The 50,417-nt window shown below is 56.0% G+C and carries 42 protein-coding genes, 3 tRNA genes, 1 other RNA gene and 2 pseudogenes; 25 read left to right on the top strand and 23 right to left on the bottom strand.

The window, feature by feature from the left end; translation table 11 throughout:
* From QP990_RS10715 to QP990_RS10725, 3 genes and pseudogenes are all read right to left on the bottom strand, one after another.
* Positions 1 to 428 (bottom strand): annotated as a pseudogene (locus QP990_RS10715) (hypothetical protein); the annotation flags it as partial.
* 4 nt (positions 429 to 432) lie between these two features.
* Complete coding sequence (locus QP990_RS10720; protein WP_023021091.1) at positions 433 to 897, bottom strand: hypothetical protein; 465 nt, start codon at positions 895 to 897, stop codon at positions 433 to 435.
* 311 nt (positions 898 to 1,208) lie between these two features.
* A tRNA-Asn gene (locus QP990_RS10725) sits at positions 1,209 to 1,281 on the bottom strand.
* A gap of 251 nt (positions 1,282 to 1,532) precedes the next feature.
* On the opposite strand from QP990_RS10725, the gene QP990_RS10730 reads away from it, so the two are divergent.
* Positions 1,533 to 2,870 (top strand): glycosyltransferase family 4 protein, encoded by a 1,338-nt coding sequence (locus QP990_RS10730; protein WP_200288807.1) that lies wholly within the window; start codon positions 1,533 to 1,535, stop codon positions 2,868 to 2,870.
* Positions 2,871 to 3,043: 173 nt separating this feature from the next.
* Positions 3,044 to 4,420 carry a glycosyltransferase family 4 protein gene (locus QP990_RS10735; RefSeq protein WP_284799180.1) on the top strand — a complete coding sequence of 459 codons (1,377 nt, stop codon included), beginning with the start codon at positions 3,044 to 3,046 and terminating at the stop codon, positions 4,418 to 4,420.
* Here the strand turns inward: QP990_RS10735 and QP990_RS10740 are convergent.
* Positions 4,403 to 5,248: an ABC transporter ATP-binding protein gene (locus tag QP990_RS10740; RefSeq protein WP_234288171.1), complete on the bottom strand. Its 846-nt coding sequence runs from the start codon at positions 5,246 to 5,248 to the stop codon at positions 4,403 to 4,405. The genes QP990_RS10735 and QP990_RS10740 overlap by 18 nt on opposite strands.
* The gene (locus QP990_RS10745) at positions 5,238 to 6,182 is read right to left on the bottom strand and encodes an ABC transporter permease (RefSeq protein WP_259825054.1); all 945 of its coding nucleotides are present in this window, start codon (positions 6,180 to 6,182) and stop codon (positions 5,238 to 5,240) included. Before QP990_RS10745 ends, QP990_RS10740 begins: the two co-directional genes overlap by 11 nt.
* 72 nt (positions 6,183 to 6,254) lie before the next feature.
* Here QP990_RS10745 and QP990_RS10750 point away from each other — a divergent pair, with 72 nt between their 5' ends.
* The 7 genes from QP990_RS10750 to QP990_RS10780 all read left to right on the top strand — a co-directional run bounded on the left by QP990_RS10750 (position 6,255) and on the right by QP990_RS10780 (position 16,986).
* Positions 6,255 to 7,031 (top strand): DUF6270 domain-containing protein, encoded by a 777-nt coding sequence (locus QP990_RS10750; protein ID WP_200288809.1) that lies wholly within the window; start codon positions 6,255 to 6,257, stop codon positions 7,029 to 7,031.
* 115 nt (positions 7,032 to 7,146) lie between these two features.
* Positions 7,147 to 8,688, top strand: coding sequence for a hypothetical protein (locus QP990_RS10755; protein WP_284799183.1), 1,542 nt, complete (start codon positions 7,147 to 7,149; stop codon positions 8,686 to 8,688).
* Positions 8,685 to 10,592 carry a glycosyltransferase gene (locus QP990_RS10760; protein WP_234288172.1) on the top strand — a complete coding sequence of 636 codons (1,908 nt, stop codon included), beginning with the start codon at positions 8,685 to 8,687 and terminating at the stop codon, positions 10,590 to 10,592. The genes QP990_RS10755 and QP990_RS10760 overlap by 4 nt, the downstream gene beginning before the upstream one ends.
* Before the next feature lie 123 nt (positions 10,593 to 10,715).
* Positions 10,716 to 11,981: a UDP-N-acetyl-D-mannosamine dehydrogenase gene (gene wecC, locus QP990_RS10765; RefSeq protein WP_284698439.1), complete on the top strand. Its 1,266-nt coding sequence runs from the start codon at positions 10,716 to 10,718 to the stop codon at positions 11,979 to 11,981.
* 8 nt (positions 11,982 to 11,989) lie between these two features.
* Positions 11,990 to 12,910 carry a hypothetical protein gene (locus QP990_RS10770; RefSeq protein ID WP_259825056.1) on the top strand — a complete coding sequence of 307 codons (921 nt, stop codon included), beginning with the start codon at positions 11,990 to 11,992 and terminating at the stop codon, positions 12,908 to 12,910.
* Between the two features lie 9 nt (positions 12,911 to 12,919).
* A complete protein-coding gene (locus QP990_RS10775) occupies positions 12,920 to 15,130 on the top strand; it encodes a glycosyltransferase (protein WP_284799186.1) in 2,211 nt (736 codons plus the stop codon).
* Positions 15,131 to 15,138: 8 nt separating this feature from the next.
* Complete coding sequence (locus QP990_RS10780; protein ID WP_200288813.1) at positions 15,139 to 16,986, top strand: hypothetical protein; 1,848 nt, start codon at positions 15,139 to 15,141, stop codon at positions 16,984 to 16,986.
* A 53-nt stretch (positions 16,987 to 17,039) separates the two neighbouring features.
* Here the strand turns inward: QP990_RS10780 and QP990_RS10785 are convergent, their stop codons facing one another.
* The 5 genes from QP990_RS10785 to QP990_RS10805 form a co-directional block, all read right to left on the bottom strand.
* The gene (locus QP990_RS10785) at positions 17,040 to 18,203 is read right to left on the bottom strand and encodes a hypothetical protein (protein WP_200288814.1); all 1,164 of its coding nucleotides are present in this window, start codon (positions 18,201 to 18,203) and stop codon (positions 17,040 to 17,042) included.
* A 168-nt stretch (positions 18,204 to 18,371) separates the two neighbouring features.
* Entirely contained in the window at positions 18,372 to 19,415 is a 1,044-nt protein-coding gene (locus tag QP990_RS10790) for an ATP-grasp domain-containing protein (RefSeq protein ID WP_200288815.1), read from the bottom strand.
* A 213-nt stretch (positions 19,416 to 19,628) separates the two neighbouring features.
* A protein-coding gene (locus tag QP990_RS10795) for an IS3 family transposase (RefSeq protein ID WP_396127285.1) occupies positions 19,629 to 20,821 on the bottom strand; the annotation gives its coding sequence in 2 pieces (ribosomal slippage) (positions 19,629 to 20,539 and positions 20,539 to 20,821; 1,194 coding nt in all).
* A gap of 145 nt (positions 20,822 to 20,966) precedes the next feature.
* Positions 20,967 to 21,386: an organic hydroperoxide resistance protein gene (locus tag QP990_RS10800; protein WP_049358550.1), complete on the bottom strand. Its 420-nt coding sequence runs from the start codon at positions 21,384 to 21,386 to the stop codon at positions 20,967 to 20,969.
* Between the two features lie 54 nt (positions 21,387 to 21,440).
* Entirely contained in the window at positions 21,441 to 21,860 is a 420-nt protein-coding gene (locus QP990_RS10805) for an organic hydroperoxide resistance protein (RefSeq protein ID WP_284799193.1), read from the bottom strand.
* Between the two features lie 100 nt (positions 21,861 to 21,960).
* Here QP990_RS10805 and QP990_RS10810 point away from each other — a divergent pair, with 100 nt between their 5' ends.
* A complete protein-coding gene (locus tag QP990_RS10810; protein WP_284799196.1) occupies positions 21,961 to 22,443 on the top strand; it encodes a MarR family winged helix-turn-helix transcriptional regulator in 483 nt (160 codons plus the stop codon).
* 7 nt (positions 22,444 to 22,450) lie between these two features.
* On the opposite strand, the gene QP990_RS10815 is transcribed toward QP990_RS10810, so the two are convergent.
* The 3 genes and pseudogenes from QP990_RS10815 to QP990_RS10825 all read right to left on the bottom strand — a co-directional run bounded on the left by QP990_RS10815 (position 22,451) and on the right by QP990_RS10825 (position 24,667).
* A complete protein-coding gene (locus tag QP990_RS10815; protein WP_284799198.1) occupies positions 22,451 to 23,062 on the bottom strand; it encodes a hypothetical protein in 612 nt (203 codons plus the stop codon).
* Positions 23,063 to 23,099: 37 nt separating this feature from the next.
* Positions 23,100 to 23,645 (bottom strand): annotated as a pseudogene (locus QP990_RS10820) (PTS transporter subunit IIC); the annotation flags it as partial.
* Positions 23,646 to 23,761: 116 nt separating this feature from the next.
* A complete protein-coding gene (locus tag QP990_RS10825; RefSeq protein WP_284799201.1) occupies positions 23,762 to 24,667 on the bottom strand; it encodes a DUF5067 domain-containing protein in 906 nt (301 codons plus the stop codon).
* A 132-nt stretch (positions 24,668 to 24,799) separates the two neighbouring features.
* On the opposite strand from QP990_RS10825, the gene QP990_RS10830 reads away from it, so the two are divergent.
* Together QP990_RS10830 and QP990_RS10835 are read left to right on the top strand one after the other, a co-directional pair.
* Positions 24,800 to 24,873: transfer RNA gene (locus tag QP990_RS10830), tRNA-Ile, on the top strand.
* A 106-nt stretch (positions 24,874 to 24,979) separates the two neighbouring features.
* Positions 24,980 to 26,035 (top strand): trimeric intracellular cation channel family protein, encoded by a 1,056-nt coding sequence (locus QP990_RS10835; protein WP_284799204.1) that lies wholly within the window; start codon positions 24,980 to 24,982, stop codon positions 26,033 to 26,035.
* A gap of 24 nt (positions 26,036 to 26,059) precedes the next feature.
* Here QP990_RS10835 and QP990_RS10840 read toward each other — a convergent pair whose 3' ends face one another.
* Entirely contained in the window at positions 26,060 to 26,581 is a 522-nt protein-coding gene (locus QP990_RS10840; protein WP_284799207.1) for a hypothetical protein, read from the bottom strand.
* A 147-nt stretch (positions 26,582 to 26,728) separates the two neighbouring features.
* Here QP990_RS10840 and QP990_RS10845 point away from each other — a divergent pair, with 147 nt between their 5' ends.
* The gene (locus QP990_RS10845; RefSeq protein WP_284799210.1) at positions 26,729 to 28,336 is read left to right on the top strand and encodes a mechanosensitive ion channel domain-containing protein; all 1,608 of its coding nucleotides are present in this window, start codon (positions 26,729 to 26,731) and stop codon (positions 28,334 to 28,336) included.
* Positions 28,337 to 28,479: 143 nt separating this feature from the next.
* Positions 28,480 to 29,568 (top strand): alkene reductase, encoded by a 1,089-nt coding sequence (locus QP990_RS10850; RefSeq protein WP_248099845.1) that lies wholly within the window; start codon positions 28,480 to 28,482, stop codon positions 29,566 to 29,568.
* A gap of 146 nt (positions 29,569 to 29,714) precedes the next feature.
* Here the strand turns inward: QP990_RS10850 and QP990_RS10855 are convergent, their stop codons facing one another.
* A complete protein-coding gene (locus QP990_RS10855) occupies positions 29,715 to 31,406 on the bottom strand; it encodes an alkaline phosphatase (RefSeq protein ID WP_284799215.1) in 1,692 nt (563 codons plus the stop codon).
* 156 nt (positions 31,407 to 31,562) lie between these two features.
* Between QP990_RS10855 and QP990_RS10860 the strand changes: the two genes are divergently transcribed.
* Positions 31,563 to 32,357, top strand: a complete 795-nt coding sequence (locus tag QP990_RS10860; RefSeq protein ID WP_200288828.1) for a serine hydrolase — start codon at positions 31,563 to 31,565, stop codon at positions 32,355 to 32,357.
* A 500-nt stretch (positions 32,358 to 32,857) separates the two neighbouring features.
* Positions 32,858 to 33,268, top strand: coding sequence for a hypothetical protein (locus tag QP990_RS10865; RefSeq protein WP_051138330.1), 411 nt, complete (start codon positions 32,858 to 32,860; stop codon positions 33,266 to 33,268).
* Positions 33,269 to 33,350: 82 nt separating this feature from the next.
* Here QP990_RS10865 and QP990_RS10870 read toward each other — a convergent pair whose 3' ends face one another.
* Together QP990_RS10870 and QP990_RS10875 are read right to left on the bottom strand one after the other, a co-directional pair.
* Positions 33,351 to 34,136 (bottom strand): HAD-IIA family hydrolase, encoded by a 786-nt coding sequence (locus QP990_RS10870; RefSeq protein ID WP_023021126.1) that lies wholly within the window; start codon positions 34,134 to 34,136, stop codon positions 33,351 to 33,353.
* Positions 34,133 to 34,426, bottom strand: a complete 294-nt coding sequence (locus QP990_RS10875) for an acyl carrier protein (protein WP_239204490.1) — start codon at positions 34,424 to 34,426, stop codon at positions 34,133 to 34,135. The genes QP990_RS10870 and QP990_RS10875 overlap by 4 nt, the downstream gene beginning before the upstream one ends.
* Positions 34,427 to 34,453: 27 nt before the next feature.
* On the opposite strand from QP990_RS10875, the gene QP990_RS10880 reads away from it, so the two are divergent.
* Entirely contained in the window at positions 34,454 to 35,452 is a 999-nt protein-coding gene (locus QP990_RS10880) for an alpha/beta fold hydrolase (RefSeq protein ID WP_023021128.1), read from the top strand.
* Positions 35,453 to 35,567: 115 nt separating this feature from the next.
* Here QP990_RS10880 and aceE read toward each other — a convergent pair whose 3' ends face one another.
* Positions 35,568 to 38,315, bottom strand: coding sequence for a pyruvate dehydrogenase (acetyl-transferring), homodimeric type (gene aceE / locus QP990_RS10885; protein WP_023021129.1), 2,748 nt, complete (start codon positions 38,313 to 38,315; stop codon positions 35,568 to 35,570).
* Positions 38,316 to 38,652: 337 nt separating this feature from the next.
* Here aceE and QP990_RS10890 point away from each other — a divergent pair, with 337 nt between their 5' ends.
* Together QP990_RS10890 and QP990_RS10895 are read left to right on the top strand one after the other, a co-directional pair.
* Complete coding sequence (locus QP990_RS10890; protein ID WP_023021130.1) at positions 38,653 to 39,051, top strand: DUF3052 domain-containing protein; 399 nt, start codon at positions 38,653 to 38,655, stop codon at positions 39,049 to 39,051.
* 68 nt (positions 39,052 to 39,119) lie between these two features.
* A tRNA-Val gene (locus tag QP990_RS10895) sits at positions 39,120 to 39,192 on the top strand.
* 218 nt (positions 39,193 to 39,410) lie between these two features.
* Here the strand turns inward: QP990_RS10895 and QP990_RS10900 are convergent.
* On the bottom strand, positions 39,411 to 40,415 hold the full coding sequence (locus QP990_RS10900; protein ID WP_284799222.1) for an SURF1 family protein: 1,005 nt from the start codon (positions 40,413 to 40,415) through the stop codon (positions 39,411 to 39,413).
* 10 nt (positions 40,416 to 40,425) lie between these two features.
* Positions 40,426 to 40,917: a low molecular weight protein-tyrosine-phosphatase gene (locus QP990_RS10905; protein WP_259825084.1), complete on the bottom strand. Its 492-nt coding sequence runs from the start codon at positions 40,915 to 40,917 to the stop codon at positions 40,426 to 40,428.
* Between the two features lie 95 nt (positions 40,918 to 41,012).
* Here QP990_RS10905 and QP990_RS10910 point away from each other — a divergent pair, with 95 nt between their 5' ends.
* The 5 genes from QP990_RS10910 to QP990_RS10930 all read left to right on the top strand — a co-directional run bounded on the left by QP990_RS10910 (position 41,013) and on the right by QP990_RS10930 (position 45,887).
* The gene (locus QP990_RS10910) at positions 41,013 to 42,152 is read left to right on the top strand and encodes a Nif3-like dinuclear metal center hexameric protein (RefSeq protein WP_284799223.1); all 1,140 of its coding nucleotides are present in this window, start codon (positions 41,013 to 41,015) and stop codon (positions 42,150 to 42,152) included.
* On the top strand, positions 42,153 to 42,869 hold the full coding sequence (locus tag QP990_RS10915; RefSeq protein ID WP_284799225.1) for a zinc ribbon domain-containing protein: 717 nt from the start codon (positions 42,153 to 42,155) through the stop codon (positions 42,867 to 42,869). It abuts the gene before it with no gap.
* On the top strand, positions 42,869 to 44,002 hold the full coding sequence (locus QP990_RS10920) for a bifunctional RNase H/acid phosphatase (protein ID WP_284799226.1): 1,134 nt from the start codon (positions 42,869 to 42,871) through the stop codon (positions 44,000 to 44,002). The genes QP990_RS10915 and QP990_RS10920 overlap by 1 nt, the downstream gene beginning before the upstream one ends.
* Positions 44,003 to 44,017: 15 nt before the next feature.
* An RNA gene (rnpB, locus tag QP990_RS10925) (RNase P RNA component class A) lies at positions 44,018 to 44,467 on the top strand.
* A 25-nt stretch (positions 44,468 to 44,492) separates the two neighbouring features.
* Positions 44,493 to 45,887, top strand: coding sequence for a ribonuclease catalytic domain-containing protein (locus tag QP990_RS10930; RefSeq protein ID WP_284799227.1), 1,395 nt, complete (start codon positions 44,493 to 44,495; stop codon positions 45,885 to 45,887).
* 12 nt (positions 45,888 to 45,899) lie between these two features.
* Here QP990_RS10930 and QP990_RS10935 read toward each other — a convergent pair whose 3' ends face one another.
* On the bottom strand, positions 45,900 to 47,174 hold the full coding sequence (locus tag QP990_RS10935; protein WP_259825093.1) for a galactokinase family protein: 1,275 nt from the start codon (positions 47,172 to 47,174) through the stop codon (positions 45,900 to 45,902).
* A gap of 263 nt (positions 47,175 to 47,437) precedes the next feature.
* Between QP990_RS10935 and QP990_RS10940 the strand changes: the two genes are divergently transcribed.
* Positions 47,438 to 47,626 carry a hypothetical protein gene (locus QP990_RS10940; protein ID WP_049361312.1) on the top strand — a complete coding sequence of 63 codons (189 nt, stop codon included), beginning with the start codon at positions 47,438 to 47,440 and terminating at the stop codon, positions 47,624 to 47,626.
* Between the two features lie 59 nt (positions 47,627 to 47,685).
* On the opposite strand, the gene QP990_RS10945 is transcribed toward QP990_RS10940, so the two are convergent.
* Together QP990_RS10945 and QP990_RS10950 are read right to left on the bottom strand one after the other, a co-directional pair.
* Complete coding sequence (locus QP990_RS10945) at positions 47,686 to 49,404, bottom strand: CYTH and CHAD domain-containing protein (protein ID WP_259825096.1); 1,719 nt, start codon at positions 49,402 to 49,404, stop codon at positions 47,686 to 47,688.
* A gap of 135 nt (positions 49,405 to 49,539) precedes the next feature.
* Positions 49,540 to 50,417, bottom strand: an 878-nt coding sequence (locus QP990_RS10950; protein ID WP_284799229.1) for a DUF2786 domain-containing protein, incomplete at its 5' end; no start/stop codon positions are given.

The following is a 50,417-nucleotide window of genomic DNA, read 5'->3' on the forward strand; positions in this document are numbered from 1 at the left end:
TCTATGACCGGCCCATCGCGCAGCATCTCCAACAGCGGCCCATACGCGTTCTTTGACTGGTCCTCATTCACGGCGGCGAACTGCACGCGAGGAGTAACAAACTCCGACCACGGCACACCGACCGGCTGGCCGGCGGCATCCCACCCGCCGAAGCACACCGGCCCTAGCGCTTCGAGAGCACCAATAGCGCCCATCAGGGGTGACTTACCGGAGCCTTTAGGGCGGGAGAAAATGCCACGCGTGTACAGACGCTGACCGGTCTCTGGGTCGAGTCGGTAATAGTGGATGAGGAAGTTTGCTTGGTCAGGGGTGAGGATAAGCGGCTGGTATTCGGCCGTGTCTGGTTGGGCGAGGTTTTCTTCAATCCAGGCGAGGCATTCCCAGCCGAGTGAGGGGAATTCTCCGGGTTCTCGGGGTTTAAAAGGCATGGGTTTAGTCCACCGCCTTCAGGCTACGGTAGCGGCCGCGGACGTCCGCTGCAGCGCGGGAAGCGCGGCGCTTGTCTTCAGCTTCGTCTGCGGTTGCCATGGTGATGCGGTGGCGGGCAAGACTGTCAGGCGTAATGCCATATTGGGCGAGCTGCAGGCGGCGTTCAGGGCCAAGTTTGGTGTCGCCGCGGTTGTAGGCATCGTCGAGAATCATGGTGCGCGCTAAATCAAGCCACTGAGTTTCTTGGAGGCCTTGAGTCTTCAATGGTGGAAATTCGGACAAGGTGTCCCAGAAGCGGAGTGTTTGGTTTGTCCAGGGCTCGTCTGTGGCGGGGTTGGTAGGGCCGTAGATGTCGGTGAGCTTGGGCTGCGGTACGAAAGTAACAACGATTTCTCGTTGTTCGATGTTTTGTTGGTTTCTTCTCGCACGTGATTTTGGATTCTTCGGTGCGGGACCGCGTCCTGCCATTACTATCCCCCAAATCTTTCGGCTATTGTTAGCTATCTAGTTCTATTATAGTGTGCTATACTTCTTGGTGGCAGCTGCCGTTCGGGGGAGATGGCTCCGGGTCGATTTTCGGCTCGGAGTCATTTTTATGTGTAGGGGAAGTTGCTGGTGTAAGTGGTTTTGACGGCGTATTTTGGGGCGAAAACGTGACGACATTTTGACGACATAAGCCACTGGAAACGGCTGGAAACGGCTGGAAACGACTGGAAGCCAAAAAATAAGATACCCCCTCTCACCAGCATTTATGCCGGTAAGAGGGGGTGGATACACCGCTCCTCCAACTGGGCTCGAACCAGTGACCCTTCGATTAACAGTCGAATGCTCTGCCAACTGAGCTATGGAGGAATAAATGATGTACTTCGAACTTGCTGTTCTCTGTGCAACGAGGAATAACTATATAGGGTTCATGCGATTTCAACAAATTGCCAGCACACGGCGGTAAAATGACTGAATTCGTTGTCCTTATGTAGCGGGAACGCGTCAGGAATGGGTCAGGACTCCACTCACGGGGGTTCCTGTGCAAAAATGGTGGGTAAGAAGGCTAGTTCTATGGGAACCAGTAAGCTGGAAATAGTGGATCAGTACGCTATTGAGGCTTGAGAGCGACGGATTTAGTACTAACGAAAGAGAGAAAATTGCGGATCCTCATCATTTCGCAGTATTGGTCGCCAGAAAGTAACGTGCCGCAGCGTCGCTGGGAATGGATCGCTAGCATTCTAAAGTCTCAAGGCCACGAGATTAGAGTCATTGCTCCTCCGCCGGCTTCTGTTCGACGGGCCTCTATTAAGCACTGGTGGAGCGCATCTCTTTTCCGTCCTCGAACAGAAGAAGAAAAGAATGACGCCGTAGATTTAGTCATCCGGAGTGGGTTTATCCCGTGCGGTGGCTCATTAATACAGCGTGCAATCGGTCAAGCAGGCATCGCTCTGGGGTCTCTCTATGCAGTACTAGTAGAGTTTGGCTTTTGGAAATCTTGGAAGCCTGAATTGGTTATAGGTACAGTGCCGGCTTTGCCAACCGCCGTGGTCGCCTTTGTAGCAGCGAAAATCTCAAGGGCGAAATTTGCTATCGACTTAAGAGACGCCTGGCCCGACCTCTTAGCCTATTCGAGTGAGTGGAATAAGGGGATCAAGAGTGCTTCGCTAAAGCATAAAATCTTGAGCAGAGGGCCGATTCAGTTCGTTAGTCTTGTGGTTGCCAGGACTCTCTACTACGTCTTGGGGAAAGCCCAAGGTGTCATTTTTACGGCAGAAGATTTGAAATTAGATTTTCAGAATCGACCTCAGCTGCGGAAGAACTCAAAGCTTCTGAACAATATGGTTACTATCCGGAATGTTTTTCCCCGAGAGGGATTGGGGCAGAAGAAGGCTCCAGGCTCAGGGGAAGGACCTCTAAAGGTGCTGTATGCCGGCACTATAGGTCGCGCCCAACGACTTCAAAACGTGATTGATGCAGCGGTGATCGCGGCGGAGCGTGGAGTGCCGATTGAGCTAAAGTTCGTGGGCGCAGGAGATGCTCGCTTGTCAGTAAAAGATTATGCAAAGCAAAGAAAAGTTCCCGCAACTTTCATTAAGCGGAAGTCAGCTGACTCCATCTCAGACTATTACGACTGGGCAAATACCGCGCTTGTCCATTTAACTGATTGGAAGCCATTAGAAAGAACTGTTCCCTCTAAACTGTTCGAGCTTATGGAGTACGGGGTGCCAATAACAGGTGTTGTAGCCGGGGAATCGGTCAGGTTGATCGAGTCCTTGGAAGCCGGTTATGCGGTTCCTCCCGAGTCGCCGGAAGCTCTAGCGAACCTATGGTGTGCCTTAGCTCAGGGCGAATTGTCTCTCAAGGCTAGCGAAAGAGCTAAACATTGGGTTGAGAACGAACGGAACAACGTTGTGCCCAGCTTGATTGCTAAGTTCTTGAAGCAGATGGAGTCATAAGCATGCCTGCTGGAATTGGTCGCTCGGTCATCAAATTTTGGTCCATCAATGTTGTGGGACTTGTACAGGATCCTGTGCGATTTTCGAATCAAATGGTTGAATTCGTGCGCTTAAACTCAGAGTCCAAGGTAGCCCGAGCATGTGTGAAGGGGGCGCACTTTGTACTTTCGGCAATGAGGATCCCCGGGTACGAGACCGCCGAGGCCGGGGAATTGAGTAGGGCGATAAAACAGCTGGAAAAGGCGCGATTCCTTAGGCCATTGACGTTTTCGTTTGAGAGATATCTCCGCGGGAAACTTCTGCAACTCCAGTCAGTTGAATGCTTTGAGGGAGCAGTTGAACGCAGCGGTAGCGCAGCCGCCCCGCGGGTACTGTTTCATTTCACGAATGCATTTCCCTATACCCAATCTGGATACACGCTTCGGTCTAAAGCACTATTCAAGAGTTTAAGGGCAAGGGGAGTAGAAGCGTTTGCTTGTACGCGCTACGGATATCCGGAGAATATCGGTAGATTCCATCATGGTCCATATTTTGTCAACGATGGTCTCGAATATTTCGTGTTGGGCTCCTTATTTGCTCCGTTTTCAATTACTCGCCAGGAGGATCTGGCCGTCCGCCAACTAGTAAGACTCGCGAGGGAAAAGCAAGTAAACATACTTCACACCACCACCCCGTACACAAACGCGCGCGTGGTGGCTCGCGCAGCCGCTCTACTTGACGTCCCATGGATCTATGAGGTCCGAGGCGAGCCCGAGAGCACGTGGGCTTCGCAGTCTCCAGACCCAGAAAAACGCCGCAGCTCGGAGTTTTTTGAATTAGCGCGTCAGGCCGAAACAGCGGCGATGATGGCTGCAAATCAAGTAATAGCGTTAAGTGAGGTGTCGAAAGAGGACCTAACGCGTCGAGGCGTTCCAGAATCGAAAATCAAGGTCGTTCCGAACGCTCTGGAAGCTGATCAGCTTGAAACTCATACTGACAAAGCGCACGCCCGAAAACGATTGGGCCTAGGCGACGAGTTCTTAATCGGTGCAATTACCTCAGTCGTGGATTACGAAGGGCTAGACATTGCTATAGCTGCGATGAAGGAGATTCCAGACGCAACTCTCATTATCGTAGGAGATGGAGTGGCTCGACCAGGTCTTGAAGACCTAGCCGATGAGCTTGATTTGAATGATCGGGTTGTCTTTACTGGTAAGCAGCCGGCTACTGATATTCATCTTTGGTACGCTGCCTTGGATGTGTTCGTGGTACCGCGGCGAGACGTTGAAGTTTGTAGGAAAGTCACTCCGCTTAAGCCGCTACAGGCGATGGCCTGCGGAGTACCGGTAATCGGAACTGACCTACCAGCGTTAAAGGAAATCACCGGTGGATTAATGGTTGAAGTTGAACCGGATAACCCCTCCGCGCTGGCCAAATCAGTTGATTTAGTCCGGCAGGGGGAACTCATCGTGAATCCTCGGGAGCTTGAAGAATGGGCCAAGAAGCGATCATGGGAGCGGAATGCGCACAGCTTGGAGGGTCTGTACTTAGAGCTACTGAGGGGAAGATGAATGGGTCAAGAACTTTGCGGCCTCAGAATCCAGTAGGATTTTGTGCGGTTTAAACGCCTTCCGTTGCCGCTTGATGATGCGGTCAGCTTCTTCAAGTTTTCCCGTACTAACTCTGTTTCCCCAGACACGGTAAGTTGTAGTTACGGTTTCCGCATCTCCGTCAGCAATCATGTCGCCTTCGTGCAGCCATATGGCACGAGTGCAGTGCGTTTGAATCGTCGCGGCACCATGAGACACGAGAAAGACTGTTCCGGATCCAGCGAGAAACTCGTCCATACGATCCTTAGCCTTAGCTTTGAACGTGGAATCTCCGGTGGAAAGGGCTTCGTCAATTAGTAGTAGCTCGCGTCGAACTGCTGTAGAGATCGCAAAAGTCAGGCGAGATTTCATGCCCGACGAATAAGTCTTTAAGGGACGATCGATTGCAGACCGGAGATCCGCCCAATCGATAATCGGATCCACTAGCTTCGAAGATTCCGCTGGGGTTAGCCCCATTGCCAAGAGGCCTAAATTAATATTTTGGCGACCGCTTAAATTTGATTGGAGAGCCGCCCCGACGCCGAGCAAGGTGGGCTGGGAGGAAACAAACACGTCACCGGAATCGGGCTTTGATGACCCAGCAATCATTCGTAGAAGGGTTGACTTTCCTGAGCCGTTTTTACCCAGGATGCCGATCGATTCTCCAGAATAAGCTACAAAGCTAACACCTTTTACTGCTTCCACAGTATGCTTCGAAAGTTTTTTGGATAAAACATGCTCAGAACCGGAGCGACTAAGGTAGTAGGACTTCTTGAGATTACGAGCGACAACCGTTGGGTTATTTGACAACTGCGTACCTTTCCTCGGCTTGCCAAAAGTAGAAGTATCCAATAATCAATAGCCCGAATGACCAAGCTGCAATATACAGCCAAGTGCCTAAGGGCGGTACCTCACCGTCCAAAACCAGCTGTCGCACCGCGGTAAGAAACTGGTAAATGGGATTAGCTTGCATGATCGCTTGAATATGAGGATTTTTATCAAATTTACTCAGATCGAAGAATACACCCGAGATGAAAAAGAGACCTCGATTGATGATTCCCACCACTGACTTTAGATCGGGAATAAATGCTGTAGCTCGTCCCACAATGAACATGCAACCGAGCGAGAAGCAGTGGATTAAGAAATACAAGGGAACCACTAGAATGATGGTCCAAGAAATTCCTTTATCGAGCTGAAAAAGAAGTGCGCCTACTATCGCAACCATGGCGGGGATTGCATGGTCGATCATTTGCTTAATAGTCGTTGAAATAGGGACGGCTGCTGTGGGGAAGTTAAAACTGCTAATCAACCCTTTAGATCCACGGATGATGGAAGTGCCAGCTGACAAACCGCCGGTTGCGAATTTGAGGTAAATTACACCGATTGTTAGGAAGCCAATGAAATTGTCCATTCCCCTAGATACGTGAAGAACGTAGCCGAAAATGAAAGCGTAGACTGCCACGTCTAGGATCGGTTGAAGGATAAGCCAAGCGCGTCCGAGGAACATATTTCTACCTCGGCTAAGCGATTTACTGCGTGCATAAGCCGAGATGAAATGTCGGCGGTCAAAAAGACAACGAGTATAAGACGCTAGGTTATCTCGGCTCCGTAGGTTATATAACTGGGAATCGTCGACGAGCTCCAAGTTGCGGAAACTAGCGTTTTTAACGCGCTTGGGCTTTTCTTGTTTTGCGTTGGTTCCCTTGGGAGCACTGTCGCTGTCGTTGTTCAATTGTGATTCCACAATTTCTCCACTGTGATGATTGCTCTGTAGTTACGGTCTAAGCTGTCACTGAGGATAGTCTAGAATCATCGTATGCAGTTAGGAAACTTTGAGCCGGCATCTTCCAAAGAAGAAGCCACGCCTGTCCATACCTTTATTTTTGGTGGGTGTGTGAGTCGGGACACTGTTGAGTTTGCGAAGCACACCGACTTCAAGGTGCTCCGCTATGTGGCGCGTCAGTCTCTACTTTCCGTGGGCTCAGACGCGAAATCCAACATTCCTGATTTCAAACTGAAAAGCTCTTTCCAGCAGCGCATGTTAGAGAGTGATTTGTCGGGAAACCTCATGCGCGAGATATCGAAGAAAAACGGTATTGATGTTTTTGTCTGGGACTTGGTCGTTGAGCGGACCGGGGTTTGGGAGTTTCCAGATGGGAGCATTGCTACCAATAGCGCGGAAATCAGGCGGCTGGAGGGCATGCCCCAAATTCTGAAAAAGGCCAGAAAGATTCCTTTCGGGTCCGCCGAGCACTTCCAGCGTTGGCAGGGGGCTGCAGCTTTATTTACTGAGTTTTTGGATTTTCTTGGGTTGAAGCAAAAATGCCTAGTCTTGGCACCGGAATGGGCCGAGTATCGCTCAGACAATAAGAAGACTGGCCGGATACGTGGCTTATCTGCCTCGCAGTATAATGAGATGTTCCGTAGATATTACGTGGTTCTAGAAAGGCTGGGGATTACTGTGTCAAGGATCGACGGCACAGTAGCTGACGAGAACCATAAGTGGGGAAATGCACCATTCCACTTCACTCGTTCGGCGTATGCTTCGATGGAGTACGAGATTAAGAAATCAGTGCACCAGACCAGGAATTAGCGGCATAGATATGAAACTAGAAGGTTTGCCGGCTTCCTTGCTGAAGAGAGCTCGTCAAATCCCGCACGGTATTAGAGCGCGAGTATACCGGGGGCGTTCCAGAGTCGAGGCGACTGTGGGTACTCGCTTTCTCGGACCGGAATTGGACGAAAACGCGAAATCCACCCTGCAAGGAGCTTGGCGCGGGTTGTCAGACGCTGCGGTGGGAGAGAAACGGCGAACGTCTAGCAGTAGCGGGGAAGTGCGGGCTTTTTCGCGTGGATATGAGTTCAGCAACCAAGGGTTCCTTCAACCACCGCCTTCACCGCGTTGGAAGGAGCTGGCTCTAGGTGAGGGGCGCCTTCGGGTTGAAGAAAACCTTCCTGTTGCATTGGCCCAGAAACGTGGAGTCTCAGTTGCCGTGCTGGGGCTTGCTATCGACTCGGAGGAAGGAATATCTGATAGCGACCTCATCGCTGACCGTATTGCTGATTTAATATTGTCTGGAAATAGCCTCGAGGCGATTGATGAGTACGTCCTGTGGCTAGGGGGCCGGTTCGTCCTTATCGCCGGGTGTGAAGACCGGTGGCGTATTCACGTAGATGCAATGGCAAGCAGAAGTTGCTACTGGACCGTCAGAAATAAACAACTTTTCGCTGCATCGCATTCTGCGTTGGTCGCTAGAGAGATAGAAGAATTCTCGAGGAAGCGGGCATATTGGGTTCTTTCAAATCCTGACTATGTGAGTGCTGCGGGAAAATGGTTGCCAGGCCGCATTACGCCGCATGATTGCACCGAGCTAGTAAGTGCTAATTGCGTGCTGTCTTTTGACGGGGAAAGGGCCCTGCACTCCCGCATTTTCCCATTGGAAAAGCACCGAATATCCGCGGAATATTCGCCAAAAGAGGTCGCTCGCATTCTGATTGGTGAGCTTAGGGTGCAGACTTCGGCGTGGCTCAATACCTCTGATAAAACCTATCTCGCTTTGACCTCAGGCCAAGATTCTTTGGTAGTGCTGTTGTCGTGTATTGATCTTTTCCAAAAGCACTTCACCAAAGCTATGACCTACATTTTCGCGGAGAGAAAGGATCCTTTAGGGATCAATGACCTCCAAGGAGCCAATTTCCTAGCTATGCTGTCTGGTCTGCAACACAAGGTAGTGAAAGTGGAACCGTTCATTTTTGAAGGAAAGTTTGCTTCCGCGTACAAACGATCGTTTCCTACTTGGGCTCGTTTTCCGGCTTTAGCCAAATCTTTGTGGCAGAACTTCCCCAAAGAATCCGTAGTCCTTTTTGGGATCGGTGGTGAAATCGGCACAGTCTTTTATAAAGATAGGACCGAGAGTCCGGTTAACGGCGAAATCCTAGCCGGAAAGTTTACGACGAGTAAATTCTCCTCCAATTCTCGCCTTGTCGCAGAGATGGAGGAGTACATAGCTTATACCCAGCTAGATTCAGTCTCCTCGTCGCTTGCAAGCTTCTATGACCTCTATTATTGGGAAAATCGAATGACCAGTTGGGCGGCTGCGGGATACTCCGAATATGAGTTAGGGCCCTCAATAGGTCTTCCGTTCAATACTAGGAGAATAATCTGGCCAATGCTCAACTTGTCGTACGAGAATCGGTTAAACAAAGCAGTGTACAAAACAATAATTCGTTGGAGTGGGTGGCCTCTGTGACTCAAAATGGAAAATTAAACAAGATGGTGAATAAAACTGAATATTATTTTAAACGGGCGCGTCAGGTGGCCCGAGATGAAGGCCCTTCTGAATTAATACGCCAGACTAAAAGGCGATTTAACGTAGGAACGGTAAGCAAAAGGACCGCTACGTTTGACCCACTGGCAGTAACCGCCCAAGGGAAAACTAACAGGACAAGCCCATTCAAGGACCTATGCGTTGGCGTAATCATGGATGAATTTTCTCTCCTGGCATGGGGAGAGGAATTTTCAATCGTGCCAATCTTGCCCGGGGAAGAATCGAAACTTAAATCCTATGAGCTTGATTTATTCTTGGTCGAGAGTGCTTGGGACGGAAATGGAGGAGCCTGGAAGTACCAATTGACTGGCGGTTCCGCTCCCAGCACCGCGCTTTCCGTGATCGTCGAGCAATGCAAACAACTTGGGATTCCTACGGCCTTCTGGAATAAAGAGGACCCTCCCCATTTTGAGGAATTCTTAGATACTGCGCGGTTGTTTGATTTCGTGTTTACGAGCGATGTCAATTTGGTAGATGCCTATAAGCACGCGTTGGGGCATGATCGAGTGTGGCCTTTGAGCTTTGCTGCTCAGCCTGCGATTCATAACCCTATCCGGACTGATATGCCTAACTATCAGAAAGGAGACGTGGCTTTTGCGGGCATGTATTTTGCTCACAAATATCCAGAACGCCGTGAGCAAATGGAGATGCTGCTGGGCGGAGCTATGGATGCATCAGGGCATCTTGAAGACGGTCTCCGTATCTTCTCTAGATTCGAGGGAAAAGACGAGCGCTATCTCTTCCCGCAGCCGTTTTCCCAAAGAGTCGTGGGGTCTCTGCCGTACGAAAAAATGATTGCGGCTTACAAGAATTTCAAAGTCTTCCTAAATGTGAACTCTGTAGTTGACAGTCCCAGTATGTGCTCCCGTAGAGTGTTTGAACTTCTTGCTTCTGGCACGCCTGTAGTCTCTACATGGAGCAAGGCACTTGAGGAGACTTTTCCTTCTACTGAATTAGTGCTTGTAGATAGTAGGGAAGAAGCCACGTTGTCTATTCGTGCCTTGGTTAATTCTCCTGAGTTGAGAGACAGGCTGGTACATCGGGCGCAAAGAAGGATCTGGGAGAGCCATACCTATACAACTCGGGCAATGGAGATTTTGGAACGAGTTAGTCCCTCTGAATCTGAAGGTCTGAAGACTAAACCAAAAGTTAGTGTTATTTGCTCTACGGTGCGGGAAGGGCAATTGAAGCATGTATTTGAGCAGGTAGGTCGGCAATCCGGAGTGGATGTCGAGCTGATTTTGGTTCTGCACGGGATTCAAGTTGGTGACAAGGAGATTGCAAACTTCGCTGAGGAGGCGAAAGTTCATCAATACCGTGTACTTAGGGAGGAGCGAAGTTCCTCGCTAGGAGAGTGCTTAAATGCAGGTATCGCTGCTTCGTCAGGCGATTTCATCGCCAAGTTTGATGATGATGATTTTTACTTTGCTTCATATCTTTTGGATATGTATAACTCGTGGTCCTTTTCTGGTGCTGACCTGGTAGGCAAACAGGCAAACTATGCGTTTTTGGGCAATGAAGAATTGCTGATAGTTAGGCGGCCGGAGAGGGAACATCGCTGGACGAACTTCGTAGCTGGCCCTACTTTCTTCGGTCCCCGCAATACGTTTGCGGAAAATAAATTTGAGGCGCGTTCCCGAGGGGAAGACACTGCGTTTATTCGTTCTCTTTTGAGGAAAGGGGGGAAAATATATTCCACAGACCGCTTCAACTTTGTTCAGATGAGAAATGCTGGACAACATACTTGGGAAGTCTCAAATGCATCGTTTTTGGCTAATGGGCAGGTCGTGGGGATTGGTCGAAATTTCGAGGCTGTTGAATGCTAGATGGACCGCGTGCTCCCCAAGGGTTTTCGATGTAGGAGCGTCCCCTTTGTGGAATAATGCACTGCGGTTCTAAAACGTCGAATTAAAATTTGAAAATACTTTTTCTCCCGAGGAGGGGTTTTAGTGAGCATTGAAGAGAAACAATTGGGACCCATAAACAAGGTTTGTGTTGTTGGGCTGGGATACATTGGTCTCCCGACTGCAGCTTTTATCGCTGATTCTGGTATCTCCGTAGTGGGGGTGGACATCAATGAGCGCCATGTGGAGAAGATCAACAATGGTGAAATGCCCTTTTTTGAACCTGGCTTCGAAGCTTTATTAAAAAGCGTAGTCGCCGATGGACATCTCAAGGCTGATACAGAAGTAGCGGAAGCAGACGCGTTCATTGTGGCTGTCCCGACGCCGTTCAATGATGACTATTCAGTCAATATGTCCTACATCGAAGCGGCAGCGAAGAATATTGCTCCTGTGCTTCGACCGGGGGCGCTCGTGGTCCTAGAATCAACCTCCCCTCCAGGGACCACTGAAAAGATGGCTGAGATTCTTTTAGCCGAAAGGCCGGACCTATCGACGGATCCTGAAAGTGCTAACCGTCTCTTAGTCGCACACTGCCCTGAGCGGGTATTACCGGGCAAGATTATGGAGGAGATGGCCGCTAATGACCGAGTTATCGGAGGCCTAAATCCCCTGTCGACGGATAGGGCGAAACAGCTATACTCCTTTTTCTGCAATGGCGAGATGCTATTGACGAATGCAACAACCGCTGAGATGGCAAAGCTGACCGAGAACTCGTTCAGGGACGTGAATATTGCCTTTGCAAACGAGCTGTCAATCATCTCAGACAAGCTTGGAATTGATGTTTGGGAATTGATTGAACTCGCTAACCATCACCCACGAGTCAATATTCTGAATCCGGGCCCTGGTGTGGGTGGCCACTGCATTGCAGTTGATCCTTGGTTCATTGTTTCTTCGGCTCAGGAGGAAGCCAAGCTGATCCGTACGGCGAGGGAGGTTAATGACGGCAAGCCTGCCTACGTTATTGCCAAAATTACTGAAGCAGTCGAGGCCGAAGGCGCAGATTCAATCGCCGCACTGGGAATAGCATTTAAGCCGGATATCGATGATTTGAGAGAATCCCCTGCTCTGTCTATCGTGCAACAAATGGCCGAGAAGTGGCCGGAGAAAAACATCCTAGTAGCTGAGCCTAATGTGAATGAGCTGCCCGAGAGTCTAACCGCATATCAAAACGTGCAGCTAGTTGACGCTTCTCACGCGATATCTTCAAGCCCCGTGGTTGCTGTCTTAGTGGACCATACACCTTTCAAGAGCCTCGAAAAGAGCGTCTTGGAAGGAAAGAATGTCGTTGACACACGTGGCATGTGGAGCTGATCCTAGGGATGAAGAGGTTGGAATCCGGCAAGTCGCTTGCAAGTCTTGCCGTGTTAGCCGCTGTGTTGTTAATTGCCGCGGTGCTGTCAAGCAACTTAGTTCGCGCTGGGCTGTTGATTTTGGCGGTGGTAGTAGCGGCTTTGATCTTGATTTTAAGCGTTTCTTGGACACGACGAGTAGAGGCACAACGCCGACAGGATTACCGCAATGTAATGTCCGTTGCTAAAGAGTTGTCGCTGCTCCGAAACATGTCGGGAAGTATAGCCAAATCGCGAGAGAGTCAACGCTTTCAAGAAGAACAACTAACCCAAATCAATTCCGCGGTCGAGGAATGGCGACATGGTGAGACGGGTTCAGGGGGCGCAATCTCAGAACCTTTATCCTATTTTTCCCCTAGGCGTATCTCTGCATCGAAGCCTGTGGAGAAACCCAACTCTCATGTGGCCGGGCGACAGGCGGCGCTGCAAGACACTGGTGAGGGGTCCAAGGAAAAGCTACGGGATCTCCTTTATCCTTCCAACGAAATGACTCGAGTAGTGGCCGTTTTGGGCTCTTCCGACCTCCGTGAAAGTCTCTCGGGCTTCTGCTCCGTCCGGAAAATAGATTCTGCCGTTGACCTAGCGAAGTTTGGGAACGACATTTCCTGGCTTGTTATCGAAGAGGCGTCTTTAACCTGTGGTCGCTGGTTTGGGAGTCTGTCAGCTCAAGGGACGCATCTTTTTCAGGAGCTCCATAGCCAGATTGTGAAAGCGCAACGAAAGAATAATGTCCTTACGGCGGTCGTGGCTAATGCACCGGCCTCACATATGACGAGCGTTTTGCGTGACACCGCTGATGTTGTGCTTCCTAAGAAGCCAGGACAAGATTCTCGGGGCGCCGAAATGGCGAACCCAGTGATAAAGGCTATCGACGCATACGCGTGTAAGTGAGGTTAAGAAGTGAGCACCGCTGTAGTTTATGGGGACATCAGTCCGAATGTTGTAGATGGCTCGTCGATCTGGCTCATGTCAATAACCGAAACGCTTTCAAAGACATGCGATGAGGTCCATCTCCAGCTCAAAATGAAGCCGGATAACTATCGTCTCTTACAGTCCGTAGACAAGATTGAAAACGTCGTCCTACATCTTCCTCCGGACACCAGTTCTCCACTCAACGAGGAAGCCGCGGTTCCTGTCCTTGAATCGTTGGTCAACAGGGTCGGTGCTGACATCCTCGTTTCTCGAGGACTGAATTTGGCACACACATTAAGTCGCTCTTCGACCTTGGCGCCGATACTTTGGGCTTATATAACGGATCTTCCTTTCCCAATCACCAAGCTTTCTAAGACCAATGTGGGCCGTTTGCAAAGAATCTCGGCGAACTCTCGGAGAGTATTCGTACAAACTGAAGCGGCCCGAAGCTATCTAGAATCGATCGCTCCATTCGCGGCAGGGAAGACCTGCTTGATGCTCCCAATCGTACCGAGTGAGGCGTTTTCCAAGGAAAAGCGCGGGGAGAACTACGAACAGTCGGACAAGCTCCGCATTGTCTATGCGGGAAAGATGGCTAAGGACTGGAAGACACTCGAAATGCTGGAAATCCCCAAGCATCTCAGAAAGTTGGGAATCGAGTCAGAGCTATTAGTTGTCGGCGACAAGATAAATAGGGATAAGAGCGATCCTTCTTGGCACATCCAGATGAAAGAGGCGCTAGAGAAGGCAGCGGCAGATGCTGATAGCGGAGTTGAATGGTTAGGTGGTGTATCTCGGGATGAATCCATGGCAGCCATTTCGTCCGCCCATATTGGATTAGGTTGGCGGACAGCGGTACTAGATTCAAGCCTAGAGGTTTCCACAAAGGCGTTAGAATATTCTGCTCTTGGAACTCCTGCCTTAGTTAATTTTAACGATGACACCCGTGCTCTCTTCGGTAGCGATTATCCATTCTTTATTGATGCGCAAGCTACCGCAGTGGATGCTGCAAAGGTCATTGCTAAAACTGCAAACTCTATTGACCTAATGAGCCCAAAGGTTCGGGGCAAGGTAGCAAACTTTTCAATGGATTCAGCGGTAGAGCGTCTAACTGGCTACTTCGAAGCGGCCGGCATAGTCCGTTCTAGTAACCGTTCGGTGCCTATGGATGCGATTAAGGTCGTAATCGCTTCCCACGATTTCAAGTTCATGGGCGAATTAGTGGATGCGCTTGAGAAGGATCCTCGGTTCATACTCGAGAAGGACGTTTGGTCGTCTCTGCATCAGCATGACGAAGAACGCAGCCGAAACCTGGTCAATTGGGCGGACATTGTATTTTGCGAATGGTGTGGTCCGTCAGTCCGGTGGTATGCAGAGCATAAGCGACCAGGGCAGAGGCTAATTAGTCGTCTACATGGATTCGAACTTCGTGGCCCCGGCCCATGGATGAAGGAAATCGACTGGCAAGGCGTGGACGAATTGATTTTCGTTTCGCAGCATTACGAGGAAATGGCGCTGGAACGACTTCCACTGCAATCCACGGCTACTCGGGTAATTCCAAATGCAATTGATTTAGTGGACTTTGACCGGGAAAAGCTTTTTGGTGCTCAGTTCCATATTGGTCTGGTCGGCTACGTTCCCTTCTTAAAGCGACCAGATAGAGCTGTTTCATTCTTTGAAGAGCTATTGGAACACGACGACCGGTACGTCCTTCACATAAGAGGCAGGGCCCCTTGGGAATACCCTCACGAATGGAGTAAGCCGCTGCAGAAGCAGTTGTATCTAGATTTTTTCTCTTCTATTGCCTCGAACGAGCGACTACGGGATCACGTAGTGTTTGAAGATTTTGGGCCAGATATGGCGTCTTGGTTTAGGAAGATCGGCATTGTGTTGTCGCCAAGTGATGTGGAAAGTTTCCATCTTGCGCCTGCAGAAGGAATGGCCTCGCGTGCAGTCCCCATCGTGTGGGAGAGAGATGGGGCGAAGAACATTTTTGGTCCGTATGTAGATGAGGGTAGTGACCTCGCAATCGATCGCGTACTCGCCCTACGTGAACCGGAGACATTTGCAGAAGAGGGCCAAAAGGCACGTGAATACGCCTCCCGTTGGGGAGTTAAGAAAATTATTTCCGAATGGATCGATGCCTTGACTGGGCAAAATGTTGCTGTCAAGGAGTCTGAGCGTACGGAAACTATCTAGGAGCTAGGATGTCCATTTACCTTTTGGCGGTGCCTAAGAAGAAGCTTCGCTCTACCGTTTCTGACGACCTTGCAGAGCATAATTCCGAACTGCTACGTCGGTGCTTCCAGAAATACCGCAGTTTGGTCAGTGATCACTATCGGAGTGAAATAAAAGTTTCCACACCGGGACAGCATGGGACTGCATCTATAGGTGTGTGGAAAAGGACGAACGAGTCGAACCGCGTCGTCGCAAAGAAAGACTGGTGGGCGCATTCGAGCGGCCAGGATGTTTCCGAGCTCCTGTTCGAGAAGGTGTCCAGGCGTGGCGGCGAGGTTGTTTACACCGATCCTGTTTGGGGCAGCTATACGGCGATCTGGGGTGAGCGCTATCGCGATCGCGTCATACTATGGAACACAATTCCGGCTCTAGAAGCGGTACATTATGCGGAGACGGAAGATTATGTTTTCGCTAGCAACAGACCACTTCTTGCTGCAGTAGCAAGAGCAGAGGGAGAAGCTTCTCCAGTGGCATTGGAAACTGACTTTTTAGATCAGTATTTGATGTTTGGGTTTAACCTCGATGCCGTATCTCCGTTTGAAGGCGTATCTACGATTGCAGTGGACGAGGCACTCGAGGTTAATAGCGGAGAAGTAAAGATTATTCCTCGTCCCGCAGGTCTAATCGCTAATCTCCCTAACCTTCACTCTGAAGAGGAAGCAGCTGAAGCTCTCGCCGACGCGCTAAAGGCCTCTACGCAGAGAGCATTAGCGAACTTTTCGGGCAAGAACGTTCAAGTACGAATGAGTGGCGGTAAAGACAGCCGGCTATTGCTCGGACTAGTTAAGGACTCGGAGCAACCTGTCTATGGGGTAACCTTTGGCAAGCCGAATGATGAAGAGGTCCGAGTGGCACATAATTTGTGCCGAGCGGCTAAAAAGAACTTGGAAGTAACTGCACCATCCCCAGTTGATCGGTCAAGCTTGGCGGAAAAGGTTGATCGAACAATTCTCATGTCTGATGGCATCCCGGCATCTGAACCGCATACTTCTATTTATTATGGCTCCTCGCCGCGTGTTGCTGGTGACGCAATCATGCTGGGGCAGTGGCCACTAATGAAGGGCGGTCAGGCAAAGAAGCTGCACTATTCTGAGTCGGGCTTGCAAAACGCTTTGCGACGACAAGCCGGGTGGTTCGTAAACGAGGGGATCCGAGCGCAGTACGCTTACTTCCTTGAACAATGGCAGCGTGAAGTAGAGACATCTATCGATCTCGAGTACTTGTATCTCTTTGCCCGAAACTTTAGGTCGGGACGCTGGCTGCATGCACACATAAACCTTTACGAGCGTGATGCAGTCATTGCTTATCCAATCGCTGATGAAGAGGTAGCTGCGATTTCTGACGCTATGACGATGTCAGAGAAGGTTTCACAGCGTGTTCTCTTTAGGGCCTTAGAAATGATTTGGCCCGAAGCGAACCGCATTCCTTTGTCCAACGGCAATAAATGGCGGTTTGAGAGTGCTGGTCCGGCGGAGAATCTTGGAGAAGATTCCTTTGCCGAGCGATATGCCGAAGTTCCTGCTCACGAAAGCGATGAATTCTTACAGGTGGATCCTCGGCTTAAAGATTCAAAAGCGATAGAGTACACCAAGGTTGTGGCCGTTCAGATGGCCAGAGAATTGGTGGAATCTGCTAACTGGGATCTGCTCATTTCAAAGGTCACTCCCGAATTTGGGAAAATCTTGGAAGCGGCCGCGAACGGAGAACTTATCGTTCCCGAAAAGTCGTCTCAAAGAGAGATCGTGAAATTCATTTGGCGTTTGTACGTGGCTGATCGTTGGCTGCGGAAGGAATGGCTAGCGGCGAAAGATAGTTAGCCCAAGGCTGTAGGTCGGTGAACATGATGTGCTCATGCTCACCGACCTCACTTTTAGTCTTCGGTGGGAAATAGCTGCAGCTTTAGTTTGCAGAAGTCATGGCGAGAGGAAAGCATTTGCTTTTCTTTCAATGAGAAGGTCTCTTCTGTGCCTTTTGCAAACTTGTGCTGGGCGTAGTACGAGTCCAGATAGCGCGCGATGGGGTTTATAGATTCCCCGTAAGTGGGGTAGATAAAGGAGGTCGCGTGAGGGAAAGAGTTGACTTCCAAAACTCGTGGCATGTCGTCTTTCAAACTACGCACCATGATATCGACGCCGCCAGTGTATAGACCCGGAATCGCGGCAACTGCTCGAACAGCGGTGTCCCTAATTTCCTCTGAAATGATATCGGTGATATTTGCAGTTTCAGCACCGAAAGAAATATTAGAGATTGCGCTGAGGAGAACGCGTTCTCCTGCTTCGGGAATATCTGAGAAAGACAATGAATTGGAGCGCATGAACGCTTCCATGTTCGCGTTTCGGCGAAGAAGTCGCTTGCTTCGTGCGCGGTCCTTCTGACGCTCGTCATTTTTAAGCGCCATCAGTTCTTCGATGTTGTGGGTTCCGTCGCCGGTAACGTAGGCAGGGATTCGGATGATTGAACCGAAAAACTCTCCCTCCACAACGGTGACGCGCAATTCAAAGCCGTCAACCATTTCTTGGACAATTACCGAGGGCTCTCGCTTTCGTTCCTTTTGCATCTCCACGCATTCGTGGAAGCGCTCTTTGAAGTCCTGTTCAGTAACGTTAAGAAAAACTCCGAGACCTTGGGAGAAGCTTGGTGCTTTGACCACGACTTCTCTCCGGCCTTGAGCAAAAGCGGTGTCGAAGGCGTCGTCAGCCTCGTCCGGTCCAAAAACCTGGTACCAAGGAACATTAATGCCAGCGGTGTGCAGGATTTTTTGTGTTTTTACTTTGTTCTGGCAGATTCGTCCAGCTGTCTTAGTGCAGGTAGGTACGTTCCAAGGAGTAACTACTCCGATGGGATCATCTGCAGAATCCTTTAGAGTGATATACGGACGGTTCTTTTTCGAGCGGTCAATATGGAAGTTGCGCCCCGAGCGGCGGACAGTCCGAATCCACGCGTTGTGTATGCCCGTGGTGTAACCATCTTGCCAATAATTTTGTTCAAGGCTGGGCAGAGAATCCAGAATATGGTTTAGGTGCTCGGTACGCATGTAGTTCCAATCATCTGAGCTAGGAGTGGGTTGCTTATCGCACAGATTTTAGCAACGAGGTCAGGCTGACAAGTTAGTTCGCCTTGGTTCTCACTATTAAGCCCGAGGCGGTGCAGAGATTTAGCGGAGTTACGCCGACCCAGCAACGCCTAGAGCCTTAACTAGTGCCTAAGAGTAGAGCAGCTGTGTTCGCTCGATCTGGTCGACAATATAACTAGCCGCATTAACAGGCTCGCCGTAGCTTACATAGTGGTGGATGTCGAAGAAAGGCTGCGTATTGATCTCTAGAACTGTGATGTCGGCGTCAGGCTGCAAGGAAGAGGTGAAAATGTCTACTCCCACTGTTCCCGTCCCTGGGAAGGCCCGAGCAGCGCGCTCTGCAACCGCGATGTGTTGACGAGAAATTTTATCGATGACATTAAGCGTGAAGCCGCCGCCACCTACGGAGGATATTGGATTTAGAACGACTACTTCGCCGTGCTCGGGCACTTGCTCGAGTGTCCAAGGGCTTTCGGCTAGCCAATCTTCATCTATGTTTATCTCCGTAGATTTTAGGTAAGCATCGGCAAGTCGGCGTTGGAGCTCGAGATCCACCAGTTCTTGAACCGTATGCTTCCCGTCACCTACTACAAATGCGTTTAGCCTAGAGCAAGCAACGCGTACACGGCCACCGATGACTAAGACGCGTATATCGAAACCAGCGAAGTATTCTTCGATTACAATTTCATCGCCGTAGCCGCTGTCAGCTGCTTTAGACCAAGCCTTTTCAAAGGTCTCGGTATCTTTGATATTGAGAGACACGCCGCGCCCTCGGGTGCCGCCATTCGGCTTAACTACGACAGGGCGATCTTGCGCCTTAAAATATTCGAGGGCCTCAGCTTTAGTGGCTGAATTGAACTTCTGGCCGTTAGGCGTCGGCACGTTATTGGCTTGAAGAGTCAATTTTGTGGCCTGTTTGTCGTTGGAAACCCTTCTAGCGAACATGCTCTGGGTAGATGGGCCGTGATAAACGGTTCCTCCCACCGTTTTACCGTTATTCAAAAATATCCATGTGCCGTCTTTGACTTTTTGGGTCTCCCAGCCGCGGGACCTCGCTTCGCCCAGCATAAGTTTTGTGCGGGACTTAATCCGGTCATAAGTATTGATTGGCAGCTTTGGTTTCAAAATTTCGTCATTTACCAAAGCAATTAGGTTTCTAGGATCGTAGCTCACGTAGGCATAGTACATTTAAGATTCTCGCTTTTGTACCGACTAACTCACTAAAACTTATTCACTAGTTCGCCCCATCGATGACCCCTTCAAAATCTCCGCAACACGTCCGACGTAAATAGTGGCAGTTCCTTGAACTTTCATAAGATGCTGTCTCTAATGTGGTGGGGTTTCTATGGGGCCTGACCCCCGGAAAGTAGACACGTCGGGGGTTAGCTATGCTGCTTGGGTCAGTGTAGCTGATGTGAGCGCTTCGAAGTCATCGGGAGCTAGAAGGTTGCACCAGTAGTGCCGTCTGCGGGTGTTGTAGCGCATGCACCATCGGAAGACTTCTTGGCGGCAGACGATGGGATTGTCAAAGACTTTCCGATCACGCAGGACTTCACGCTTTAAGGTGGTGTTAAATGATTCTGCCAGGGCATTATCGGCACTCGTTCCCACTGCTCCCATGGATTCGCGCACGCCAAGCTGGGCGCAGTGGTCCCTAACAGCCTGTGAGGTGTACACACTGCCATGATCAGAATGGAAAATTGCCCCTTTAAGGCTTCCGCGGACTTTCCTGGCATGAGATAAAGCTTCGATAACCAGCGATACCCGCATGTGATCTGCGAGCGCATAACCTGCAAGTTTCCGCGAGTAAGTGTCAATAACTGTGGCCAAATACATGTTCTTGCCGCCCTTACACGGCAGGTAGGTGATATCGCCTACGTAAACGTGATTCGGCCTGTCAGCTGTGAATCTGCGGCCTACTAGATCTTGCATGACTCGACGTCCAGGCTTGCGCCTGATGGTGATACACCGACGCCGCTTAGTAAAGCCTTTCAGCCTCATGGATTTCATGATGCGTGCGACCTTCTTGTGATTGATCGGAGGAAAGTCCGTATCGTCGTTGAGGTTTGCAGCAATGCGTTTTGCACCATAAAGCCCGAGCTCATCATCGAAGATGGTCTTGATTCGTGCACCAATAAGAGCATCAGAACACATCTTTAACCTGCGTTCTTCGTGAGTGTTGGCCCATTTGTAGAACGAGGAGCGATTGAGCTTTAACACCTGGCACATCCGCTTAACCGAGTATTCGGTTCGGTGGTCATAGACAAACTGGAAGCGGATTACCAGCGTGTCTCTTCGGCAAAATATTTCGCGGCCTTGCGTAGGACGTCGCGTTCTTCGCGCAGCTTCGAGACTTCTTTTTCTAGCTGGCGGATCCGTTCAGAAGCAGTCGTCTCCTGGGCCTTGTCGCGCATGGTCTTCGTGCGGGCACGTTTGCCAGTGCCGTACTGCTTAAGCCAGGAATAAAGTGAGGAGCGATTGATTCCTAGCTCTGCTGCAGCCGTGTGAAGTGAGAGGTCCTCATTGTTTTCGTAGAGGGCCACAGCATCACGTTTGAACTGTTCGGAATACCTAGGCATGGTGGTAGATTACCTTTCTTCCCAACCCAACCGGGCTGGATATCAGGTGTCTACCAAACAGGGGTCAGGTTCGGAGCACAACGTATAAAAATACCCACGCGGCGCGCATGATGGCGCCGTGTGGGTTGGGGAAGAGGACTAGAAATTAGTCCTGTGCAACACCGACGTTGACTTCGATGTTGCCGCGGGTGGCCTTGGAATAAGGGCACATCTGGTGGGCGGCGTCGGCAAGCTCCTGTGCCTTGGCGTCCTCAACGCCTGGGATGGTGACCTCGAGGTCAACGCCGAGGAAGAAGCCCTCGTCGTTCTTGCCCAGCTTAACGCGGGCGCCGACGGAGGAATTCTCCACGTCAACACCCTTGTCCTTGGCCACTGCCTTGAGTGCGGAGTGGTAGCAGGCGGCGTAACCGGCAGCGAAAAGCTGCTCCGGGTTAGCGCCCTCACCGCTGCCGCCCATTTCCTTTGGGGCGGTCATGGTGAAGTCCAGATCGGAATCCTTGACTACGGCGCGGCCGTCGCGGCCTGCTCCGGTGGACAGTGCTTCGGTGGTGTATACGGCGTCCATAATGACTCCTTTTCTATCGGGTCTTTGTACGTCCGCCGATTGTACGCAAGAATTCTAGTCCTCGACGACGTTGACGGTGACCTCAATATTGCCCCGGGTGGCATTGGAGTAGGGGCAGACCTGGTGGGCGGCGTCGGCAAGCTGCTGGGCTGTGGCCTTGTCTTGAGCTGGGATGGAAACCTCCAGGTCCACTGCGAGCTGGAAGCCTTCGCCCTGCTTTCCGATGCCCACTCGTGCACCCACCGCAGAGTCACCCAACTCGACCTTCTGGTTGCGGGCCACGGCCTGCAGGGCGGAGTGGAAGCAAGCGGCGTAGCCGGCGGCAAAAAGCTGCTCTGGGTTGGCACCTTCGCCGCTGCCGCCCATCTCCTTAGGGATAGCAAGGTGAAAGTCCAGGTCGGAGCCCGTGACGGCGGCGTGGCCGTTGCGGCCTGCTCCGGTGGCTAGCGCCTCGGTGGTGTACATGGCGTCCATGATTGCTCCTTTGGATTTTACAATCCGGTTTTAATATTCACTTTTGATTGTACACAATTAAATTGCGGACAATATTTTCTTGGCGTCTATACTTTTGGCTATGAATGACGCGCCCACTGATTACCTTTCTCTCGATAGTCAGCTGTGCTTCTCGATTTACCGTGCGAGTAGGGCGGTAGTGCGTTCCTATCGGCCATTCCTCGATGAGCTGGGGCTGACCTACCCCCAATACCTGGTCATGTTGGTGCTGTGGGAGGCCGACGAACCGGTGCCACTTAAATTCATTGATTCTCGCCTCGGTTTGGATAGCGGCACGCTTACCCCGCTGCTTAAGCGCCTAGAAAAGCAGGGGTACGTGGAGCGACGCCGTGATCCCGCCGACGAGCGCCGCACCCTCGCTAGCCTCACCGCCGACGGCGACGCCCTGCGCTCCCGCGCCGAGTGCATCCCCGAAGCAATGGCCGAGGCTTATGAGAAGTTGGGCCTCAACCTAGTGGAATTTAAAGAGTCTCTCGATATCCTCGCCGCTACTCCCGTCGACGTGGAGCTACCGTGGCCGTCCGAAGAAGACTTTGTGAGGTAGGGGGGGCTTAGTTCGTCGTGGCCACGCGCTTGGACCATATGCTTTTGTCGGCGGTTTCGAATGAGGCGCGAACTGTTTTGTCTCCGGGCTTTTCGCACGTGAGAACTCGCTGGTCGCTGCCCATGCGGCAGTCAAGGTCATAGGATTGCTTGGTCGCCGGGCTGCTGGCGGAGACATCCGCGTGGTATACCGATGTCACCGTGGGATCTGGGGAGCGCAGAGTGTAGCTGGCCTGCATCGCGGCATCAAAGACCGCGGCGGCGAATTCGCAGGAGGTCGCATCGCCGGCGTCGATGGAGTCGCCCGACGATGATGTGCCACAGTAGCCGCCAATCTGGCCTACATGGATGTTGTGTTTGCCGTCGGCCGGTGGTGTGGGCTGCTCTGGGGCTGCCTCTTTGGTGACCGTTTCGGTGCGACGTTGCTTCGTTTCCTTCTCCGGGCTGGTTTCTTCTGCATTTTCACCAGCCGGGGAGTTGCTATCTTGCGCAGTGGAGAAGGCTGGCTCTTCTGCTGGGGTGGAATCAGAGTTGGAGTCTGAACCGGAGCCGCAGGCGCTTAGCACAAGACCGGTAGCGAGGAGCACGGACGCGAGAGGGAGAATGGAAGGGCGTTGCATAGGGATACTGTAGCGCCCTTCGGGGTGTGGCGCGCGGCTAATGGTCTATACGAGCGGGTGGAACTGGCGCACCTTCGGGTGGCAGAACCTTCGGGTACTTTGTGGCTGTGCCGGCGGAAGTGGGTGCTCCGGCTGCACCGCTGGTTGCGGCGGCATCGGCGTTGCTGGTGAGGGAAGGGCGGTGGGGAGTGGGGTCCCAGTGGGCGTCGACAAGCGTGCGCTGGCATACCCAGCCCAAAGCCAAAATAGCCAGTGCGATAAGGGCGATGAAGACGAGCCCCAGTGCACCGTCGGCGTGAATGGACCAGCCCAGCAGCAGGCCGAGCCAGCCAAAGTCAGCGTCGCCGAAAGTGGTATTCGCGGAGCCGAAGGAACCAAGGACACCGAGGAGGAACGCCGGCAGGAAAGTAATGATGAGGCCGTTGACAAAAGCACCGAGCGCGGCACCACGGCGGCCGCCGGTGGCATTGCCATAAACGCCTGCTGCACCGCCGGTGAAGAAGTGCGGCACCAAACCAGGCAGAATCAAAGCCACGCCAAAGGCTGGGTTAAGCCAAGCGGAAAGGACGGCAAGGTCCGTCAAGTACAGCCTGTGGTAGGGAGAAATAGGCTCGATTTCACTTTAGGCTTTGTATCTCGGCGGGCTTCGCTTTTTCCATTAGCTAGAGCGCGAGATATACGCCCGTTGTGCGTGGACAGTTAATCAAGCTCGAAAGTTTGGCGTCCGATTTCATCTTGGCTGAAGGACTTAGTTGCAACAAGGTCCACAGGGGTAGTTAGATCATCGAGCTCGTAGGTTATGGTTCCAGCGACAGTGCCTCCCTTTTTAATCTGCTCAAGCTGAGTATCGTCAGTTTCAGGATCAATATAGGAACCGAGGTCGAGCTCGTTTACTTTATTCGGATCATTGTCTTGGATGGCGGTGAAGTACACGACAAAGTCGGTGGTGGTTAGAGTTTCATCCGTTTTATTGGTTACGTCATAGTTAAAGACGAGAAGTGGCTTTTCACCTATTTCATTACCAGGCTCACCGGACTTGATAACACGGTGATCGGTTATTTCGAACTTGGCGGCTGGAACATCCAGGACTCCATTTTTAAAGGTTTGGCCAAAATCCGTGCTCTTTAGCTCTCTAATGGTTGTCGGATCATCCTTCACTTTCTTCATGTGTGTGGTGAATTCCTTATCTTCAATCGCGACCTTGAAAGTTAAGGCGTCGTCATCGATAGAGAAATCTTTCTTGTCGGACGAAGCAGCCATCCACTCAGAGGCGGTGGCAACGGTATCGCGGTTTGAAGTAACGGTCTCGCCGGATGCGGCGGCTTGAGCGTCAAAAGTGCCAATCCAGTAGATCATGCGATTTTCGCCGTTGTCCATGACCCATTCGATGGTGATGACGTCATCGGTGATGCTGGCCTCCATCCAGCCATCTTCAGAAGCGCTGTCCTCTTGCTTCCACGTTCCAATTACGGACTTCGCATCGGCCTGTGCATCGGACGCGGAATTACTGGAGTCGCTCGTCTTTGAGCTGTCACTACCGCTATCCGAGCAGGAGGTAAGCGTGAGAGCAGAGACGAGAATGAGAGAAGAGAGTAGTTTGCGCATAATTAACTTCTACCCGCAGGGGGTAGGAAGCGTACAAATACTCAATAGCGAAGGGGGCAAATTGGTCTTTGGCCGCTCTTTGACTAATCTTTTCAGGGCAGAGAGTCGCCCAAGTGGGCGTGCAATCTGCGTGGGGCTATAGCTCAGTCGGTTAGAGCTACGGACTCATAATCCGTTGGTCGCGGGTTCGAGCCCCGCTGGCCCCACGGTGATAGGGAGGCGTCGGCAAGCAGTGCTGGCGCCTTCTTGCGCTTATCTGCGCATATGGGTGTGCTGATTGCGCAAGGGCGGGCGGTGAAGTCTAATAACTATATGGTTGAAGTAGATCCGCTCATTGAATCTCTCTACCGCTGGTCCGATATCAGTGGTGTGCTGCTGATGGGAATCATCGGTGGCACTATGGCGCGCAAGCGTGGCTACGATATCATCGGCTTTTTCTTCATTGCGATGTTCTCGTCGCTAGGCGGCGGCATGGTGCGCGACGTGCTCATTAACCGCGGCACCGTCGCGGCAATGAGCCAGCCGGAATACCTCTACTTGGCTTTTACCGGCGCGCTGATTGCTCGCTTTGTGTACTTCAAAGGCAAGACCTGGGATTATCTGCAAGCGCATGGCGACGCCGTCGTTTCCGGCCTGTGGGCCGCCACCGGCGCGGTGAAGGCTATTACCTACGGCCTGCCGCTTATTCCCTGCATCATGATGGGCGTGTTTACCGCCACGGGTGGTTCGATGATTCGTGACATCGTGATGGGGCGCGAGCCGAGCGTATTTGGTGATAACCAGCCAACAGTTATTCCGGCCGTGGCTTGTGCGATTATTGTGCTGGTTGGCCACCATTTCGACATGATGGCCGTGGGCATGATCATTGGACCTTTGGTCTCCATCTTCTTGGCGCTGCTGGGCATTTGGGCGGGGTGGCGCGTGCCGGCCTACCAAGACTGGGCACCTATTAATGACACCGCCGCACAGGTGAAGGTCCTTGCGAAAAAGGCCGAGAATAAAAGCCGTGCCGTCGGCCGCCGCCTCGAGCCGCACCGCCTACGTTCTTGGCGCCACCGCCAGATGGAGGCAGCGCTGCAGCGCCGCATTGAAAAGGAAGTGCGCTCTGGTAAGCGGCGCGTAGAAGCCGCCGCAGAGGCCAGCGAATTTCTGGAGTCCTTCGAATCCGATGTGGATCAGCTCAGCGCAGTGGTAGCAGAAGGCGATGATACGGACTTCGGCGTGGACCTCACCGGTGATTCCTACACCGAGGAGGAACAGGCCTCCCACGAGGAATCCCAACGCCTCCTTGATGCCATTCTGGAAGATGACAAGCTTACGGATGAACTCATTGATCGCCTCATGAAGCGCTATGACTCCCGCGACTAGCCCGCGGTTCTTTAGCGCGGCGGCTTAGCGCCCAACCGCGCCGCAAACCTGCGGGTCCGTGATATAGCCTTGCTCGCAGCCATATTGGGTCTGGATTTCTCCGGAGCTCTTATTCCGGTTGCCGTTGGCATCGTTGCCATAGCCGCACAGGTAGGCCGGACACTCCGCACTCGGCCCATTGGGCGCTTGTACTGGCGGTTGAGCGTTTGATTCCTTGCACAACGCGGCAAACTCCACCCAGGTGCCGTCCGCGCATTGGTACTGCGCGGTGTTTTCCTGCTGCCGGTTTTCGGTAGGCGGTTGCACGGCTTCCTGATTTTCTGTTTGTGGTTCGGCGTGCTGCACGGCCTCTGTAGTTGCTACTTCCGTGGTCGTTTTTTCTGTGGACGTTTCCTCGGTGCTGGATTCTGTAGAGCTCGTTTCAGAGGCCGTTTCCGTAACGGTTTCTTTCACCGTGGAAATGGTGGTGGCGGTTTCGTCGCTGCCGCCGCAACCGGTGACAAAAAGGGCTAGGGAAAAGAAGGGAATAAGGAATGATTTCTTCATGCCCCACACAGTAGCCAAACAAGGCGGCGGGTGCCGGAGTCTGTGCAGGGCATACGGGGGATAGAGGCTGTGCGAGGGGGAGTGTTTGCATGGTGGCTGGCAGTGAACTGGCATCCAGTTTTCAGCTCCGCGGCCTACGGTAGAGGCATGAACCTGAAGTATTACTTCTACGAGCTGTGGAGCATCTTCGTGGACCACGGCTTACCGCTTATCGCGCTGCTGCTGATCGGTATTTTGATACCGCGCGTTGGTAGGCTGGCGATCCGCATCATAGAGCGCCGCCTCGATGAAGATGAAGAATCCACCAAGGCGCGTCTAGCGCTGACCGGTGCGCTGGTATACATCGTGCAGGCCATCGCGTACTTCCTGATCATTTGGGCCGCGCTGACCAATATTGGCGTGCCTGCGGTAGGCGCGGCGGTGCCGGCGACGATAGTTTCGGCCGCCGTGGGTTTTGGCGCCCAGTCCATCATTGCGGATTTCCTCTCCGGCTTTTTCATCCTTTCGGAAAAGCAATTCGGTGTAGGCGATTACGTCAGCTTCGATGGCGTGACCGATGTGGAAGGCACCGTGGTGATGCTGACTTTGCGCACCACCAAGGTGCGCACCCCCACAGGCGAGCTGGTCACCGTGCCCAATAGTTCTGCCGGCGCGGTAACGAACTATTCCCAGGAATGGTCGCGTGCCGTGGTCAACTTCGACGTGCCCGTGCAAGAAGGCGAGACCTTGCCAGAGATTACCCGCCGGGTGCGCACCATTTCTGAGCAGGCTATCCAAGAGCCATCCATCGCCGTGGATGTCAACGGTGAGCTGGAGGTGCTGCCGGCCACGCAGCTGGTTGCCCCGCAGGCCGCCGGCCAATCGTGGCACGTGACCTACCGCGTACTGGTCACCGTTAACCCGGCCCGCCAATGGGCGGTGGAACGCGCCATTCGCTCGGCGCTGCTCTCGGAATTCTGGGATCACTACAATGTGGCCGATCTCGATGAACTGCAGCGCCCGCTGACCCCACCGCAGGGAAATACCGCGGCTCAAGAATCCGTAAAGGATGCTTCCACCGCAGGGGAGGGCCACCACCCTGAGACGAAGGTGGAGCGCGGTGCCGCCACCGCGGACGCTGAGGTGGATGGCCCGGCTAGTGACGGCCCCGGAAAACCCGCGCTGCCTGATGCGGACGATCAAGAACCAGAGCCCTCCCAGGGCATCTGGCGTGGCTTGGAGACCAATAGCAAGTTCCAAAAGATCGCCACATTCGGCGGCCGAGTCCGCGCCTCCACCACGGGCCTTGTCCTCGCGCTGCTTGTCGTCGGTGCCTTGGCCTTGGCCTCGAGCAATCCCGAAAACGCGGACGCGGGCTGGCTCTCGCCAGAGCACTGGCGCGATAGCGGCAAGGAAACCTCTTCCTCGCAGCTTTCCGACGCCCCCTCAAACCAACCCACCCCTGAAACCACCGAGACCGGTACACAGTCCGAACCAACGGAAGATAGTGCCGCTCCTACGGAGACCGACTACCCACAGGGTACTAATGACGCTGGCACGACTGATACGCCTGCCGGCGGCAGGCAGGGAACAGGCGCTACTGGTAATGCCTCCCCGGCCCCGAGTGCCCCCAATGGCGCAGACAACGCGGGGACAGATTCCGGGACCGGCGCCGGCACTGTGCCCACTGCGGGAGGTGACGCCGGCGACGGCGCCCAAGCTTCCGGAACGGCCGGTAGCGCAGGCACAGAGATTCCGGCAGAGCCTCGTCAGTAGGATGTGCCCTCCATTTCGACCATTGCTTCCTATTGTGGTTGGCAAAGCCGGCATGATCGCTCATGTCGTAGCTCTTGACGTGCAGAAATGATTTTGTGTGGCAAAGGGGAAATAGTGCGAGCTAGCTGCGCGTTGCACCTAGCATGACTTCACTATTTGAACCTCTGGAACTTGGCCGATACACGATAGATAATCGCGTGACCATGGCGGCGCTGACCCGCCAGCGCGCAGGCGAAAGCGGTGTGCCTACCGAGCTGCACCAGAAGTACTACTCGCAGCGTGCCACGGCCGGGCTGGTTGTCACGGAGGGCACCTTCCCGGCGTGGACCAACCGCGCATTCCCAGGCCAGGCAGGCATTGCCACCGAGGAGCAGGCAGAAGGCTGGCGTGCGGTAGCAGACCGCGTTCACGAGGCCGGCGGCACCTTGTTCATGCAGATCATGCATGGTGGCCGCACCAGCCACCCAGATCTGATTGACGGTGCAGATCCAGAGGCCCCGAGCTCCTTCGATTGGGGCGGAACCGTGCGTGGCTTTTCCGGCAAAATGGATGCGCCGGTCCCGCGGGAGCTGAAGAAGGAAGAGCTGCCGCGCATCGTGGAGGAATTCCGCCAGGGTGCGCGCCGGGCTATCGATGCCGGCGTTGACGGCGTGGAAATCCACGGCGCGAATGGCTACCTGCTGCACGAGTTTATGGCGGCCTCGTCCAATAAGCGCGAGGATGAATTCGGCGGCAGCCCGGAAAATCGCTGGCGCCTGCCGGAGATGGTCATCCGCGCCGTGGCGGAGGAAATCGGTGCCGACCGCGTCGGTGTGCGGTTCTCGCCGGCGCACAATGTGCAGGGTGTTATCGAGGATGACCAGGACGACATGCTGGCCACCTACGGCGGACTGCTCGATGCCCTGGCGCCGCTGAACCTGGCTTATGTGTCGCTGCTACACGGCGAGCCGGAAAGCGAGCTTATCGCCACGCTGGCGCAAAAGGCCCGCGCAAATGGCGTGACCAAGGTGCTGATGAATGATGGCTTCCCCACGGTGACTTCCAAGGAAGATGCGCAACGTGAAATCGAGCTGGACTACGTGGATGCCGCAGTGGTGGGCCGCCAGCTCATCGCCAACCCGGACCTAGTGCGCCGCTGGCGTGAGGGCTTGGAGCTCAACGAGCCGGACCAGGATACGTTCTACCTGGGCGGCGAGCGTGGCTACATTGATTATGAATATGCCGCGGACTAGGGAAAAATCCGCGGCATAAAGGGGGGCCGAGAGGCATCAGAGTGATAGGTAGTGAAATTCCCCAGAGAGGGTCTTTCACTATTCCTATCGAAGGTGTACTACCCGTTCGTTAACACCAAGTGCCTGTCATGTGACAGAACTTACAACTACTTGGTATAGCCCTTGCCTGGGCGCCAGGTCATGGTCACAGCCTCGCGCACCGGGGACTTAGCGGACAGCAGGTTATCCACACGCAGCCAGTGCATTTCTGCGGAATCCGGGCGCACGGTTACAAAGCTATAGCCGTGGTGGTCCAAGTCCACGTGGCGGGTGTGCGGGTTGGCACCTAGCAGGTAACGCTCGGCAAGCTTGGAAAGCTCGTTGCCTTCCGGCAGCTTGAGCTGCTCGTTGACATTGGGTGCAGAAACGGAGGCGCAGACCAGCTCGGCGCCAAAGATGCAGCCATCCTTGCTGATATTATGCGCCCACTCGGAATGGATATCGCCGGTGACAAAGAGGGTGTGGGCATCGTGCTTGGAAAGGGCGTCGATAAGCAGGCGGCGCTCTGCAGAGTAGCCATCCCACTGGTCGCCATTGACCGGAATGCCGGTGATATTGGAAGACAGCGAGGAAGAAACCGGCTTGGTCTTGTCATCCTTTTGCAGGGTAGCCAGGTTCATGGGGGAGAACATGACGGAATTGCCCAGCATATTCCACTTCGCAGAAGAGGTCTCAATCTTATTGAGCAGCCAATTATATTGCTCGGATCCGAGCATCGTGCGGCCTTCTGCGGCCATCTTGTGCGGGCCAAAGCGCACCTGCTCATCGCGGTAGGTGCGCAGGTCCATCATGGTTAGTTCCACCAGGTCACCAAAAGTCAGGCTGCGGTAGAGGTGGCCCTGCTCGGAAGGATTGGTTGCGCGCACCGGCATCCACTCGAAGTAGGCCTGCATTGCGGCCTTGCGGCGGTCGAGGAAGGCGCCCTCCTTGCCCTCGGTGTGGTTTTCGGCGCCCTCGCGCCAGTTATCGTTGGCCACCTCGTGGTCATCCCACACCACAACCCACGGCAGTGCCCCGTGTGCGGCTTGCAGGTTTTCATCGGTGCGGTAGCGGCCGAAGCGAATCCGGTAATCCTCTAACGAGATAATCTCGTGCGCAGGGTGGTGCAGGCGCACCGGGCCATTACCGGCGTACTCGCGCTGCGGGTATTCGTAGATATAGTCGCCCAAGAAGATCATATAATCCAGCTGGTTGGCGCGGCCGCGCTGGGCAATATCGCCATAGGCGTTAAAGAAGCCGGACTCCCAGTTTGCACAGCTAGCCACACCGAAGGTGAGCTCTTCTGGGGAGGCGCTCAGCGCCGGGGCGGTCTTGGTACGGCCAATGGGCGAGTACTTATCCTGCGCCTTAAAGCGGTAAAAGTACACGGTCTCCGGCTCTAGGCCGTGCGGATCCACGTGCACGGTGTGGTCCTGGTTGGCGTCGGTGGTCACTTCGCCCTGCTTGACGACGTCCCCGAACCCCTCATCCTTGGCAATTTCCCACTCCACCCGGGTGGCCTCGCCCAGGCCGGATCCCGGCATGGCATCGGCATCCGGGGTTACGCGGGTCCACAAAATGACCGAATCCGGAATAGGATCGCCCGAGGCAACGCCGTGGAGGAAGGGGCGCTCGCCCAGTTGGGGCTCTACCATGTGCTGCTCCACGCGCGGGGAGAGGCTGCTTTGGGCATTGGCAGAGTTGGCGGCGGCGGTGGACAAAGCGATGGCGGCGCCGGCGGTGCCGGTGGTTTGCAGGAAGCGGCGGCGATTGACGTTTCCGCGGGCAGAAGCGGACTGATTCTGAGAATTACTAGGCATGATTTAAAGCTTCGTCATGTTTGCCGCCTGTGCAAGCGATCCTAGGCCAATTACATAAAGAGTTCTTTTTGTCTTAACTGGCGGTTAACTTCCTTGCCCCTCGCCCGGCCCTAGAGTGCGGGCCTTGGGCGGGCTTGGCTCAGTAGGCTGGAGGGCATGAGTGAATTTAGCCAGATCAGCCAATGGCCCGCGGATACGGTGGCCGGTGCTTTGCTGCACCGCGGCGAGGTCATAGAAACGGTAGGAGATACCGCCCGCGAGTTTCCAGTGGCATCGGTGACCAAGCTGGTTGCGGCCTATGGCGTGATGCTTGCCGTGGAAGAAGGCGCGGTGGAATTGGGGCAGCCGGCCGGTCCGGAGGGCTCGACCCTGGAACACCTGCTTGCACACGCCTCTGGCATTTCCTTTGACTCCCGAGAGCCGCAGAAGCCGGTAGGCGAACGCCGCATCTATTCCTCGGCCGGTTATGAGTGGGCCGCAGATACCGTGGCCGATGCCACGGGCATGGACTTTGCCGAGTACCTACGCGAGGGTGTACTTACCCCGTTGGGCATGGATTCCACTCGTCTCGAAGGTTCGGCCGGTCACGGCTTGGTCTCCACGGTGAAAGATTTGGCGGCCTTTGCTGCGGAAGTCCAGGATCCGCAGCTGCTGCACCCATCCACCGTGGCCGATATGCGCCGCGTCCATTTTGGTGGCCTGCGCGGCATTGTCCCGGGCTACGGCAGTTTTAAAGATTGTACCTGGGGCCTTGGTTTTGAAATCCACGGCGACAAAGAACACTGGATGGGCGCCCTGCCTGCCGACGCCGTCGGTCACTTTGGCATGTCCGGCACCTACCTCTGGGTGGCCGGCGAGTATGCCATGGTGGCGCTCACGGACCGTGACTTTGGCGAATGGTGCAAGCCACTCTGGCACGATACGAATACCTCCATCTGGAACGCCTTGTAGGCGCCCGGGCTCGGCGGAGCTAGCGCCTCCAGTGCGCTAGCGCGTGTCTATAACCTTTTATCGGGGAAGCGGCACGGTGGAAGGCTCCCCCGCAGGGTGGGAAAATCGAGGATTTTTGTGCGGTAGGGGCCATAAAACTTGGGATCGCGGCGTGCCTGTAACTAGCCGCTGTTGGAGGTAAGTCAAATAGGGTTTTCGCGCCCATGAGCAGGCCGTCTGGTGGAGAATATAGAACAAGCCTAGGGAGTTCACAGAAAAGGCCAAGTTTCACATTAATAACACTGGTTTCACCTGCAACTTTAGTCCCAGTCTGTACCTGGGGTTGAGGTTTAGCAAACGGGGGTTGAAGTGAAAGTTGAGGGTTGTAGGGGGAGGTGTGACGCAGGAAAATTGTGTGCAGACGCATCAGACAGTTCGTTGGGGAAGACGAAGCTCGTCTTGCATCGCGCCGGGCCGGCAGGCCTCGTGCGGTGGTGATCTATGTCGAGGGAGAATCGGCTATGAATACGTGCGTTAACCCTGCGCCGGTTGAACAGCCGGCCTCCACCTCCGCGTGGCCCTCCGTCAACGGTGGTGCCACCGTGGTTACCGGTGTGCTCAAGATTTCCGGGATGCCGCGCTCGCTGCGCTCGGAGATTGAACGCGCCATGGATCGGTGCATCCGTACCGAGTCGGAATTTATCATTCCGGGCGATGACCCACTGACCGCTCAGTGGTGCACTCGCTGGTTCCGGGATGGGCTTTCTGTCGCGGCGCTTGCTCGAGGCGGCAAAGCCTGTGCCCACTCAGACAGCGGTATTGGCTGCCACCAGGTGCTGACCGGCACCCGCGAAGAGCTAGATGCGCTGGACTGCGTCGTGCGCTACCTTGCGCAGCGCCACGGCTTTACTGCTGCCGTGCGCCTGCCGTAGAAAGCACAGGGAGGGTGGACCAACAGCTGCTGGTCCGCCCTCCCTTTTCCTTTTGCCATTAGTAGGGCCGGTTGAGGGCGGCCTATTCCTCCTCGGCGAAGGGATCAAAGATTTTGTCCGGCAGCTCGGCCACTGATTTCAGCACGGCAGAAGGGCGGTAGGGGTAGCGAGAAATCTCTCGGTCATCGGAGATGCCGGAGCGCACCAAAACTGTGCGCATGCCGGCCTCGAGACCGGCCTTAACGTCTGTATCCATGCGGTCACCAATCATCACCGTGTGCTCCGAGTGGGCACCAATATGATTGAGCGCCGAGCGCATCATGACTGGGTTGGGCTTGCCCACGTAATAAGGCTCGCGGTTGGTGGCGGCGGTAATCAGTGCAGCCACGGCACCGGTGGCCGGCAATACTCCTTCTGGGGCAGGGCCGGTGACATCTGGGTTGGTGGCGATAAAACGAGCACCATTGCGGATGAGGTTAATCGCGTTCGTGATGGCCTCAAAAGAATAGGTGCGGGTCTCACCAAGCACCACAAAATCAGGGTCATCGTTGGTAAGGATCCACCCAGCCTCGTGCATGGCGGTGGTAAGGCCGGATTCACCCACTACATAGGCCTTGCTGGAGCTTACCTGGCTGGAAAGAAAATTCGCGGTGGCGGTGGCGGAGGTCCAGATGCGCTCGGCAGGAATATCCAAGCCGGTATTGCGCAGGCGGGCAGAAAGATCCCGTGGAGTAGACATGGAGTTATTGGTCAGCACCATGTACTCGATGTCATTATCCTTGAGCGCTTGGATAAATTTATCGGCGCCAGGGATCATCTCGCCTTCTTTGATGAGTACGCCGTCCATATCGGATAGATAAGAAATCATTGGTGGTCCTCCACATACTCGGCAATATCGCCGATGGTTTCGCAGTTGAGCATCGTTTCCTCAGAAAAACGCACCTGGAAGGTCTCTTCCGCGCGCACGGTCAGCTCCACTAGATCTAGCGATTCGACGCCAATATCCTTCAGCCGCGTATCCCGGCTCAGATCTTCCTCGGTACCGGTGACCTTGTTTATGAGCGCGAGGAGCTGGCCGAGCGTATCGCGCTCCGGCTCCTTTTCCGGCGCGCTCGCGTTGAACTTTGCCTGTAATTGAGCGCTGAGGTCGTTTGCCATGCCCACCAGTCTAGTATTGATCCCGTTATGGCATTGAGAAAACGTTCTTCCGTTGTGGCGCGTAGTTGGCTCAAGCGCCTGCGCCCCTCGCACCGCGCCGAGCTAGAAAAACTCTATGGCGGATTGCATGATCCCTCCACCGAGCCGGGCCTTACCCAGGTCAGCGCTTCCGGCACTGTGGAACACGATGGCCTAGATATTGCCTGGTACGAGGTGGGGCGCGAAGACGCGCCAGTAACCGTGGTCTTCATTCACGGCTATTGCTTATCCGCGGAAGCCTATTATGACCAGGCCAATTATCTCCGCGGTCGCAATGCGCGTGCACTCTTGGTGGATTTGCGCGGGCACGGCCAGTCCTCCACGGTCGCCCCAGAGGAGTGCACCGTTGATACGGCGGCTGACGACGTCCTCGCCGTCATTCGAGAGCGCGCTCCCCGTGGCAACCTGGTCATCGTCGGCCATTCCCTGGGCGGCATGGTTGCCTTAAACCTCATCCGCCGTGCTCCAGCCGAGGTTTATGAGCGCATCAAGGGCGCGCTGCTAATTTCAACTTCGATGCGCCGCTTTGCAGCAAAGGGCGTAGCGCAGATTCTGCAGTCGAAATCTCTGCATGCGCTCTACCGCCTCTGTCTGCGCCTGCCTGGTCGCGTCGATAGCGCGCGCTTTGAGGCCGCCCGGTTCATTGCGCCACTTTTTGCTGCGACCTTGGCCGGCTTTCCACAAATGGAGAAGCTGCAATTTCACGTTGCCATGCTTCTCGATACCCCCTTGGCCTCCTACTCCGGCTTCTTCGACGACCTTTTGGAACACGCCGAGTACGGCGCCGCCCCACGGCTGGCGAAGCTCAAGGGCGAGGTGGTAGTCGGAACCGCCGATATTGTCACCCCGCGTTCACAATCCGAGGTGCTCTGTAAGCATTGGCCCGCCGCGAACCTGCAGACGGTGGAAGGCTCCGGACACATGGTGATCCTCGAAGACCCCGAGGCTATCTCCGCGGCCCTTGGCCGCGTCCTTGATGCGATATAGACGGGCCGGATGCATAAGCCCGTTTGCTGGGTACGCAAAAGGCGCCGCGGCGGGGAAGCCGGCGGCGCCTTTCTTGTAGCGCGTGGCGCGGGCCTAGCCAGCACCAAAGCGGGGATTAGTCTTCGATGTGGGTGGTCACGGTCGGATCATCCAGCTTGAGATCCTTGGCTGCCTTCTCCACAACGGAGCGCTCAATCTTGCCCTCGCGAGCCAAGCCATCGAGCACTGCGACGACGATGGACTCGGCGTCGATATTGAAGTAGCGGCGAGCGCCCTCGCGCGTATCGGAGAAGCCGAAGCCGTCCGCGCCCAAGGTGATGTAGGTGCCTGGGACATACGGGCGGATTTGCTCCTGCAGCTCGGTGGTGAAGTCAGAGACACCAACGAACGGACCCTCGTAGCCCTTGAGCTGGGAGGTAGCAAAAGCCTCGCTCGGCTCCTCGCCCTTTCGCAGGGCTTCCTTGTTACGGCGGGCGCCGTCGCGGGCCAGCTCGTTCCAGGAGGTGACGGAGAAGATGGAGGCCTTGACATCGAAGTCGTCGGCAAGCATCTGCTGTGCGCGCAGCGCCTCGTGCACGCCTACACCGGAAGCCAGGATATTGGCAGCAATGGAGCCGCTCTCTGCGGTATTGAAGTGGTAGATGCCCTTGTGCAGGCCCTCCACGTCCAAATCCTCCGGCTCGGCCGGCTGGTGTACCGGCTCGTTGTAGACGGTGAGGTAGTACATGATGGCCTCGTTGTCCTTGCCATACATGCGCTCAATACCGCGGGAAACCAAGTGGGCAACCTCGTAGCCGAAGGCCGGGTCATAAGAAACCACGGCCGGGTTGGTCGCAGCCAAGACAGGGGAGTGGCCGTCCATGTGCTGCAGGCCCTCACCGGTCAGGGTGGTGCGGCCGGCGGTTGCGCCAATGATGAAGCCGCGGCCCATCTGGTCGCCGGCTGCCCAGAAGGCATCGCCGGTGCGCTGGAAGCCGAACATCGAGTAGAAGATGTAGAGCGGAATCATGGCCTCGCCCTGGGTAGCGTAGGACGTTGCCGCAGCGGTAAAGGAGGCAGCGGCGCCGGCCTCAGAAATACCCTCGTGCATGATCTGGCCGTCAGTAGCTTCGCGGTAGGAGAGCATGAGGTCATGGTCAACCGGCACGTAGTTCTGGCCACGCGGGTTCCAGATCTTCATAGTCGGGAACCAGGAGTCCATACCAAAGGTGCGTGCCTCGTCCGGAATGATCGGCACGACGCGCTTGCCTAGCTCCTTGTTGCGCATAATTTCCTTGAAGGTGCGTACCAAGGCCATGGTGGTGGCTACTTCCTGCTTGCCAGAGCCCTTGCGTACGGAGCGCAGCTTGTCCAACGCCGGTGCCTCGAGAGGGGTGAAGTCCTCGCGGCGCTCCGGCAGGAAGCCGCCCAGCTCTTTGCGGCGCTCCAGCATGTACTTGATCTCCGGGGAGTCCTTGCCTGGGTGGTAGTACGGTGGCAGGTACGGATCCTTTTCCAGCTCCGCATCGGAGAAAGGAATTTCCTGCTTATCGCGGAAGCGCTTCAGGTCATCCAGGGTCAGCTTCTTCATCTGGTGGGTAGCGTTGCGGCCCTCGAAGTTGTGGCCCAAGCCGTAACCCTTAATGGTGTGCGCGAGGATGACGGTTGGCTTGCCGGTGCCCTTGTTCTCCAGCGCGCGAGCATAGGCGGCGTAGACCTTGCGGTAATCGTGGCCGCCGCGGCGCAGTGCCCAAATCTCATCATCGGACATGTCTTCTACCAGCTTGGCCGTGCGCTCATCGCGGCCGAAGAAGTGCTCGCGCACATAGGCGCCATCGTTGGCCTTGAAGGTCTGGTAGTCACCGTCAGAGGTGGTGTTCATGACGTTGACCAAGGCACCTTCGGTGTCCTTTTCCAGCAGCTTATCCCAGCCACGACCCCAAATGACCTTGATGACCTCCCAGCCGGCACCGCGGAAGAAGGATTCTAGCTCCTGGATGATCTGGGTGTTGCCGCGCACCGGGCCATCGAGGCGCTGCAGGTTGCAGTTGACCACGAAGGTGAGGTTATCCAGCTCGTAGAGGGAAGCGATCTGCAGCAGGCCGCGAGATTCTGGCTCATCCATCTCGCCATCGCCCAAGAATGCCCACACGTGCTGCTTGGAGGTGTCCTTGATGCCGCGAGTCTCCAGGTACTTATTAAAGCGTGCCTGGTAGATAGCGTTAATCGGGCCCAAGCCCATGGACACGGTGGGGAATTCCCAGAACCATGGCATCAGGCGTGGGTGCGGGTAGGACGGCAGCCCCTCGCCCTCGCCACGGGATACCTCCTGGCGGAAGCTATCAAGGTCCTTTTCAGTCAGGCGGCCTTCCATGAAAGCACGTGCGTACATGCCCGGTGAGGCATGGCCTTGGAAAAAGACTTGGTCGCCGCCCGAAGGATCATCCTTGCCCTTGAAGAAGTGGTTCAAGCCCACCTCATAGAGCGGGGCAGCACCCGCGTAGGTCGAGATGTGGCCACCTACGCCAATTCCTGGGCGCTGTGCACGGTGCACCATGATGGCCGCATTCCAGCGGATCCAGCGGCGGTAGCGCTTTTCCAGTTCCTCGTCACCAGGAAACTCTGGCTCCATGGAGGTTGGGATGGTGTTGACGAAGTCCGTGGACGTCAACGAAGGCAGTTCAACGCGCTTAGCGGTAGCGCGCTCGAGTAGGCGCAGCATCAGGTAGCGTGCGCGCTCCGGATCGGAGTGCTCCAGCAGACCATCGAGGGAATCCATCCACTCGCGGGTCTCTTCTGGATCATTATCGTGAAGATACGATGCAACGCCGTCGCGGATGAGCGGGAAGTTGGAGTCGCCCTTGGTGGCGTCCTTCTCGGCCATTTAAACCTCCTGTATAAGGGTCTGCACAGTTTGCTTACTAGGATACGCGCTCACAGATCCACAATGGTTGTGAAGCCCGACTTAAGGGGACGTGCGGTACGTTACATCGTCATAACCAGTATCTTTACCGGGTTTATTGGGGTAAAAGAGGGTAGTTTGCAAACTCTGCGGAACTGGGCGAAGTGGTGGGAGGGCCTGCAAAATGGGGGAATTGCGCCCCTTAGGCGGGTAAAAGGGGCCGGTGGGCGTTAAAATACTTCTATTAAGCCGCGATTTACCCGCAGGATGCGGGGGATGCGCGGACCGGACATTCACCAAATTAGGAAGGAAATGCATAGTGGCTGACGCTGCAGTCAAGCTCGGAATCAAGGAAGGGCAAATCGCCCTAGAGCTTGGTTGGGACGAGGATTGCGATACCGCGATCTCTGAATCGATCGAAGCCGTGCTCGGCGATGATTTCTTGGAAGAAGAAAATGACGAGCTGTGCGATGTAGTCCTTCTTTGGTGGCGCGACGAGGATGGCGACCTTGTGGATGGACTCGTTGACGCGAGCCGTCCGCTGGCCGATAACGGTGCGGTCTGGCTGCTTACCCCGGGTGCCGGAAAGCCTGGCACCGTAGAGCCAGGGCTCATCTCTGAGTCCGCTCAGCTGGCCGGCTTGGTGCAGACCAAGGCAGAGCGCCTAGGCGAGTGGCAAGGCTCTTGCTTGGTGCAGCGCGGATACACCAAGAAGTAGGGCTTTACCTGCTGATTTGTGTTGCTCTAGCAACCTGCGCTACTGTTTCTAACAGCGCAAGAGCGCATGCGGCTTTAGCTCAGCTGGAAGAGCAATTGGTTTACACCCAATAGGTCGGGGGTTCGATCCCCTCAGGCCGCACAACACAGACCGCCTCTCGGATTGATTTCCGGGAGGCGGTCTTTTCCGTATGCATGGGCACGGGCTAGCCCGGGAGGGACTCAAGGCTTAAGGCGCCTGTGGGCCAACTTTCGGCCACGTTGTGCATGGCAGTTGGGGAAGTAGCCCTATTAGCGTGGCTGCTTCTTAGGCTTCGGCTAAGTACTCAGGCACTTCAGCCACGGCTGCGGGTTGTCGGCTTAGTAGCGCTCGCGGCGGCGCTGGTTTAGTTTGGCGTAGTGATCTGGTTTGGAGTCGCCGTAGCGGGAGCGATTGCGGCGGCTGGCGGCATGCGAGGAGGACGCGGCGGGAACGGCCGTGGAATCGTCGTTCGCGGCTTCGTGCTCGCTGGGTGCGGAGTCAGCGCCGGCCGTTGGTTCTGCGGGCGTGTGGTCCGCGGCGGAGGCGTCACTAGAGCCAGGCTCGGAGGGGGTGGAAGCATCGGCGTCGAGGGCGGCGAGGGCCTCTTCCTCGTCGCGCAGGCGGCGGCGCTCACGGATTTCGGACCACACGAAATAGCCCAAACCCAGCGGGGCCATGATGCCAAAGGCAATCCATTGGTAGCCATAGGAGAGGTGGTTGCCGCGGTCGAGCTGCGGGATGGGCATGGGGTTGAGCACGCCGGGCTGGTCCGCGGAAAGCTGGATGTAGTCCTGGGCTAAGGGGGCGTCGATAAGCGAGGCAATCTGCTCCGTATGGATGGAATAGACCTGCTGGTAGCCCTCCTGCTTAATGGGGGCGGACTGGTGCTGGGCTTCGTCGGCGCGGATCATGCCGGTAATAGTGGTTTCGCCCGAAGGAGCGGCGGGAATATCCGGTACAGCGTTGGCCTCGCCGGCCTTGACCCAGCCGCGGTTAACCAAGATGGTCAGCCCGGAATCGGTACGGAAGGGGACCAAGGACTGGTAAGACGGGCCAGACTCGGCCGGGCGCAGGCGCAGTAGCACCTCATCCTTTGGCAGGTAGCGGCCGTGCAGGGTCGCGCGGGACCACTCATCGTTTTTGATAGCACCGTGGTCATCCACGAGGTCTTCTACCGGCTGGGGGTCAGCCTCATAGGCGTGAGTGATGAGCTCGTTGCGTTCCACAATGTCATCGTCCTTGCCCAGCTGCCACGGGGCGAGGACGGTAAAAGCGAGGTAAGAAAAGGCCACGACGAACAGCAGCAGTAGAACCCAACCCGGCTTAAGGAACGTCTTTAGCATGGGGCCTAGTTTAGTCGTGGTGAGCGCGAATCCAATCCAGCAGGCCAGGCACGGCGGCCTCGATATTGTTGCGGGTGGTCTCGAAATCGGCGGCGGAACCATAGTAAGGGTCTGCCACGTCCGCGTCTTCCGGGGAGTTGGGATCGAAGCTGCGCATCAAGCGGATCTTGTCCGGGTCGATGCCTCGCTCAATAAGGGCGTCGCGGTGGCCTTTGTCCATGGCGATGAAGAGATCAGCATCCATGTGCTCGGCCCCCAGCTTGGCCGCACGGTGGGAACCGCCATCGTGGCCGCCGCGGCGCAGTTCGGCAATGGCGCGCGGGTCGGCTCCTTGGCCCACATGCCAGCCGCCGAGGCCGCAGGAGTCCACGGTGGCGACAAGGTCAAGCATGTCCTTTTCCATCTCATCGCGCACGATGATTTCTGCCATGGGGGAGCGGCAGATATTTCCGGTGCAAACAAAGACGAGGTAGAGGCCGGAGCGGGCAGCGGATTCGGTCATGCGGAAAACCCCTTCGCGCGAATAGTACTGTGGTGCGGAAGATAGGATATAGCAGTAGTAACTATTCCATGAAACGAGCATAAAGGAGTACCTCCATGTCCGCTGTGAGCGTGGGCGATGTCCGCCGCGTACTCGATGAGGCCTACCCGCCGCACTTGGCGGAAAAGTGGGACGCCGTGGGGCTTATCTGCGGTGATCCGACCGCGGAGGTCAAGCGCGTGGCTTTTGCCTTGGACTGCACCCAGGCGGTAGCGGAGCGGGCGGTAGAACTCGGCGCGGATATGCTCGTGGTCCACCATCCATTGCTCTTGCGCGGGGTGGAGTCCGTGGCGGCCGATACGCCCAAGGGCAAGGTCATACACACGCTGCTGAGCAGTGGCGTTGCCCTCTTTGCGGCCCACACCAACGCGGATAAGGCGCGGCCGGGCGTCAACGACAAGCTCGCGGAGCTGGTAGGAATCAACCCCGGCCGGCCCATCGTGCCGGAGCCCCAGGGCGTGGATAAGTGGGGCGTGCACGTGCCGGTTGCCGCGGCCGAGGAGGTAAAGCAGGCGCTTTTCGACGCCGGCGCGGGCCACATCGGTGCCTACTCCCACTGCTCCTTCGATATTGCGGGCACGGGCCAATTCCAGCCGGAAGAAGGAGCAGACCCGGCGGAGGGTGAAATTGGCGCCCTGCACCGCGGCGAGGAAATCCGCGTCGAGTTTGTCGCGCCGGCCGCGCTTCGCTCCGCCTTGCTGCAGGCTTTGCACGCCGCGCACCCTTATGAAGTACCGGCCTATGACATTACGGAAACCGCTGGCCACCAAGACCTGGATAAGGCGCTCGGCCTCGGACGCGTGGGAGAACTGCCACAGGAGATGACCCTGCGCGAGTTTACCCAGCAGGTGGCCAATGCCCTCCCCGAGACCGCCTGGGGTATCCGCGCCGCCGGGGATCCGGAACAAAAGGTGCGTACCGTAGCGGTTTCTTCCGGCTCGGGAGATTCCTTCCTCTCCGCGGCCGCGAAGCTAGGCGTAGACGTGTATGTCACGTCGGATCTGCGCCACCACCCGGTGGATGAGCACTTGCGCGCCGGCGGGCCGGCCGTCATCGATACCGCCCACTGGGCCAGCGAATTTCCGTGGACGGCCCAGGCGCGCGATATCGTAGAGAATGCTTTAGAACTGGATACGGAAATTATCAGCCTGCGCACCGACCCGTGGACTATCTCTGCGCACCCAAAGGAGTCATAAGTGAAACTATCGCAAGAACTACAGCCGGTACTGCTGGAGCTGGCCAACCTGGAACGCTCGCAGGGCCATGGCGCGAAGAAGGAAATCCCGGAACAAGCCGAGTATGACAAGGCTAAAGAAGAACACAAGCGCCTACTGGATGCATCCGGCTCCGCGCAGATGGCCGTCGATGACATGGAGACCGAAATCCTGCGCATCCAGGCCGATGAGCGCAAGCTGCGCCAGCGCGAGCGCGATGATAAGCGCCAGCTAGGCGCTGCCGTGGATCCAGAAACGCGCAAGGACCTCGAGCACGATCTCTACGCCGCCAAGTCCCGCATTGCAGACCTCATGAGCGAGCTGCAAGAGGCCCATAATGAGGTGCACGCACTGCGTTCTAACCTGGACGTACACGGTGCGCGCGTTTCTGATTCCGAGCGCAAGCTGGAAAAGCTGCGTCGCGCGGCCGAGGCGGCACAGGAGGCGGCCGCCAACCAGGAAGATCCGTCCGTGCGCATCGGCGAGCTGCGCCAACAGCTGCCTGCCGGGGTACTGAGCGAGTACGATACCCAGCGCGAGGAAAACGGCGTGGGCGCCGCCCAGTTCAAGGCCAACCGCGCTTGTGGCGGCTGCTTCATTGTCCTGCCGCCGGCGGAGCAAAACGCGGTGCGCAATGCCCCGGCCGATGAGTTGCCGCAGTGCGGCGATTGCGGCTCCTACCTGGTGCGTTTGGTCTAATGAAGGTCATTATCTACGCCGATGGCGGCTCCCGCGGTAACCCCGGAGTGGCCGGTTCCGGCACCGTTATTTATGACGGCAGCGGGCAGCGCATCCTGCGCGAAATCGTCTACGTAGTAGGTACCAAGTCCACCAATAACGTCGCTGAGTACAACGGCTTATTGCGCGGCCTGGAAGCCGCCACCGAGATGGGCGCTACCGAAGTGGAGTTCTACATGGACTCCAAGCTGGTGGTGGAGCAAATCAACGGCCGCTGGAAGATCAAGCACCCGGACATGCAGAAGCTGGCCCTGCACGCCCGTGGCTACATCAACGGCTTTTCTTCCTTCAGCTTGAACTGGGTGCCGCGCGCCAAGAATAAGGTGGCAGACGCCCTATCCAATGACGCCATGGACGCCGCGGCCGCCGGACATCCTGAAGGCATCGTTGTCGAGGAGGAAGATACTGCCGAACCGGCACAGGCTACGGAACGCGACACCACCGCGCCGCATCCCACCGATTGGCTTGGGGACCGCGGACCTACCACCCGCTTTATCCTGCTGCGCCACGGGCAGACGGACATGTCGGCCGCTAAGCAGTACTCCGGGCGCGCCAACCCGGGGCTTACGCAGCTCGGGCAAAAGCAGGCGCTGGCCGCCGCCCAAGCGCTTGCCGACGCCGATTTTGACGCCATTGTCTGCTCGCCCCTGCGCCGCTGCCAAGAGACAGCGGCGGCCGTGGCCAATGGCCGCGATATCGAGGTAGAGACCGTGGAAGGACTCATCGAGGTGGACTTCGGCGCATGGGAAGGCAAGACTGCGGCCGAGGCCCACCAGCGCGATCCGGAACTGCACGAGCAATGGCTGCATGACGCGAGCGTCGCCTGTCCGGGCGGCGAATCGCTGCAGGCAGTCAACCGCCGCGTGCGCACTACCCGCAAGGAGCTACAAGAGCGCTTTGCGGGCAAAACCGTGCTGGTAGTAAGCCACGTCAATCCGATTAAGTCCTTTATCCGCCAGGCGCTTGATGCTGGGCCGGCTACCTTTGGTCATCTCTTTTTAGACCTGGCTGCCATTTCCCAGGTGGAATTCTGGGAAGGCGGCTCTATGGTGCACGGATTTAACGATGTGGGCCACCTGGCAGGCCTGCGCTAGAATAAGGAACGCGAATGAGCCGGCCGGGTGATCGCGTCGCTTCATACGGGCAGCGAGCTGCTGCCGCGTGGGCGCCGAGGAAAGTCCGGACTCCATAGAGCACGGTGGTTGCTAACGGCAACCCGGGGAAACCCGCGGGCAAGTGCAACAGAAAGTAGACCGCCTTGTGCCTCCGCTTGAGCTTCGGCCCAAGTTGGAGCAACAAGGTAAGGGTGAAACGGTGCGTTAAGAGCGCACCAGCACCGTCAGTGATGGCGGTGGCTGGGTAAACCCCACCGGGAGCAAGGCATCACGGCCCCGCCACGTTGCGGGGCCCGATCAGGCGTTTTAAGGCTGCTCGCTCGAGCCTGAAGGTAGCTGCTGGAACCAACTGGCAACGGTTGGTCTAGATGGATGTTCACCGCACGGTGCTCCCTTGGGAGTGCCGCGATTAGACAGAATCCGGCTTATAGGCCGACTCATTCGCCCCAAGACGTTTATGGTGGTGGGCATGAAGCTCTACGCCGCCCCGCTTGATTTCCGCGCCATCGCCGCAGAATTTTCGGTAGCCATCGATTTTCCGGCCGCGGTCACCCACCAGGCCGCCCACGCGCAAGACCGGTATGCCGACTCGCGCCGCGACGCCCGCGATATTCCCTTCGTGACCCTCGATCCGGCCGGTTCCATGGACTTGGACCAGGCGGTTTATATTGAACGACGCGAGCGCGGATACCGCGTCTTTTATGCCATCGCAGATGTTGCCGCTTTTATCGAGCCCGGCAGCGAGCTGGAGCGCGAGTCCTTCCGCCGCGGCCAGACTATTTATCTTCCCGATGCACCAGCTCGCCTGCACCCACCCGAGCTTTCCGAGGACCGTGCCTCACTGCTGCCTGAAACCGATAAACCGGCCGTGCTGTGGACCTTTGATTTAGATGACGCCGGTGAGGTGGAGTCTTTCCACGTCGAGCGCGCGCTCATCTACTCCCAGGCCCGCCTAGACTATGAGGGCGCGCACGCGGACTTGGCGGCCGGTAGCCTGCACCCGTCTATTGCATTGCTGCCGGAGGTGGGACGATTGCGCCAAGAATCCTCCCTGCGCCGCGAGGCCATTTCCTTGCGCCTGCCCTCCCAGCGGGTGGTAGAAAATGCTGACGGCACCTTTGAGCTCATTATCGAGCCTCGCTATGAGGTCATGGACTATAACTCGGAGATCTCTCTGCTTGCCGGCATGTGCGCGGGACGCCTCATGCAGGAAGCGGGCGTGGGTTTTCTGCGTACTTTGCCCGCCGCCGAACCGGAGCACGAGCGCCAATTTCGCGCCGAGGCCCAAGCCCTGGGCTTTGCGCTTGGCGATGCCCCCATTCCCCAGTTTCTCCTCACCGTCGACGCCGATTCCCCACGCGGCATGGCAGTCATGCGCGAGGCCCAAAGCCTCCTGCGAGGCGCCGATTATGCGTGGCTTGGAGAACAGGAAGCGCAGGTGCATGCCGGGATAGGCGGCTACTACGCACACGTGACCGCGCCGCTGCGGCGCCTGTCCGATAGGTTTGCAACCGAGGTCTGCCTAGCCCTCTGCGGCGATTACGAGGTCCCCGGCTGGGTGGGGGAGCGCGCCACGGAGGTCATTGGCGCAATGCGTTCTACCTCGCAGCTTGCCTCCCAAGTGGATAAGGCCTGCCTCAACCTCACCGAGGCCACCGTGCTGCGCCCCTGGCTCGGCACTAATTTCCCGGCCACCGTCGTAAGCGGCGATGCGAAGCGGGACAAAGCTCGGATTTTTGTGCCGGAGCCACCAGTCTTCGCCCACTCTGTAGGCGCGCCAGAAACCGGCAGCGAAACCACAGTCTCGCTGGTGACAGCGGATACCGATTCGCGCGAGGTACTCTTTGCGTGGCCTGCTGACTAGCTGGTGAGGCTACTAGCTCTCGCCGCGTGCGGCCTCGCCCGGCTGTAATTCGACTACGAGCAGGCCATCGTCTGCCAGGTCGGCCGCAAAATTATGCGCGCTCTTCGCCGGGACGTAGGCAATGACTGCGTTCGATGTACCCGCGTGCGCCGAACGCCCCGCTACGGCACCGCGGACCGTGACTAGCTCGGCGAGTTTTTCTGCCGAGTCCAAGCCGTAGATATTGGCTAGGGAGGACTGTGACTGCAAAAGGATGGGGAAGAGCTCCGCGCCGCGATGCGAGCGCAGGAAGCGGGTGAACTTTTCTACCCGCTGGGTTTCTTCCTCATAAAAGGCCATCCATTCCGTAGCGGCGCTGATGCTCGGGTGTCCTTCCTCGCCGTAGACCTTGTGGACGGCCTTGAGCCAATCGAGGACGCGCTGTTGGGCGTCTGGAAGCAAGCGTAGCGAATCGGTGCCAAAGGAATGGCAGGCATCATCAATAAAGCGCTGCCGCTGGCGGATATCGGCGATAGCCTTTTCTTCCTGCGCGGAAAAATCTTCCGGCACCGCCACCGCGAAGGCAGCTATCTCGCGACCAACAAGGTGCGGTGCGTGGGTGACAGAACCGTCGGCGTAATCCATGATGCATACGCCGTCACCCGTGCTGCGCAGAGCCGCGCTATGGCGGGCACGCAAAGGCGGCCGCGCACCAAAGGTAGTAACGGCCTGGGTGCATACATCTGCCACCCGGGCCCTTAGCGGCGCATCCAGGTCCGCATCAGCCCCCATGAGTGCCAGCGCTACCGCGACGTCCGCGGCGGCATCCGCACCCAAACCAGCACCTTCCGGAATGTCGGAGGCGATGGTGATATCCGCACCGGCTGTCTCACGAGAGAGCAACTGGCGGTTAATCATCGTGTGGACAATGCCACCCACGCGGGCAGCCAGCCCTCCCTCCGGAGCCGGCGGAATGATTGGCTGGCCCTCTGCATCCGTGGTGGGTTGTTGCGCTGTTGCCAGCTCTGCGAGCGCTTGCAGGCTTATCGAATCATGGGCAGGCTCACCTTCTGCCGGGTGAAAATGTACCGCTACCACGCCATCGGTGCGCGAGCTTACTGCCGCAGCGGCACGTAGCTTGTCCACGCACATGGCAACAATGCCGCCGAAGTGGTCAATGTGTTCACCAATAAGGGACCACGTTGCCGGCGCGCTAGCGGTATGAGTTGGAGCGCTGCCCGTGAGATCAGTATGTGCTTGGGCGGCGCGCTCGGCTACAGGCTCTGCAGGTGTTGACCACAGTGGCATGGGTGCTAAAGCTCCTTTTCCAGGTTCTGGGACCAGTAGTCTTCGTTGCCACTCGCACGCGGCGGTGCGCTTAAAGCAACGAATGCCCGCCACCTTTTGGTGCGGCGGCGGCGGGGAATACGACATGGAATCGTATAAAAGAAATGTGCTGCCCCACATTCTAGCGGGCATCGCTTAGACGGCGTGGGTAGTGTGGACACAAACCATACCAGCGGCAGCGATCAGCCGGTGCCGCTGGCGCTACGACTGAGAGGATAGTTTTTATGAGCGATGCAGACCAGAAGTGGTTCTTCGATCCGGCCACCAAGGAAGTCAGCCAAGGCAAGACCTCTGGCTGGGAAAACCGAATGGGCCCGTATGACACCCGTGAAGAAGCAGAAAACGCTATCGAAATTGCCCACGCCCGCAACGATGCGGCAGATGCCGCAGACAAAGAAGATGACTGGAAGTAAATAACCTCCAGCCATCTTTTTCTACGCCGTGTTTCCCGGTAACTGCCTGGGAAGCGCGGCTACTTTAGTTTCTTACGCAGCGGCTTAAACGCCGCCTTGATGTCTTTGAAAGACTCGGCGTAATCATCCAGCGCCTTCAGCCCGATGGTACGCTCGCGTTGATAGAGCAGGCCATAGCCAAAGGTATTTTCGCCACGGCGGCGAGCGGAATCTGCCAGTTCGAGCAGCTTATCGCGCGAGGTCACGGAATCTTGGAAATCACCGAGCACCGACTGCATCTGCTTGCAGGCCTTATAGAGACGCTTGGTCTTAAGGTTGGTGGCAGAACCAGCTGCTTCTGCAGCATAACGCAGCTTCTTTGCAGCCTTACGCATATCGTGGAAATAGTCCTCGCGCTCGTGCAGGGACAGCTCCGGGTTATCCCAATTCTCTACGGCCTTCTTATGGCGCTTGACCAGCTTGTTATAGGCCTTTTCAAGGTGCTGCGCCATCACAGTGTCCATGTCCTTGGACTTCTTCTCTGGCTTCTTTTTGGCCTTCTCTGCAGCAGCCGCGTTATCCTCGCGGGACTCGGAAGAAGCAGCGCCTTCCTCCGTAGAGGACAGTTCTTCCGTCTGCTCCGCATCATCATTTACCGGAGCGGATTCCTGTTGCTTATCGGCCGTTGGCGGATCCGCGAGCAAGCGGTCGAGCGACTCTAGCAGCTCGAGGTAACGCTCGGAATCTAGGGCGGCGACAACGCGACGGTGCGCACGGCGGTAGGCGGTGCCCATATCCTGCGCAATGTGCTCGCGGGTGGAATCATCCAAGGTGTCAGAATCTTCGGACTCCAACAGCTTCTGCCAGCGCTCTTCAACAACCTCCGCATCGCGAGCAACGCCCAAAATGCCAGCGAGCTCCTTCAGATCGGCTTCAATTTTTTCGATTTCTGGTCCGACCACGATGCCATGGAAGGTCTGAAGGTGGCTGCGCAGCTCGCGGGTAGCTACACGCATCTGATGCACCGAGTCCCACTCATCGCGGCGAACACGTGGATCATAATCAACCAGCTTGTCGCGGTTAGCTTGCAGTGCGGTGATCACGGCGGCGGCAGGGGAATCCGGGTCCACGTCCGGCGATACCAGGGCCGGGGGAAGCGGGGCGTTGGCATAAGAATCACCCAAGGCCGATTTCAGCTTGGATGGGGAAGAAGATACGCGTGCACCGGCACCGATGAGAAGAGAGGTAGCACGGCGAATGAACTGCGTTCCTTCCTCGGTACCAGGTAGCTCACCTGCGAGCTCTACTTCCCATTCGCGCCACGACTGTTGCTCGCCGCCGGGAAGGAAGGAAAAGGCGGTGACATGGTCATCGCAAAACTCTGCCACTGGCTTATTATCGGCATCTGCCAAGACCATCTCGGTGCGCTTGTTGTCTACCTGAGCAATTGGGGTGAGCTCGTTGTGGCGGACAATGGAGCGAACCTGATGGAGCAGCTCGCTAGGAACTTCATAGCGGCCATCGACAGGCTCTCCCAATTCTGCGTGGATTTCGGTACGGCCAGCCTCGCTAGGGATCTTGATATGCCAGCCATCATCATTTCCTCCGGTGCGGCGGCGGAGGGTGACCTTAGCGTGGGTGAGGCGGAGGTCTTCAGTGTCGTAGTAGATGGCCGAAAGTGCGTGGTGGCGCGTGTCTGCGACGTGGTCAACTCCCTCAAGGCGGGTCAGTTCAGGGAGCTGAGTGGACTCGGCTACGGAGAATTTCGCTTCAACTTCGAGAAAAGACTGTGTAGACATTCACGTACCTTCTACTTTCTAGACCTAATCAATCTCATCGGTGATCTTACCTGTAATGACCTCGTTGCGGTGCCATACTCTGCCCCCGTTCGCTAGCAGGGAACGGGGGCCAAGAACCGTATCAAACAGGGGAAATTACCGTGTAATTTCTGGAACTGAACCGAGCCCTGAGGCGTCACCTCCCAAGTGAGATTTATCGGCAGCGGCAATGCCATCGTTGATGCCGTGCAGACTGTTCATTGATAGCGACATCTCTGTGAGATTGGGAAAGAGGCGGTTGCGGGTATCGATGGCGTGATCGGTGCGTGCTTGCAAAGCGGGAAGGGTTTGGGTGGCTACAGCCTCTGCATGGTGAGAGCAATACTGAGACTCACGCAGGTTTTCAGCAATTCCGTCCTCATTGGCTTGGGTGAGCAATTCACCGATGCGGGCGGCATAAGACAGGCGGAAGCTGCGGCGATATGCGGCAGTGGAATTAGTAGCGCGGGCGATTTCCGCGCCATCGCCGTTACGCATAAACCAGTCGCATTGGCGGTTGAGGGAGGCAAAGAGGTCGGCGCAATGGGCGGCGTCGGCAGGAGCACCGATGACACAGGCTAGGCCTTTGTCATGGATGAGGAGCGTGGTGCATCCATTGGCGTCAGAAATGGTGCTGAGCAGGGAAGCCTGGTGCTTGATATAGGGCGGGTGGATGTGCACGCGGTGGGAAATGAGATTGGGGAGCTCGGAAGTAAGCAGATCCTCGATGCGATACTTCTGTTGCAGGGACTGCGCCTTAGAAATCAGAACCTCGGCCTCGTCTTCAAAACTGGTGGACTCAGCCTTGCGTAAAAGTCCTAGGACCTTTGCACGAATTTTGCGTTGTTTATCGCTAAGCCCGTCTTCTCGCAAGGATTCGCCAAAGGCCAAAAGTTCAGTATCGCGCAGCCTAGGAAGCGTGCTGTCAAGGGGTGAATGCGCCACTTCGACCGGGAGGTAGTTGTGACGCGTTGGACTCCGAAGGATGTTAAGGA

It is taken from the genome of Corynebacterium sp. MSK071, assembly GCF_030232125.1.
Lineage (GTDB): Bacteria > Actinomycetota > Actinomycetes > Mycobacteriales > Mycobacteriaceae > Corynebacterium > Corynebacterium kefirresidentii.

Coding starts and splice junctions, on each gene's coding strand:
- QP990_RS10720 (WP_023021091.1), bottom strand. CDS start 897: ATGGCAGGACGCGGTCCCGCACCGAAGAATCCAAAATCACGTGCGAGA.
- QP990_RS10785 (WP_200288814.1), bottom strand. CDS start 18,203: ATGCGTACCGAGCACCTAAACCATATTCTGGATTCTCTGCCCAGCCTT.
- QP990_RS10825 (WP_284799201.1), bottom strand. CDS start 24,667: ATGCGCAAACTACTCTCTTCTCTCATTCTCGTCTCTGCTCTCACGCTT.
- QP990_RS10880 (WP_023021128.1), top strand. CDS start 34,454: ATGGCATTGAGAAAACGTTCTTCCGTTGTGGCGCGTAGTTGGCTCAAG.
- QP990_RS10905 (WP_259825084.1), bottom strand. CDS start 40,917: ATGACCGAATCCGCTGCCCGCTCCGGCCTCTACCTCGTCTTTGTTTGC.
- QP990_RS10770 (WP_259825056.1), top strand. CDS start 11,990: ATGAAGAGGTTGGAATCCGGCAAGTCGCTTGCAAGTCTTGCCGTGTTA.
- QP990_RS10940 (WP_049361312.1), top strand. CDS start 47,438: ATGAGCGATGCAGACCAGAAGTGGTTCTTCGATCCGGCCACCAAGGAA.
- QP990_RS10875 (WP_239204490.1), bottom strand. CDS start 34,426: ATGGCAAACGACCTCAGCGCTCAATTACAGGCAAAGTTCAACGCGAGC.
- QP990_RS10735 (WP_284799180.1), top strand. CDS start 3,044: ATGAGGATCCCCGGGTACGAGACCGCCGAGGCCGGGGAATTGAGTAGG.
- QP990_RS10945 (WP_259825096.1), bottom strand. CDS start 49,404: ATGTCTACACAGTCTTTTCTCGAAGTTGAAGCGAAATTCTCCGTAGCC.
- QP990_RS10750 (WP_200288809.1), top strand. CDS start 6,255: ATGCAGTTAGGAAACTTTGAGCCGGCATCTTCCAAAGAAGAAGCCACG.
- QP990_RS10910 (WP_284799223.1), top strand. CDS start 41,013: ATGTCCGCTGTGAGCGTGGGCGATGTCCGCCGCGTACTCGATGAGGCC.
- QP990_RS10855 (WP_284799215.1), bottom strand. CDS start 31,406: ATGCCTAGTAATTCTCAGAATCAGTCCGCTTCTGCCCGCGGAAACGTC.
- QP990_RS10780 (WP_200288813.1), top strand. CDS start 15,139: ATGTCCATTTACCTTTTGGCGGTGCCTAAGAAGAAGCTTCGCTCTACC.
- QP990_RS10850 (WP_248099845.1), top strand. CDS start 28,480: ATGACTTCACTATTTGAACCTCTGGAACTTGGCCGATACACGATAGAT.
- QP990_RS10900 (WP_284799222.1), bottom strand. CDS start 40,415: ATGCTAAAGACGTTCCTTAAGCCGGGTTGGGTTCTACTGCTGCTGTTC.
- QP990_RS10865 (WP_051138330.1), top strand. CDS start 32,858: ATGAATACGTGCGTTAACCCTGCGCCGGTTGAACAGCCGGCCTCCACC.
- QP990_RS10805 (WP_284799193.1), bottom strand. CDS start 21,860: ATGGACGCCATGTACACCACCGAGGCGCTAGCCACCGGAGCAGGCCGC.
- QP990_RS10800 (WP_049358550.1), bottom strand. CDS start 21,386: ATGGACGCCGTATACACCACCGAAGCACTGTCCACCGGAGCAGGCCGC.
- QP990_RS10935 (WP_259825093.1), bottom strand. CDS start 47,174: ATGCCACTGTGGTCAACACCTGCAGAGCCTGTAGCCGAGCGCGCCGCC.
- QP990_RS10835 (WP_284799204.1), top strand. CDS start 24,980: ATGGTTGAAGTAGATCCGCTCATTGAATCTCTCTACCGCTGGTCCGAT.
- QP990_RS10845 (WP_284799210.1), top strand. CDS start 26,729: ATGAACCTGAAGTATTACTTCTACGAGCTGTGGAGCATCTTCGTGGAC.
- QP990_RS10840 (WP_284799207.1), bottom strand. CDS start 26,581: ATGAAGAAATCATTCCTTATTCCCTTCTTTTCCCTAGCCCTTTTTGTC.
- QP990_RS10860 (WP_200288828.1), top strand. CDS start 31,563: ATGAGTGAATTTAGCCAGATCAGCCAATGGCCCGCGGATACGGTGGCC.
- QP990_RS10870 (WP_023021126.1), bottom strand. CDS start 34,136: ATGATTTCTTATCTATCCGATATGGACGGCGTACTCATCAAAGAAGGC.
- QP990_RS10810 (WP_284799196.1), top strand. CDS start 21,961: ATGAATGACGCGCCCACTGATTACCTTTCTCTCGATAGTCAGCTGTGC.
- QP990_RS10815 (WP_284799198.1), bottom strand. CDS start 23,062: ATGCAACGCCCTTCCATTCTCCCTCTCGCGTCCGTGCTCCTCGCTACC.
- QP990_RS10920 (WP_284799226.1), top strand. CDS start 42,869: ATGAAGGTCATTATCTACGCCGATGGCGGCTCCCGCGGTAACCCCGGA.
- QP990_RS10930 (WP_284799227.1), top strand. CDS start 44,493: ATGAAGCTCTACGCCGCCCCGCTTGATTTCCGCGCCATCGCCGCAGAA.
- aceE (WP_023021129.1), bottom strand. CDS start 38,315: ATGGCCGAGAAGGACGCCACCAAGGGCGACTCCAACTTCCCGCTCATC.